50 protein-coding genes, 3 tRNA genes and 2 pseudogenes (1 of these 55 running past the window's edge) are annotated in these 57,326 nt (G+C 55.1%); 24 read left to right on the forward strand and 31 right to left on the reverse strand.

Annotated features, from left to right (window positions below):
* Nucleotides 1-87: pseudogene (locus tag ABMA60_RS15575) on the forward strand (PAS domain S-box protein) (its annotated part extends 1,011 nt beyond the left edge of the window); the annotation flags it as partial.
* Nucleotides 88-438: 351 nt separating this feature from the next.
* A pseudogene (locus tag ABMA60_RS15580) lies at nt 439-640 on the forward strand (methyl-accepting chemotaxis protein); the annotation flags it as partial.
* Nucleotides 641-752: 112 nt separating this feature from the next.
* Here the strand turns inward: ABMA60_RS15580 and ABMA60_RS15585 are convergent.
* From ABMA60_RS15585 to ABMA60_RS15625, 9 genes are all read right to left on the reverse strand, one after another.
* On the reverse strand, nt 753-1,496 hold the full coding sequence (locus ABMA60_RS15585; protein ID WP_392804890.1) for a substrate-binding periplasmic protein: 744 nt from the start codon (nt 1,494-1,496) through the stop codon (nt 753-755).
* Nucleotides 1,497-1,593: 97 nt separating this feature from the next.
* The gene (locus tag ABMA60_RS15590) at nt 1,594-3,102 is read right to left on the reverse strand and encodes an amidohydrolase family protein (RefSeq protein ID WP_392804892.1); all 1,509 of its coding nucleotides are present in this window, start codon (nt 3,100-3,102) and stop codon (nt 1,594-1,596) included.
* Between the two features lie 147 nt (nt 3,103-3,249).
* Entirely contained in the window at nt 3,250-3,861 is a 612-nt protein-coding gene (locus ABMA60_RS15595) for a malonic semialdehyde reductase (RefSeq protein WP_392804894.1), read from the reverse strand.
* 9 nt (nt 3,862-3,870) lie between these two features.
* The gene (locus ABMA60_RS15600; protein WP_392804897.1) at nt 3,871-5,193 is read right to left on the reverse strand and encodes a TRAP transporter large permease; all 1,323 of its coding nucleotides are present in this window, start codon (nt 5,191-5,193) and stop codon (nt 3,871-3,873) included.
* Nucleotides 5,190-5,750: a TRAP transporter small permease subunit gene (locus ABMA60_RS15605; protein WP_392804900.1), complete on the reverse strand. Its 561-nt coding sequence runs from the start codon at nt 5,748-5,750 to the stop codon at nt 5,190-5,192. The genes ABMA60_RS15600 and ABMA60_RS15605 overlap by 4 nt, the downstream gene beginning before the upstream one ends.
* A 72-nt stretch (nt 5,751-5,822) precedes the next feature.
* Nucleotides 5,823-6,935, reverse strand: coding sequence for a C4-dicarboxylate TRAP transporter substrate-binding protein (locus ABMA60_RS15610; RefSeq protein ID WP_392804903.1), 1,113 nt, complete (start codon nt 6,933-6,935; stop codon nt 5,823-5,825).
* Nucleotides 6,936-6,990: 55 nt separating this feature from the next.
* Entirely contained in the window at nt 6,991-7,929 is a 939-nt protein-coding gene (locus tag ABMA60_RS15615) for a dioxygenase (protein ID WP_392804905.1), read from the reverse strand.
* Between the two features lie 81 nt (nt 7,930-8,010).
* Complete coding sequence (locus ABMA60_RS15620; protein ID WP_392804908.1) at nt 8,011-9,150, reverse strand: CaiB/BaiF CoA transferase family protein; 1,140 nt, start codon at nt 9,148-9,150, stop codon at nt 8,011-8,013.
* 18 nt (nt 9,151-9,168) lie between these two features.
* On the reverse strand, nt 9,169-9,969 hold the full coding sequence (locus ABMA60_RS15625) for a citryl-CoA lyase (protein ID WP_392804911.1): 801 nt from the start codon (nt 9,967-9,969) through the stop codon (nt 9,169-9,171).
* 150 nt (nt 9,970-10,119) lie between these two features.
* On the opposite strand from ABMA60_RS15625, the gene ABMA60_RS15630 reads away from it, so the two are divergent.
* A complete protein-coding gene (locus tag ABMA60_RS15630) occupies nt 10,120-11,007 on the forward strand; it encodes a LysR substrate-binding domain-containing protein (protein ID WP_392804913.1) in 888 nt (295 codons plus the stop codon).
* Here the strand turns inward: ABMA60_RS15630 and ABMA60_RS15635 are convergent, their stop codons facing one another.
* The 3 genes from ABMA60_RS15635 to ABMA60_RS15645 are packed head-to-tail and all read right to left on the reverse strand — an operon-like array spanning nt 11,008 to nt 17,796.
* Entirely contained in the window at nt 11,008-13,185 is a 2,178-nt protein-coding gene (locus tag ABMA60_RS15635; protein WP_392804915.1) for an EAL domain-containing protein, read from the reverse strand.
* The gene (locus ABMA60_RS15640) at nt 13,182-14,096 is read right to left on the reverse strand and encodes a GGDEF domain-containing protein (RefSeq protein WP_392804918.1); all 915 of its coding nucleotides are present in this window, start codon (nt 14,094-14,096) and stop codon (nt 13,182-13,184) included. Before ABMA60_RS15640 ends, ABMA60_RS15635 begins: the two co-directional genes overlap by 4 nt.
* Complete coding sequence (locus ABMA60_RS15645) at nt 14,089-17,796, reverse strand: response regulator (RefSeq protein ID WP_392804921.1); 3,708 nt, start codon at nt 17,794-17,796, stop codon at nt 14,089-14,091. Before ABMA60_RS15645 ends, ABMA60_RS15640 begins: the two co-directional genes overlap by 8 nt.
* 246 nt (nt 17,797-18,042) lie before the next feature.
* On the opposite strand from ABMA60_RS15645, the gene ABMA60_RS15650 reads away from it, so the two are divergent.
* Together ABMA60_RS15650 and ABMA60_RS15655 are read left to right on the forward strand one after the other, a co-directional pair.
* Entirely contained in the window at nt 18,043-18,414 is a 372-nt protein-coding gene (locus ABMA60_RS15650; RefSeq protein WP_392804923.1) for a protocatechuate 4,5-dioxygenase subunit alpha, read from the forward strand.
* Nucleotides 18,407-19,246, forward strand: a complete 840-nt coding sequence (locus tag ABMA60_RS15655) for a class III extradiol dioxygenase family protein (protein ID WP_392804926.1) — start codon at nt 18,407-18,409, stop codon at nt 19,244-19,246. Before ABMA60_RS15650 ends, ABMA60_RS15655 begins: the two co-directional genes overlap by 8 nt.
* A 96-nt stretch (nt 19,247-19,342) precedes the next feature.
* On the opposite strand, the gene wrbA is transcribed toward ABMA60_RS15655, so the two are convergent.
* The 4 genes from wrbA to ABMA60_RS15675 all read right to left on the reverse strand — a co-directional run bounded on the left by wrbA (nt 19,343) and on the right by ABMA60_RS15675 (nt 21,601).
* Nucleotides 19,343-19,945, reverse strand: a complete 603-nt coding sequence (gene wrbA / locus ABMA60_RS15660) for an NAD(P)H:quinone oxidoreductase (RefSeq protein ID WP_392804929.1) — start codon at nt 19,943-19,945, stop codon at nt 19,343-19,345.
* A 133-nt stretch (nt 19,946-20,078) separates the two neighbouring features.
* Nucleotides 20,079-20,330, reverse strand: a complete 252-nt coding sequence (locus tag ABMA60_RS15665; RefSeq protein ID WP_392804933.1) for a GNAT family N-acetyltransferase — start codon at nt 20,328-20,330, stop codon at nt 20,079-20,081.
* Between the two features lie 95 nt (nt 20,331-20,425).
* Nucleotides 20,426-20,977, reverse strand: a complete 552-nt coding sequence (locus tag ABMA60_RS15670) for a tetratricopeptide repeat protein (RefSeq protein WP_392804936.1) — start codon at nt 20,975-20,977, stop codon at nt 20,426-20,428.
* Nucleotides 20,978-21,052: 75 nt separating this feature from the next.
* A complete protein-coding gene (locus ABMA60_RS15675) occupies nt 21,053-21,601 on the reverse strand; it encodes a cupin domain-containing protein (protein WP_392804939.1) in 549 nt (182 codons plus the stop codon).
* A gap of 171 nt (nt 21,602-21,772) precedes the next feature.
* Between ABMA60_RS15675 and ABMA60_RS15680 the strand changes: the two genes are divergently transcribed.
* Nucleotides 21,773-23,068 (forward strand): NAD(P)/FAD-dependent oxidoreductase, encoded by a 1,296-nt coding sequence (locus ABMA60_RS15680; RefSeq protein WP_392804941.1) that lies wholly within the window; start codon nt 21,773-21,775, stop codon nt 23,066-23,068.
* 64 nt (nt 23,069-23,132) lie between these two features.
* Entirely contained in the window at nt 23,133-23,528 is a 396-nt protein-coding gene (locus ABMA60_RS15685) for an SRPBCC family protein (RefSeq protein ID WP_392804943.1), read from the forward strand.
* 58 nt (nt 23,529-23,586) lie between these two features.
* Here the strand turns inward: ABMA60_RS15685 and ABMA60_RS15690 are convergent, their stop codons facing one another.
* Nucleotides 23,587-25,080: an aldehyde dehydrogenase gene (locus ABMA60_RS15690; RefSeq protein WP_392804947.1), complete on the reverse strand. Its 1,494-nt coding sequence runs from the start codon at nt 25,078-25,080 to the stop codon at nt 23,587-23,589.
* 257 nt (nt 25,081-25,337) lie between these two features.
* Between ABMA60_RS15690 and ABMA60_RS15695 the strand changes: the two genes are divergently transcribed.
* Both ABMA60_RS15695 and ABMA60_RS15700 read left to right on the forward strand, forming a co-directional pair.
* Entirely contained in the window at nt 25,338-26,645 is a 1,308-nt protein-coding gene (locus tag ABMA60_RS15695) for an aspartate aminotransferase family protein (protein ID WP_392804950.1), read from the forward strand.
* Between the two features lie 21 nt (nt 26,646-26,666).
* Nucleotides 26,667-28,154, forward strand: coding sequence for a CoA-acylating methylmalonate-semialdehyde dehydrogenase (locus ABMA60_RS15700; protein ID WP_392804953.1), 1,488 nt, complete (start codon nt 26,667-26,669; stop codon nt 28,152-28,154).
* A 7-nt stretch (nt 28,155-28,161) separates the two neighbouring features.
* Here the strand turns inward: ABMA60_RS15700 and ABMA60_RS15705 are convergent, their stop codons facing one another.
* On the reverse strand, nt 28,162-28,437 hold the full coding sequence (locus ABMA60_RS15705; protein ID WP_392804956.1) for a YrhK family protein: 276 nt from the start codon (nt 28,435-28,437) through the stop codon (nt 28,162-28,164).
* An 86-nt stretch (nt 28,438-28,523) separates the two neighbouring features.
* Between ABMA60_RS15705 and ABMA60_RS15710 the strand changes: the two genes are divergently transcribed.
* A complete protein-coding gene (locus ABMA60_RS15710; protein ID WP_392804959.1) occupies nt 28,524-29,810 on the forward strand; it encodes an NAD(P)/FAD-dependent oxidoreductase in 1,287 nt (428 codons plus the stop codon).
* 106 nt (nt 29,811-29,916) lie between these two features.
* On the opposite strand, the gene ABMA60_RS15715 is transcribed toward ABMA60_RS15710, so the two are convergent.
* The 4 genes from ABMA60_RS15715 to gloA form a co-directional block, all read right to left on the reverse strand.
* The gene (locus ABMA60_RS15715) at nt 29,917-30,183 is read right to left on the reverse strand and encodes an FG-GAP repeat protein (RefSeq protein WP_392804961.1); all 267 of its coding nucleotides are present in this window, start codon (nt 30,181-30,183) and stop codon (nt 29,917-29,919) included.
* A gap of 302 nt (nt 30,184-30,485) precedes the next feature.
* Nucleotides 30,486-34,130, reverse strand: coding sequence for an ATP-binding protein (locus tag ABMA60_RS15720; RefSeq protein ID WP_392804963.1), 3,645 nt, complete (start codon nt 34,128-34,130; stop codon nt 30,486-30,488).
* A 204-nt stretch (nt 34,131-34,334) separates the two neighbouring features.
* On the reverse strand, nt 34,335-34,721 hold the full coding sequence (locus ABMA60_RS15725) for a hypothetical protein (protein ID WP_392804966.1): 387 nt from the start codon (nt 34,719-34,721) through the stop codon (nt 34,335-34,337).
* A 627-nt stretch (nt 34,722-35,348) separates the two neighbouring features.
* The gene (gene gloA, locus ABMA60_RS15730) at nt 35,349-35,888 is read right to left on the reverse strand and encodes a lactoylglutathione lyase (RefSeq protein ID WP_392804968.1); all 540 of its coding nucleotides are present in this window, start codon (nt 35,886-35,888) and stop codon (nt 35,349-35,351) included.
* 117 nt (nt 35,889-36,005) lie between these two features.
* Between gloA and ABMA60_RS15735 the strand changes: the two genes are divergently transcribed.
* Both ABMA60_RS15735 and ABMA60_RS15740 read left to right on the forward strand, forming a co-directional pair.
* Nucleotides 36,006-36,452, forward strand: coding sequence for a YaiI/YqxD family protein (locus tag ABMA60_RS15735; protein WP_392804970.1), 447 nt, complete (start codon nt 36,006-36,008; stop codon nt 36,450-36,452).
* A 28-nt stretch (nt 36,453-36,480) separates the two neighbouring features.
* Entirely contained in the window at nt 36,481-36,909 is a 429-nt protein-coding gene (locus ABMA60_RS15740; protein ID WP_392804973.1) for a CBS domain-containing protein, read from the forward strand.
* 7 nt (nt 36,910-36,916) lie between these two features.
* Here ABMA60_RS15740 and ABMA60_RS15745 read toward each other — a convergent pair whose 3' ends face one another.
* From ABMA60_RS15745 to ABMA60_RS15780, 8 genes are all read right to left on the reverse strand, one after another.
* The gene (locus ABMA60_RS15745; protein ID WP_392804976.1) at nt 36,917-38,233 is read right to left on the reverse strand and encodes an MFS transporter; all 1,317 of its coding nucleotides are present in this window, start codon (nt 38,231-38,233) and stop codon (nt 36,917-36,919) included.
* 113 nt (nt 38,234-38,346) lie between these two features.
* Entirely contained in the window at nt 38,347-39,009 is a 663-nt protein-coding gene (locus ABMA60_RS15750; protein WP_392804979.1) for a hypothetical protein, read from the reverse strand.
* 91 nt (nt 39,010-39,100) lie between these two features.
* Nucleotides 39,101-39,391 carry an addiction module antidote protein gene (locus ABMA60_RS15755; protein ID WP_392804982.1) on the reverse strand — a complete coding sequence of 97 codons (291 nt, stop codon included), beginning with the start codon at nt 39,389-39,391 and terminating at the stop codon, nt 39,101-39,103.
* 25 nt (nt 39,392-39,416) lie between these two features.
* Nucleotides 39,417-40,148: a hypothetical protein gene (locus ABMA60_RS15760; protein WP_392804985.1), complete on the reverse strand. Its 732-nt coding sequence runs from the start codon at nt 40,146-40,148 to the stop codon at nt 39,417-39,419.
* Between the two features lie 102 nt (nt 40,149-40,250).
* Nucleotides 40,251-41,348 (reverse strand): agmatine deiminase, encoded by a 1,098-nt coding sequence (aguA, locus tag ABMA60_RS15765; protein WP_392804987.1) that lies wholly within the window; start codon nt 41,346-41,348, stop codon nt 40,251-40,253.
* Between the two features lies 1 nt (nt 41,349).
* A complete protein-coding gene (gene aguB / locus ABMA60_RS15770; RefSeq protein ID WP_392804990.1) occupies nt 41,350-42,219 on the reverse strand; it encodes an N-carbamoylputrescine amidase in 870 nt (289 codons plus the stop codon).
* Nucleotides 42,220-42,345: 126 nt separating this feature from the next.
* Nucleotides 42,346-43,707 (reverse strand): glutamine synthetase family protein, encoded by a 1,362-nt coding sequence (locus tag ABMA60_RS15775; protein ID WP_392804992.1) that lies wholly within the window; start codon nt 43,705-43,707, stop codon nt 42,346-42,348.
* Between the two features lie 26 nt (nt 43,708-43,733).
* Entirely contained in the window at nt 43,734-45,203 is a 1,470-nt protein-coding gene (locus ABMA60_RS15780) for an NAD-dependent succinate-semialdehyde dehydrogenase (protein ID WP_392804994.1), read from the reverse strand.
* A 349-nt stretch (nt 45,204-45,552) separates the two neighbouring features.
* Here ABMA60_RS15780 and ABMA60_RS15785 point away from each other — a divergent pair, with 349 nt between their 5' ends.
* The 6 genes from ABMA60_RS15785 to ABMA60_RS15810 all read left to right on the forward strand — a co-directional run bounded on the left by ABMA60_RS15785 (nt 45,553) and on the right by ABMA60_RS15810 (nt 52,493).
* Nucleotides 45,553-46,905 (forward strand): glutamine synthetase family protein, encoded by a 1,353-nt coding sequence (locus ABMA60_RS15785; protein WP_392804997.1) that lies wholly within the window; start codon nt 45,553-45,555, stop codon nt 46,903-46,905.
* Between the two features lie 13 nt (nt 46,906-46,918).
* On the forward strand, nt 46,919-48,271 hold the full coding sequence (locus ABMA60_RS15790) for an aspartate aminotransferase family protein (RefSeq protein ID WP_392805000.1): 1,353 nt from the start codon (nt 46,919-46,921) through the stop codon (nt 48,269-48,271).
* Nucleotides 48,272-48,359: 88 nt separating this feature from the next.
* Entirely contained in the window at nt 48,360-49,451 is a 1,092-nt protein-coding gene (locus tag ABMA60_RS15795; RefSeq protein ID WP_392805003.1) for a polyamine ABC transporter substrate-binding protein, read from the forward strand.
* A gap of 188 nt (nt 49,452-49,639) precedes the next feature.
* The gene (locus ABMA60_RS15800; protein ID WP_392805024.1) at nt 49,640-50,749 is read left to right on the forward strand and encodes an ABC transporter ATP-binding protein; all 1,110 of its coding nucleotides are present in this window, start codon (nt 49,640-49,642) and stop codon (nt 50,747-50,749) included.
* Nucleotides 50,746-51,660, forward strand: coding sequence for an ABC transporter permease subunit (locus tag ABMA60_RS15805; RefSeq protein ID WP_392805005.1), 915 nt, complete (start codon nt 50,746-50,748; stop codon nt 51,658-51,660). The genes ABMA60_RS15800 and ABMA60_RS15805 overlap by 4 nt, the downstream gene beginning before the upstream one ends.
* Nucleotides 51,657-52,493, forward strand: a complete 837-nt coding sequence (locus ABMA60_RS15810; protein ID WP_392805008.1) for an ABC transporter permease subunit — start codon at nt 51,657-51,659, stop codon at nt 52,491-52,493. Before ABMA60_RS15805 ends, ABMA60_RS15810 begins: the two co-directional genes overlap by 4 nt.
* Before the next feature lie 61 nt (nt 52,494-52,554).
* Here ABMA60_RS15810 and ABMA60_RS15815 read toward each other — a convergent pair whose 3' ends face one another.
* On the reverse strand, nt 52,555-54,189 hold the full coding sequence (locus ABMA60_RS15815; RefSeq protein ID WP_392805011.1) for a methyl-accepting chemotaxis protein: 1,635 nt from the start codon (nt 54,187-54,189) through the stop codon (nt 52,555-52,557).
* Between the two features lie 211 nt (nt 54,190-54,400).
* On the opposite strand from ABMA60_RS15815, the gene ABMA60_RS15820 reads away from it, so the two are divergent.
* The 6 genes from ABMA60_RS15820 (at nt 54,401) to ABMA60_RS15845 (ending at nt 57,183) form a co-directional block, all read left to right on the forward strand.
* The gene (locus tag ABMA60_RS15820; RefSeq protein WP_392805013.1) at nt 54,401-55,366 is read left to right on the forward strand and encodes a biotin--[acetyl-CoA-carboxylase] ligase; all 966 of its coding nucleotides are present in this window, start codon (nt 54,401-54,403) and stop codon (nt 55,364-55,366) included.
* A complete protein-coding gene (locus ABMA60_RS15825) occupies nt 55,360-56,073 on the forward strand; it encodes a type III pantothenate kinase (protein ID WP_392805015.1) in 714 nt (237 codons plus the stop codon). Before ABMA60_RS15820 ends, ABMA60_RS15825 begins: the two co-directional genes overlap by 7 nt.
* Complete coding sequence (locus ABMA60_RS15830) at nt 56,073-56,723, forward strand: hypothetical protein (protein ID WP_392805018.1); 651 nt, start codon at nt 56,073-56,075, stop codon at nt 56,721-56,723. Before ABMA60_RS15825 ends, ABMA60_RS15830 begins: the two co-directional genes overlap by 1 nt.
* A gap of 172 nt (nt 56,724-56,895) precedes the next feature.
* Nucleotides 56,896-56,980, forward strand: a tRNA-Tyr gene (locus tag ABMA60_RS15835).
* A gap of 22 nt (nt 56,981-57,002) precedes the next feature.
* A tRNA-Gly gene (locus ABMA60_RS15840) sits at nt 57,003-57,076 on the forward strand.
* Between the two features lie 32 nt (nt 57,077-57,108).
* Nucleotides 57,109-57,183 (forward strand) — tRNA-Thr (locus tag ABMA60_RS15845).
* Nucleotides 57,184-57,326: the final 143 nt, after the last annotated feature.

The following is a 57,326-nucleotide window of genomic DNA, read 5'->3' on the forward strand; positions in this document are numbered from 1 at the left end:
CCGATCTGGGTATCGGCGACGGTGAACCCGGTGTTCGATCCGCAAACTAAAAACCATACCGGTTTTGTCGCCATTATGGCCGACATTACCGACGTTAAAATCAAAGCACTGGAATCCCAGACCCGCTTTGCGGTGATCAATGAAACCAATGTATTGATTGAGTGGTCACGCGATGGCCAGTTGCAGGCGCTGAATGATTACCTGCAGCAAAGCCGTGGTTTGAGTCGCGAGGCTTTGGAAAAGTCGCTGTCGTCCTGGGAAAACTACCTGGATGACAAGCAGCGTCATGACTTGCTCGAAGGTCAGAGCGTTAAACTCGATATGTCAATTTCGGTGGGGCAACAGGAGGTTGGCATCGGCGCCACCTTTACCGCCATGCGCGACAGCCAGGGTAAAGTCACCAAGGTGATTTTGTACGGCACCGATATCAGTGAGCGCATGAAAGTGGTTCAGACCAGCGAAGCGGTAATGGGCCAGTTGCTGAAGTCGGGTGAAAACATCAATCGCATGGTATCGAGCATTAATGCCATTGCCGAGCAAACTAACCTTTTGGCATTGAACGCGGCGATTGAAGCGGCACGTGCCGGTGAAGCCGGTCGCGGCTTCGCGGTGGTGGCTGATGAAGTGCGCAGCCTGGCGGCCAAGGCCGGTTCGTCGGCCAGCGAGATTGATCTGGTGGTGAGCAAGAACCAGGAGTTGTTGACCACCTTGTCGGCAACTTTGAACGATTTGAGCGGTGAACGTACGACTGCTTAATCGCTGGCGTTGTCTGCCATGATGTCTGCGTAGGTGCCGTTGGCGCGAATGGTTGCCAGACCTTTGGCCAAGGCGTCTTGCAGTCGGTCGGTGCGTGATGAATGCAAGGGCATTAACACCACGGTATTGCTCTGTTCAATGGTATGGTCCTGTATGACCAAATCCGCTGCGGTGGGTACGTCTGCTTGCAAGTCGTTTATATAAGCGCGGGCAGCGACCTGATCGAAAGCGGCGACATCGAAGCGGCCATAAGCCAGCATGCGAAACAACAATTCCTCGCTGTTGACGATCTCCAGTGACTGGCCGGTGCGTTCGATCCACTGATAAAAATCGATGCCGATTTGGTAACCGACAACGTTGCCGAATTTTAAGCCATCAAGGTCATCAAACTGTTGCCAGTCCCGTTCCTGGCCCGGTGCAAATACCAGGCTGAAGGTGTGCTCGAACACCGGTACCGACAGCGCGAAATGTTCGCGGCGATCGCCTTGATCGGTCCAGGGGAAGGTGCCATCGATCTGGCCTTCCTCGGCCATGCGATAGGCGCGTGGCCAGGGTACAAACAAAAAGTTGGCTTCGTGCGATTGGGTGGCCAGGGCAGCACTGACAATGCGCGGTCCCAAACCATAACCTTTGGCATTGCGATCAACGAAGGGCGGAAAATCGTCGATGGCAAAGCTAAAGACATCGGCTTTGGCGGTCAGCGCGAGGATGATGACGAGTGATACAACCCACTGTTTCATTCACCGATCCATAGTTCATTCGAACGTTCAGTCGAGATAGCTTGACTGGCATCCTCGCTTTTTTTAAACCGAATTACTACGCTTGGTTTCACAACTTTCAGTCGCGAAACAGATCCACCTCGATGCCAGCGCTGGCAAACAGATGATCGCGACTGCTCTCCAGGCCGTGACGCAAATGTTCAATATCGACGTCCAGTAACCGACCTTGCCATTTGCGAATCTTACCGGCGACCAGAACCGTATCGACGTTGCTGCGATCCATTAATGACACCACCGCACCGGGCACATTATTCAGCGGTGCCACGTTCATCGCCTGGGCATTGAGCAGAATAATATCGGCCTCTTTGCCCGGCGTTAGTGAACCGGTTTTGTGGTCGAGTTTTAACCCGCGAGCGCCTTCGATGGTGGCAAAACGCAGGCAGTCACGAGCGGTTAATAAAGCCGGCAGGTTTTCTTCACCGGCCAGCGCCGCCTCGTTAATAAAGGCGCGTTGCAGGGTGAGGGTTGAGCGCATCTGAGTAAATGGATCGGCCGTCATGGTGCATTCCACATCGGTCGATAACGAGGGTTGCATGCCCAGGTCGAGGCATTTTTGAATGGGCGGCATGCCGTGGCGCATGGTCATTTCGATCGGAACCGACAGCGATACATGGGCACCGGCTTCCGCGGCTTTTTGCCAGGCCAGGTCGCTCATGCCGGTCATATGAATAAAGATATTGTCGTCGCCGAATTCACCGGCGCTGGCGAGTTGATCGAAAGTCGGTGCCATGCCGAAAGTGCCCACCACATGCAAGGCGATGGGCAAACCCAGTTCGCGACCCACACGCCAGGCATTTTCATAGCCGGGCAGATAAATTTCGCCACCCATGATCATGCTGGTCAATTGGTCGTCGGAACTGAAATGTTCTTGGCGAATGCGCCGCGCATCTTCGGGGTAACGCGCATCCTCGCCCCAGCCTTCGAAGTAACCAAAGACCGCGCGCCGACCGGTATCACGCAACGCCTGAATCACCGAATCGGAATGCTCCGGCGAATGGTGAATCTGGCTGACGTCCATGACGCTGGTCACGCCGGTATCGAGTTGCGATAAACCACCGAACAGTTCATTGATGTAGACGTCTTCGGTGCGGTATTGCAACGACAAGGACTGCAAAATAGTTTCGTAATAATTGCGTTCGCTGTGCGGCTGACCATCGTTGATCAGAATGCCATTGACCAGAAATGAGCGCAGCGCGGTTTCGAATTGATGATGGTGCGTATCGATAAAACCGGGCATAACGATCTGGCCGCTGGCATCGATGACTGCCGCATCCGGCGCGTCGATATGGGCGGCAACGTCGACGATGCGGTTGCCTTCGAGCAATACATCGCTAACCGGAAAATCACCGATGTTATCGTCCATGCTTAACACCGCACCGCCACGAATCAGGGTGCGCCGCCCGGCCTCACCGACACCTTGCGGTCGTGCTTTGGGTTCTTGCTTAGCGGCAGACGTTGCACCGGGCGCGAGCAAAGGCGCATCGCCTCCGCCAGCGGCCATTTTCAGAAAGTCACGCCGGCTATCGGCGGCTTGCGCTTGATTGCGATGATCACAGAGACGACACATTGGTTTGTTCCTCTTGTTGTTGTTTTTGTCGTAGTCCAGACGCGAAGCTCGGGTACTGCTTACTTTGCTAATAAGTTCCTCAGTGACCGAACTTCACCTTTGGACCATTGGCGGAACTATGAATACTTATGGTTTTGTATCTTGGCGTCACAACAACTGGCAGCACTCTTCAAACGACAAACGTGGCAGCCGTTCACGCAATTGAGTTCGATCGCCATAGCCGATATTGCATAAAAAGTTACTGCGGTAGGCGTGATGTGCGCTGTCGCTGAAAAACAGTCGGTCAACGGTATCGTTATCGAAGCCGGATAACGGGCCGCAATCGAGCCCTAAGGCACGCGCGGCCATAATGAAATAACCGCCTTGCAGACTGGCATTGCGCATCGCGGTTTCTTCACGCAAGGGCTCGTTACCGACAAAGTCGTTGCGCGCTTCAGCGTGGGGAAACAGCCTTGGTAACTGATCGTGAAAACGACGGTCGTACGCCAGAATCACCGTGACCGGAGCCGCTTCCACCTTGGCCACATTGCCAGCGGCCAGCGCTGGCAGTAGCTTTTGTTTGGCCTCAGGCGAGCGCAGAAAAACCAGTCGTAACGGGCTGCAGTTTTTACTGGTCGGACCCAGGCAAACCAGCTGGTACAGTTCGCGCAATAATCCATCCGGCACCGCTTTATCGAGCCAGTAGGAAAAGGAGCGACCCTGATAAAACAGTTGCTCAAGACTGGTGTTGGCTAAAGCGCCCTTGTCAGAAGTGCTCATCACGAATCCTCAGTACAGATACGCCAGGGTGGTCGACAACGACGGGAAGGCCGTCAGTACCGCCAGGCCGACCAGCATGGCAAAGAAAAACGGCATCACGCCTTTGAAGATTTCCTGAATCGGTACACTGTCGTCATTGAGGCTGGCTTTGACGGTATACACCGAAATACCAAAGGGCGGCGTGACCAATCCAATCTCCACGGCAATCACGGTGATGACGCCAAACCAGATCAGATCGAGGTTAAGGAACTGGGCGATGGGCAGGACGATGGGCAGCACGATCAACATGATCGATACCGAATCGATGATGCAGCCCATCAAGATAATGACCAGTAAATAGAGCACCAAAAACTGATAAACACCCAACTCCAGACTGGTGACCCACTGGGCAATATTCATCGGTAAACCGGTCAGCGCCAGCATACGGCTGTACAACGATGCAGCCAGAATCAGGAACAAAATTGAGACCGCCACATGGCCGGTTTCGCTGAGTACACCATAGAAGGAACGCCAACTGAGTCGACGTTTAGCCAGCGCCAACACCAGCGCACCACAGGCACCAACAGCACCGGCTTCGGTGGGCGTGAAAAAGCCGGAATAAAGACCGCCGAGTACCAGCAGCATCAGCAACAGGATCGGCACCAGCTTGGCCATTAACTGGCCCAAGGTGGGTTCGTCTTCGTGCAGATCGGCGTGGTTATAGTCGGCGCGTTCCATAAAGCTTGGGCGCAACCAGGCGATCAAAAGAATGGTGGCCACAAACCCCAGCGCCAGCAAAATGCCCGGCACGATACCGGCGATAAACATCCGCCCCACCGATTGCTCGGCCAGTACGCCGTAGACAATCATCAACAGCGACGGCGGAATCAGCATGCCCAGAACCGAGCTGCCGGCGACCACGCCGACGGAAAATCGAGGCGTATAACCATGGCGGCGCATTTCCGGAACCGCGACCTTGGTGAACACCGCCGCCGAGGCAATGGAGACGCCGGTGATGGACGCGAACACGCCATTGGCGCCGACGGTGGCGATGCCCAGACCGCCGCGCAGCTTACGCAGAAAATGTTGAAACACATCGAAGGTGTCACGGCCAATGCCGGAGATCACTACCAGCAATCCCATCAGCACAAAGAGCGGCACCACGCCGTAGAGATAGCTGCTCAGTGAATCGTTGGCCGCCGCGCTGACCATGCGAGTCGCCAGTTCTGGTCCGCGCAAGGCGGCGATGGCAACAAAGGAAACGCTCATTAAGGCGATGGCGATATGCAGGCCGATATAGATCAAGACCAGCATCGCAACAATGGCGATGGCGCCGATTTCCAGACCACTCATTCGGCGTCCTCCTCAGTGACCACAGGCGGGTGAATGACGCAGCGGATTTCATTCAGCGCCAACAATAAATATTGCAGCACCGTAACGGCTGCGCAGATCAGCACTACCAGACGAATGGGCCAGATCGGGAAGGTAAAAACGCCTTCGACACCCATGAATAAATCCCGCTCAACCGCGTTGAGATAGACCGGCAGGGTGCCGTCGAAAACGATCGCCAGCATGGTGGCACCGGCGAGAAAAAACAGCGTCTTCAGACCATGACCGAGACGTGGATGTTTGCGGGTAAAGCCGGCGATAAAAATATCGGCCTGCGCCATACGACCATGACGCAACGCGCTGGCCAGTTGAAAAAAGACAATCATTACGATGGAGGCAGCGACCAGCTCGGCCACGCCCTTGATCGGTTGATTAAGAATATTGCGCGACAACACGTCGGCGCAGATCAGCGCCATGATGGCGAAAATCAATACTGAGCCGATGGCGTTTAAGCCGTCGGTCAGGGCGCCAAACCAGCTTTGTTGCTGGGTCGGACCCTTAAGCCAGGTCGAAAGAGTCACAGTCAGGCTCCTAGATGCGAACCCGGCGCAAGGCCGGGCTCGGTTGAAGAGTGAGTGGCAGGGACCGCGCCGTTATTCCTGATCCCAGGCACGTGCCGGTTCGAAACCGCGCTCACGCATGGCGTTCATATAGGTGCTGAGCAATTCGGCCGCGGGCAGACCGCGCGCTTCATTGCGTTCAACCCACTGATTCGCCAGATCCGGCATGCCGTCGATCCACTGTTGACGTTGGGCGTCGGACAATTCGAACACCTGCACCGGTGGGTTCTGACGGGCGCCAAGAATGAGCATTTCTTCAAGCGCATCTTCATAGCGCGCGGCGAGGTCGGTGCCGTGGGCTTTGGAATAAACCGAGCCGGCTTCCATCAAGGCGTCCTGAACCACTTCCGGCAAGCTATCGAAACGGTCCTGGTTGAAACCCAGACCGCCGGAGAAGACCACGCCCATGTTCACCTTGGTGATGTAAGGCGCTACTTCGTAGACCCGCGCCGGCAGAATGCCGGTGGCCAGGCTGACCACGCCTTCAGAGACGCCGGTCTGAATGTCGGTGTAGTAGCTGGCCAGAGTGCCATCGACCGGAGTGGCGTCGACCGGGTTCAGCCAGACACCCAAAACGCCCGGCGCTGAAATGCGGCGACCGTTGAAATCATCGAGGCTGTCGACTGGAAAGTTGGTGTACAGATCGTAGGTATCGGATGCGGTGGCGCCGAGGAAGACCACACCGTTGTCGGTCCATTCGCTGGCGAGCGCCGGTTCGGAACGTACCAGGTCGTTCATCACGTCGAGCATCAACACCGGGTCGCCGGTGGTGAACGGCGTATAGGCGCTGATCTGGCTGAGTGGCATGCGAGAGCCTTCCAGATAGCTGAACACCCAACCCATGTCGGCGATGCCATCGCGCACCGAGGTCAGCGTTGCATTAGCGCCATAAAGCTGGCCGGCATAAGCCTCGGTCCACTGAATTTTATAGCGACCATCGGCGGCCAGAATGCGGTTCACTTCGGGAATAAAAACGCCAGGAATCATGCCGACCCAGGGAATGGTGGTCGGGTGACTGGAGCCGACCGTCAGGCGAATGGTTTCTTCCGCCTGGCTGGCCAGTGGCAACGCCGCCAGGGCGCTGGCCGTCAAGCCGAGGGTGATGCCGGCGAGCCGGCGCTGAATGGAAATATGGTTCGGTTTCATAGCAATCTCTCTTTCGGTTTTGTTGTTGTACAGAGTGATTTGAGGCGTCCGATCCTCAGTCGATGGGCGATTGCGGCAAACGCGATTCGCCTTCCGACAAGTCGAAAATCAATTCCAGGGTGCTGTATTCACCGCTGACGTCGTCGGCTGGAGCCTTGCCGTCGTTATGAATCGGGAAGGGCACGGCGAGGTCGGCGCAGGTAACACCGAACACACAGTCGGATTCGATAAAGCGGTCATCAGCCGGGAAAATCTGCGTCACCAAGGTGCTGTGATCCGGCGCGGAAACGGTGAAGTGCAGATGCGCCGCGCGGAACGGATGACGGTTCTGGGCGGCAAGCATTTCACCGACGATGCCGTGGGTAGGAATCGGATAACTGGCCGGGCGGATGGTGCGGAAATGGAAACGGCCTTCGGCATCGGTGCGGAATTTACCGCGCAGATTCAGATAAGGCTGATCCGGATCCTGGTTTTCGTACAGACCTTCCGGTGAGGCGTGCCAGACTTCCACCAGCGCATTAGCCAGCGGCTTGCCGTTGACGCTTTGCACCTGGCCGGAGACGAACAGCGGAATGTCGCTCGGCTTGGGTTCGGCGCGATTGATGTTGGTACCCAGTGGATACTCCGGATCCTTGCGGCTGTAAAACGGGCCGAGCAAGGCTGGCGACATTTGTTCCGGCTGGCGGTTCTGGTTGAGGATCATCACCAGGGTGGAAAAACCGAGTGCGTCGGACATCACCATGGTTTCGTTGTGGCGATCCTTGGTTAAATGACCTAAACGGGTAACGGCGTTGATCGCCATCATAAATTCTTCGTCGGAGAGTTTTACTTCGCGACCGAAGGCGTGCAGATGACGCACCAGGGCTTCCAAAATTTCACGCAGGCGCGGGTTTTCGGTGCGGCCCATGGCGCGCAACACGATGTCGGTAATATCGTCCGGCGTGGAAGGAATACCATGACAGAAGATGTCTTCTTTAGCGGGTAAGTCGAACATAATAGGGCTCCGTTTTTTGTTGTGTTCTGGATGCCGTTGCGCAGCGGTTGATGCTTATTTTTTTGAGTTCAGTTTTTAAATTCAGTTTTTCTTATTCAGCTCTGCCAGAATTTCCTGACGGTGTTGATCGAGCAAAGGTGGTGCACTCATCTGCAAGGGGCGCTCGCCGTCGTAGCTGATCGGTGAGCGTACCGAGCGGAAGGTTCCACCGGCGGGATGCTCCGTCTGAATCTCCAGTTGCAGGTGTTTGGCCTGAGGGTCGTTGAGCGCTTCATCGGCTGAGTACATGGGCGCGTGCGGCACGTCTTCGGCGAGCAGGCGCGCGCACCATTCATCGCGCGGTTGTTGCCGGAAAATACCCTGCAACACTTCGATCATCGCTTCCTGGTTGGCGATGCGGCCTTCGCGACTGCTGAAGCGTTCGTCGTCGAGCAGTTCGGGGAAACCGATGGCCCGCGCCAGGCCCTGCCAGAATTTTTCCGGCGACGACATATGCAAAGCCACCCAGCGTCCGTCGCTGCATTCCATCACATAGGATTGAGACACCTGTGGCCGGCTGTAAGGCCCCATGATTTCGCCTTCGGAGAAATAATGCGTGAAGGCGTCCAGATTGAAATGGCACATGGCTTCGAGCATGGATACTTCGACCCGACGACCCACTCCTGTGCGGCTGCGTTCGAACAGCGCTCCAAGAATGCCATAGGCGGCATAAAAGCCGGACAAAGAATCGGCCATGGCCGGACCCACCACACGCGGGTTTTCCGGGTTGATCAACAGTTTTAAGAAACCGCTGGCGGCCTGGGCCACGGTGTCGTAGCTGGGTCGTTGTGCCGCCGGACCATCCTGACCAAAGCCGCTGATGGCGCAATAAATCAGCTTGGGGTTCAGCTCGCGCAAGCGCGCTTCGCCGGCACCGAGCCGGTCGGCTGCGCCGGGGCGGAAATTCTGGATATAGACATCGGCGCTGCGGATCAGGTCGTCAAAGATGGCGCGATCGCCGTCGTCTTTGGTGTCCAGCGCGATGGAGCGTTTGTTGCGGTTGTAGGTCTGGTAATGCGGACTGTAGAGACCGCCTTTAAAGGCCCGAAACGGATCGCCGCTGCCGGGTCTTTCCACCTTAATAACGTTGGCGCCCAGATCGGCCAGCAACATGCTGGCGGCCGGTCCGGTGATAAAAGTGCCTTGCTCGATGACGGTAATACCGTCCAGTACCTTGCTCATGGCGGCTATGCCCTCGGTTCAGCGCTGGAAATCGGCCGGCACAGTGCCGGTGTATTCGTAGTGTTCGGTCGCCTGGTAAGACAGCGCGAAACCGGCTGGCTGGTCGGCTTCTTCATTGAGATGCGCAATCAGGCTGGCGGTGCGTGCCAGAATGGGTACGCCACGCAGCGCCCGAACCGGGAAGTCGACGCCCAACAGCACCGCGGGTATGGCGGCCGAGACGTTCAGTTTGAGGTCTTTACCGATGACCTCGGGAATGGCGGCTTCGACCGCCTCGGCGACGTCGATAAAGCGGGTATCGGCGCCGGCCTCGCGTGCCACCCGAAACAGGGCATCAACGCGCGGATCGCGAGCTTTATGCTGCGGGTGGCCGTAGCCAGGGATCGGTTGTCGCTCGGCGCGCAAAGCCTGCACCGCTTCGAGGGCGGCCTGGGCCAGGTCGGCACCGTCTTGCTGGCGTTGTTCGATGTCTTTAAACAGTCGGCCGGCGTTTTCTGACGCTCCCAGAATGACTGGGCCGCAACCGAGAATGCCGGCGGCAACAGCGCCTTGCAGCGCGTCTGGCGCGGCGGCATAGGTCATGCGGCTGGCCTGTACCGAGGGTACAAAACCATGTTCGGCAATGGCGACCAGGGTGGCATCGAGTACAGCACGGGCGGCGCTGGTCGGTTGTTGGCCGGTCAGCAGCAGGTGGAAGTAGTCGGAGAAACTGGTGTGGCCGATGAGGTCGTCACAGAGGTCTTTGCCGCGTACGACAATTTGCTCGGCGTTGGAGATACAGATGGCGCTGCGCGGAACGGTTTCGCGTCCGATTTTCATGGTCCGATTCCTGAGTTGTTTTTATTTTCAACCTACCCTAAGCGCGCTTTTTGATTTATAAAAATGATAAATATCGCTAAAAATGATCGATGACATCGATAGTTGGTCATCGATAGTTACTCATCAATGGTTGCTGGGGTTGGCATCACTATGGAATTGCGACATCTGCGTTACTGCCTGGCGTTGGCCGAGGTACAGAACTTCACCCGGGCGGCGCAACGGGTGCACGTCACTCAGTCGACGCTGTCGCATCAGATTCGGCAGCTGGAGGAAGAACTGGGCGTGCAGCTGTTTCACCGCCATGGCAAGCGCGTCACCATCACTGAATCCGGCCGCGCCTTTGTCGATCAGATTCAGCCCATCGTCGGCCAGGTCGATGGCATCGTCGCAGCGCTGAAAAATGTGCCCGACGAACTGACCGGTGAGCTGCGCATCGCGGCAACCCACAGCTTTAATGTGCAGCTGATTCCGCAATGTCTGGCGGCCTTTATGCAGCGCTTTCCGCGGGTCAAGGTGGTGGTGGAGGAACTGTCGGGCGAGTCGATCGCCGTGGGGCTGGAAAATGGCAGTCTGGATTTAGGGGTATCGTACCGGCCGGCGGTGCCGCGTGGGCTTTGGTTTGAGCCTTTATTCAATGAAGAATTGCGCTTAATCGTTGCGCCCGATCATGCGCTGGCCAAACGCAAAAGACTGAGGATGGTGGAACTCAATGGTCTGCCGCTGGCGTTGCTGACGCCGAATTTTTCCACCCGTCAGTTGCTCGATGAGTGCTTTATGGCCGCCGGTGCCAAGCCACAGGTGGTGGCGGAAATGAACGCTATTTCGCCGATGGTGGAACTGGTGCGCCGTACCGGTCTGGCGAGCATCGTCTCAGCCAACGCCCTGGCGGGAGAGCCCGGCCTGGTGGCGGTGGCGCTGGAGAATCCGACGCCGGTGCGCACGCCGGGCTTGCTGTGGAACAAGACGACGATGAACCGGCCGGCGACGCGCCAGATGGCGGCAATCATCCGTCAGCAGGCAGAGAGCGATGCCAGTTAATCAGTGTTTATAATGGGCCAGCCACTCATCGGCGGGCATCGGCCGACCGAAATAATAACCCTGCAGATTGGCTTCCGGATAATGCGCCAGCAGGTCCAACTGATCTTCGTTTTCAACGCCTTCGATGACAGTGCGCAACCCCAGTTTTTTGGCCAGCATATAAATCAGATCGACGATGACGGCGCCGGCTGAACCGGGCGTGATGTCGGCACTGAAAGAGCGGTCGATTTTCAGTTCTGAAATCGGCAGGGTTTGCAGATAACTCAGACTGGAATAGCCGGTGCCGAAGTCGTCGATGGACACTTCCACGCCCAGGCCGTTGAGCCGCAATATTTTATTAATGACTTCGTCTTTATCCTGAATCATCACGCTTTCGGTCATCTCGATAACCAGATGCTGGCCCGGAACACCGGCTGCATCGATGGCGCTGGCAATGAACTTAACAAAATCCTCACGGGCAAAATGATCGGAGGTTACATTGACCGCCAGACGGAACGGATCGTCCGGTAACAACGGCAGTGCTTTTAGAACGGCCAGTGCCTGTTGGATCATCCAACGGTCGATGTCGGGCATCAGCCCCAGCTGTGCGGCCAGTGGCAAAAACTGATCCGGTGGTACCAGGCCGCGCTGCGGATGTTGCCAACGCACCAGCGCTTCGGCACCGACAATCTGGCCTTGATGATCGTGCTGGGTTTGCAGATAGATGCGCAGCTCGTTGTTGTCGACCGCGGTTTTCAGTGCCTGGCCGAGCTTGAAGTTTTCCATCACCGCATCGCCCATCGGCGTTTCAAAAAACACCACCTGAGCGTGCTCCACATCCTTGGCGCGATGGTGTGCGGTTTTGGCGTTGCGCAAGGCATCGAAGGCCGACTCTTTATCGCTGTGTGGCAACAGCGTTACGCCGATGGTGGTGCTGATATCGATGCTGTGTTCATCATGGATCCGCAGCGGCTCGCCGGTATGCCAGAGAATGTTTTCCACCAGTTGCGACACCGCCTGAGTCAGGCGTTCTGGGTCGTCATCCAGGCGCGTGGCAGGCAGCAAAAAGGCGAATTCATCGCTGTCCATCCGCGCCAGAAAATCAAAATGCGATGCCAGGTCCTGCAGTTTATTGGCGAACTGCACCAGTACTTCATCACCCACCGGTATGCCCAGTGAATCGTTGATTTGTTTGAACTGATTGATGTCGAGAAACAGGATGGCGGACATGCGATCGTTGCGTCGGCACGACTTCAAGGTGGCGTCCAGACGATCGAGGAAAAAGGCCCGGTTGGGCAGCTTGGTCAGGGGGTCGTACCAGGTCAGAAAATCGATGGTGAATTCGGTTTCCTTCACTGAGGTGATGTCGCTGAATACCGAGACGTAATATTTCACCTTGTTACCTGGACCGCGAATGCTGCTGATGGTGCGCAGCTCCGGATAACTGGAACCGTCTTTGCGCCGGTTCATCAGCTCGCCGCGCCAATGACCTTCCTGCTTTAACGATGTCCAGATGTGGTGATCGAATTCCATGCGCTTGAAATGCTGACGCAGATATTCCGGTCCTTTGCGCAGCACTTCATCCTCTTTCAGACCGGTGATGCGCGTGTAGGCCGGGTTGATGGCTTCGACGGTACCGAGTGAGTCGGTAATGACCACCGCTTCCATGGCCTGGGTGAACACCGATTGCAGCAACAGATCGGCGACATGAGCGTCGGGATCGGGGACCAGATTGCTGTGGCCGAGCGCGACGTTGCCAATGCGCTCTTCCAGTTGCGAAGCACGCTCCATTAAGCGGCCCATCATGCCGTGTACCGACAGATGAGAACGGATACGCGACAGCACGATGGAGCGATTGAAGGGCTTGTGAATGTAATCGATGGCGCCGAGTTGGAAGCCGGCTTCTTCGGAGGCGGCATCGGTTTTGGCGGTGATAAAAATCACCGGAATATCACGCCAGTCGACGCTGTTTTTCAGCACCTGACAGAGGGCGTAACCGTCCATGCCGGGCATAACGATATCGAGCAAAATCAGGTTCGGCCGCGCTTCATTTTCCAGATAACGCAGCGCCTGGTCAGCACTGGTGACCACGGCGACGCGATAATCAAATTTCAGCGTATCGGCCAGTACCTTGAGGTTATCGGGTTCGTCATCCACTAATAAAATAAGCGGTTGCAAACTGGCGCTGATATCGGTCATGAGGCGTCTCCTTGGCTGACGACTTTATCTCTGCCGGTGGCCTTGGCCTGGTACAACATTTGGTCAGCACGTTGAATCAAGTCGTGGCTGATTTGCGACTCTTCTGGCACGGTGGTGGCCAAGCCCCAACTGGCAGTCAGGTTGATGTCGTGGTCATTAAAACGGATCGGTTTTTGCCGCAGCAGGGATTGCGCTTTGCGCGCCAGTTCTAAGGCTGAATCCTGTGGCGTGTTGGGTAACAAGACGACAAATTCCTCGCCACCGTAACGACACACCAAATCGGATGGTCGCTTGGCGGCGGTGGTTAACACCCGCGACATTTCGATCAGACAGTGGTCGCCGCCCTCATGGCCGTACTGGTCGTTAATGACCTTGAAATGGTCCAGGTCGCTGTACAGCAAAGACAGCGGTGCCCTCTGGCGGTAGTGCAATGACCAATAGCGTTCGTAAACCGAATCGAAGGTGCGTCGGTTGGCTAGCCCGGTCAGCGGATCAAGGCTGGCCAGGTTGATCAGCAGTTGGGTTTTCTGCTGCAGTTCCAGATGCACTTTCAATCGTGCTTCCAGTACTGGCAATGAAATCGGTTTGCGTAAAAAATCGCTGGCGCCGGCGTGCAGGCAGCGCACTTCGGTATCGGCATCCCGGGTTGCGGTTAATACCACCAGCGGGATATCGCTGGCGTGCAATTGATGTCGCAACAGACGGATCAGTTCCATGCCGTGCATATCGGGCAGATTCAGATCAAGCAGAATCAGGTTGGGTTGCTCGTGCGCCAGCTGCAGTGCCTGTTCACCACTGGTGGCAATCAGGGTCTCACCGCACTCTTTAAGTGTGGGCAGGATGGTATGAATGATCAGCGGATCATCTTCTATGATCAGGATACGGGTATCCGGGCTTGGGTGGTTAAACATCGTTCCGGTCCTTGATGTCGCTCAGGGTGGTTCGGGCATTGGCGTAATCAAAGCGGTCGATCTGTTCGAGCAGCTGCTGATAGTGATCGGCCAGCTTGTCGTTAGCAGCAAGGCTGCGCAGTTGCATGATCAACTCCGTCGGTATTACCCGCGAGCGCGACAGGATGGCATCCACTTCGTTGAGCAAGGCGGGTTTGTCTTCAGGTTTGATGGCGGCCTGCGGCAGGTCGTTGAGCGTTAAGGTCTGCAACGCCGTTAACACCTGATTCAGCGGTTGCTGAATGCTCTCCAGTGGTACGGGCCATTGGGTTTTCAGGTCTTGCTCCAGAGCCTGGGCAGCGTCGCTGAGTCGGCTCAGTCCCAGGCTGCCGGCGGTGCCTTTTAAGGTATGCAGCAGACGCTTCAAGGTGGCAGCATCATCGGCCTGAACCGCCTGTTCGAGTTGCTCGCTGAAGTCGTGATAATTGCGCGCAAAGCCGACCAATAAATGTCGAACGGTGGCTTCCTGATTCTGAAAACGGCGCATCACTTCGGCAGTGCTTTCACCCATTTGCGTAAATAAGGAATCCAGCGGCACGTCGGCGCTGGTTTCGCTGTGGCTATTGGTTGAATGATGATTGGCAGTTGCGGTGTCCATCGGCACCGGCAGCCAGCGATAGAGGGTGTTGACCAGCTGCGCCAGATCAATGGGTTTGGCGACGTGATCGTCCATGCCAGCGCCTTTGGCCTGAGCGATGTCGTCTTCCATGACCGCCGCGCTGAGCGCGATGATTGGCAAGCTCGGTCCGAGCAGTTCGCGGATGCGGCGCGTGGTTTCAAAGCCATCCATGGTCGGCATGTGCAGGTCCATCAGGATGGCGTCGTAGTCATTTTCCCGCACCCGTTCCAAAGCCGCTTCGCCGCTGTCGCAGACTTCCAGTGGTATGCCCAGATTGGCCAGCAGGGTGCGCGCTATTTCCTGATTCAGGGCGTTGTCTTCGACCATTAAAATGCGCTTGCTGACCAGTTGTCTGGCCTGCTCCTGCATCCGCTTCTGTTCGTTGTCGCTGTTGTTGCTCTCAGCGTTATTGTTGTCGTTGTCCAGTCGTGCCAGAACGTCATAGAGCGCCGATGAGGTGAAGGGTTTTTTCAACAGCGGTACATCGCTGATGTCGCGTGCCTTGATCTCATTGAGCAGATCGTAGGGGTCTTTATTGGTCATCAGCACGGTCAAGGGGAGTGGCTGGTCGTTGCTGCGCACGGCGTTGATCAGATCGAGGCCCGAGTCGTCGTTCAATTGCCAGTCCAGCAGGATGGCGTCGTATTGGATGTCGGGGTTGTTGATGGCTGCCAGGCCGGCTTCGAGCGAGCCGGCGGTATCGGTCGTGATTGACCAGCTGTCGAGATAGGCTTTGGTCATGTTCCGCGCTGCACTGCTGCTGTCGACGATCAGAATTCGTTTCAGCCGGGGTGGTTTGGCGATGTTTTCTTCGACAATTTCATGGTCCAGTTCGAAATAGAATTCACTGCCGTTGTTTTCGGTACTGCTGACGCCGATGCTGCCGTCCATCAGTTGCACCAGCGTGCGGCAGATACTCAGACCCAAACCGGAGCCGCCGAATTCGCGGGTGGTGTCGTTATCGGCCTGATTGAAATAGTCAAAAATACTTTGCTGTTTTTCCGCAGCAATACCGATGCCGGTGTCTTTAACGGAATAGATCAGATGCGCACTCATTTCATTTTTGCTGGCCAGGGTAACCGACAGCACCACTTCGCCCTGGCGAGTGAATTTCAGCGCGTTGCCCACCAGATTGTTCAAAACCTGATTGAGCCGGTGCGGGTCGCCTTTGAGTCGACGCGGAATGCGTGGATCGACCCAGACCAACAGCTCGACCTGTTTTTTATAGAAGGCCGAATCGAACAACTTGACGGTGTTGTTGAACAGCCGCTCGACATCGAAAGATTCCAGGTTGATGGAGAGTTTGCCAGCTTCGAGTTTTGACAGATCGAGGATGTCGTTCAATACATGCAATAAGGATTTGGCGGAGGCCCGGGCGTTATCGATGTAGTCATGTTGCTGAGCGTTCAGCTCGGTTTCGCGAATGATGTCCAGCAGGCCAATGATGGCGTTCATCGGGGTGCGGATTTCATGGCTCATATTGGCCAGGAAATGACTCTTGGCTGCAGCGGTGGTTTCTGCCTGGCGGGTGCGTTCAGCCAACGCCTGGTTCAGTACTTCCACGTCTTTGCGCGCCTGGATAATCTCGGTCAGATCGGTGCTGATGGAGATTACGCCGCTGATCAGTGTTTGGTTCGGCGCCAGCGGATCGGGCTGCTGGTGTGGGACATAGGTGGTGTGCAGATGTTGCGTGATGTTGTTGTTGATAACACTGCGTTCAAAGGTGACTTTTTCACCGGCCAGAGCGCGCATCAGTAAGGAATGATAGAGCTGGTGGTCCTCATTAAGCATGACTTCGCTGAAGGTTTTTCCGATCAGTTCGGAAGCGGGCGTGTTAAACCAGCGCTCAGAGGTTTCGTTGACGTACTCGCATTTCTCTTCACGATTCCAGTACACCACCAAGGCCGGCAAGACATTGTTCAGGGTCTGCTGAAAGGTCAGGCTGGAGTTGAGTTCCTGGGCGATGCCCTGGTTTTCCCGGCGCAATAAGGTGGCACGTTTTTGTGTGCTGTAGAGCACGGCGCTGAAGATCAATAAGGCGACCAGCAAGGTGGCATAGAGCAACAACGACTGACGAATATTGCCGCTGGTTGCATTGGCCAGGGTGGCACGTGGAATGTTGGCCAACATCCAGATGTCGGGGCTGACTGCGACAGACTCGTTACCTTGTCCGACGCGAATTTTGGTCCAACGCCAGCGACCACTGGTGGTGTTTAGGACATTGTTACTGAGGGTATTGTTGTTCAGCGCGGCCCAGAGTTCAGGGTTGGTCTGGCTGATCTGGGTATCGTTGCCAAGCAGTAAACCCCAGGCCCATTCGCTTTGATCGTGCAGTATCCATTGGCCGCTGGCATCGGCGAGGAACAGGCGGGTATCGCCTTGCAGCCGGCGGATGGTGTCGAGAAGTTGATCCAGATCGAGGTTGAAAATCAGGTAGCCCAGGTCGACATCGTTGACTTGTGGCAGACGCAGACCATAGCGAATGGTGGGGTTCAGCGGCACTTCAATCCGGCCATCTTCGACGTTCAGGTCGGCGTCGGTGATGCCCACTTCTAACGCTTGCAGCTGCATAATTATGCCGTGATAGGGGCGGTTGGCTTTGTTCTGTAATTCCTCTTGTGGACGGTTATAAATGCCACCGTTTTCGTGATCGACATCGATGCGCAGCGCTTCCTGGCCACTGGGTAATATCCAGCGCAGTTGCATATAGTCGCGATTGCGCAAGGCCACGCCGCTCAGACTGGCCGCCAGGGCGCGGCTGCGCTCAGTTGGGTTGCCGCTGGACATGGCTTGCAGCACGAAGGGGTTGGCGACGGTGCCGGTTAAATGCTGAATAGATTGATTCAGGGCGGTTTTCAGTAAGGCCTGAGCTTCAGCCAGCGCCCGTATCTGATCTTGATCAAAGTCTTCCAGTTGCTGCGCTTGTCGCTGCTGCTGAAGCACGTAACCGAGGATGATAAACAGCAGGGTGACGGGCAGAAGTACCAACAACATCAGCCGTTTTGAATCTCGATCGATTGCTGGCTGAATCGGTTTGTTCATTAACCACAACCTCCATCATTATTATCGGCGCGCAAACCGCCATACCCCTTTCCCGGGGTCTGTTTCAGCCTAGTCAAACATTGACCGATTGGTATTTTTTTTACGTCAAAAGGCAGCGCCAGGATCATCGTCCCGGTTACCGAACGGCCTGTTCCCAATGTAGACCCGCCTGAACTGATCCAGGTCAGTTTTAGCCTCGGTGGCTGCTCTAGTCTGTGGCCTGAACAACAATGACGGAGCTATAGCATGACCATTCCTCATTCCCCGCCAGGTACCCAGATATTTGACGGTCCCATGGCCACTCAGGGTTATGCCTTGAACAAGCTGTGTTACTCCTTTAACGAAGCGGCCGGCCGCGAAGCCTTTCTGGCCGATGAAAGTGGCTACTGCGATCGCTTTGGTCTGGATGCCGAGCAAAAGGCGGCCTTGTTAAGCCGCGATGTGCTCAAGCTGCAGCAATTGGGTGGCTCGATTTATTACCTGGCCAAATTCGCCGGCGTACTGGGTTTGGGCGTGCAGGATGTCGGTGGTTTGCAGACCGGCATGAGTACCGATGAATTCAAGGCCATGCTGGTCGATGGTGGTAACCGCCGCTTTGGAGAGTACGACTATGAGTAAGATCATCGGCGGTATCAGCACCAGCCATATTCCCGCCATTGGCGTGGCCATGGATCAGGGCCTGCAAAACGAGCCGTATTGGAAAGATTTCTTCGCCGCCTACCCGCCGGTGCGGCAGTGGTTGTACGAGCAGCAACCGGACATTGCCATTGTGTTCTACAACGATCACGGCCTGGAGTTTTTCCTCGACCGCAAACCGACCTTTGCTATCGGCACGGCGGCCCAATATTTCAACGCCGACGAAGGCTGGGGCATCAAACCGATTCCGCCGATTACCGGTGAAACTGACTTGTCGTGGCACATCGTCAACAGCCTGGTGGAAGAAGATTTCGATCCGACCGTGTGTCAGGAAATGCGCGTCGACCACGGTTTAACGGTACCGCTGACCTTGATGTACCCGGATCGGGATTATCAGCATTTGCAGGTGATACCGGTGGCCATCAACTGCGAACGTCACCCCATGCCCAAACCGTCACGCAGCTTTGCCTTGGGACAGGCGATTGGCCGGGCGGTGGAATCCTGGTCGGGCAATAAAAAGGTGGTGATGTTGGGAACCGGCGGGCTGTCGCACCAGCTCGATGGCGAACGGGCCGGCTACATTAACCACGACTTTGATCATTACTGCATGGATCAGCTGGTGCCAAACCCACAGGCACTGACGCGCTATTCCAATGGCGATCTGGTAAAAATTGCCGGCTCCCAAGGTGTGGAACTGGCGATGTGGCTGGCCATGCGCGGTGCACTTACCGGCAAGCTGACCGAACTGCATCGTTCTTACCACGCGCCGATTTCCAATACCGGCGCCGGGGTGATGTTGATTCAGAACGACTGAACGAAAAAAACCCCGCCGGAGCGGGGTTACTGCGCTGAAATCCGCCGGGTTAAAAGAGGTAAAACACACCGGCGGGTGGCGTTAAATCGAGTCGGCTCAGGCCGCTTGCTTCTTGGCGATCTCAGCGACGTGCTTGCCTTGGAAACGGGCAATATCGAGCTCGTTTTCGCTCGGCTGACGGCTGCCGTCGCCACCGGCCAGAGTGCCGGCACCGTAAGGGCTGCCACCGGTGATGTCGTCCATATAGGTCAGGCCAGGGCAGCTGTAAGGGACGCCGACGATGACCATGCCTTGGTGCAGCAAGGTGGTGTGGAAAGAGGTAATGGTGGTTTCGTGACCGCCGTGCTGAGTACCGGTAGAAGTGAACACAGAGCCCACTTTGCCGACCAGTTTGCCCTGCGCCCACAGACCGCCAGTCTGGTCGAGGAAGGTGCGCATCTGGCCAGTCATGTTGCCGAAGCGAGTCGGGGTGCCGAAGATGATGGCGTCGTAATCGGCCAGTTCGTCAACGCTGGCAACCGGGAATTCGGAATCGGTTTTGGCACCGATGGCGGCCAGAGCATCAGCGCTCATGGTTTCCGGGATGCGTTTGATGGTGACTTCTGCGTCGCCTGCGCTTTTAGCGCCTTCGGCAACGGCTTTGGCCATGGTTTCCATGTGGCCATACATGGAGTAATAGAGCACCAGTACTTTAGTCATGTCAGTTTCCTCGGTGGAAAAATTTGAACGGGGGGTTCCGATACGGCGGCTAGTATGCGCCTCTGCTTTGCTGATCAAAGCGAAGGAAATTGACGCCGGGGTTCAAAGATTTTCACTAAGGCTCGGCACGACTTTAACCACCGCGTTCGAGCACTTTCTGGACGTACCAGCAACTGGCGTGGATGTTATAGCCTTCGCCACGTGCCCAGGCTAAGCCGGCATCGACCAGCTCACGGGCCAGGCCGCGACCGCGCCAGTTATCTGGCACAAAGGTGGAGGTGAAGTCGATGTCCTGGCCGCTGAGCTGATAGCGCAGGTGTCCCTGACCATCGTCCAGGCTGAGGATAAACTGCTGCTGTTCGGGCTGGTGTTCAACACTGCTCATACAGACTCCGTGCGCAAGAAGGTGTGCTTATTCTTGCGGCTGGAGCGGCGCTCTGTCCAGAACAGCTATCGGGAACAAGCGTCTAGAAAACCAGCCTAGAGCACGCGTCCCTGAAGGTTGGCTTCCAACTGTTTAATGCTGCGTTTGCTGCTGTTCGATTGCGGATAAATTTCCAGTACCGCTTCGAAGGCGCGGATGGCGGCGTTGGGCTGTTCCAGCTGCGCGAAGATGGCGCCGAGGCCGGACAAGGCGCCGAAGTGACGCGGTTCCAGCGCCAGGGTCTGGTCGATGTCAGCGATCGATTGCTGATAGTTGCCGAGCAGATAATGGACGGTGGCGCGTTTATTCCAGGCTTCGGCGAATTCCGGTTCGGTTTCGATCAGCTCATTGAAATTACTCAGGGCGGTTTCCAACTGGCCGGCCTGCATGGCGGCGGTGCCACGACGCATCAGTCGACCGGCCGCGTCGTTGGGTGCTTCGCTCCAGGCGCGCCAGATTTGCTGTTCGATCATGGCTGAGGTCACCGCATCGGGCGCACGCTGCAGCCGGGCGAACAGTGGATCGAGCCGGACATTGAATTGATCGGCCGCGCTGATGCCGGTGAACAACACCAGCAGCAGCGACAGACTCCAGCGATGAACGGACATTAGCCTGCTCCGTTAGTGTCATCTTGGAAGACATAGTCTAGACCATGACTGGCGACTTCACTGCCGACGTTATGGTTAGAAGTTGGCCGGTGTGGTGGCCGAGATAATCTGGCAGGGTTCGTCGAACGGGTTGCGAAAACGATGCGGCCGGGTGGAATCGAAGTAGTAGCTGTCGCCTTTGTGCAGCTGGTAGACGTCGTTGCCGACGGTCAGTTCAAAAGCGCCGCGCACGACCAGACCGGCTTCTTCACCGTCGTGTACGTAAAGGTCGGCGCCGGTGTCGGCGCCGGGCTCATAGGTTTCGATCATAAAAGCCAGCGCCCGTTTGCCGAAGGCGCGGCCGACCAGCTTGAGCTGGACATCATTGACGGATAGATCGAGCAGATCGTCCGGTGAATAAACAACCGGCTGGGTTGACTCGTTCTCGTTTTCTTCGGCGAAGAATTCGACCAGCGACATGGGAATGCCCTGCAATACTTTTTTCAGCGAACTGACGCTGGGGCTGACGCTGTTTTTTTCGATCATGGAAATGGTGCTGTTGGTGACGCCGGCGCGTTTGGCCAGCTCCCGTTGTGACAGTCCGTGTTGTTCACGAATGGATTTGAGTCGTTCGCCTACATCCAAGAGTGCATCCCTCCAGGGGGTTTCATTATTTTTTACAGCCTATCAAACGCCACTGACCCTCACCATGCAAGCTCCATCACTACGGCTGTTGTGGCTTGCAATGCCACTGACGCTATGTCAAAAATACCAAACGATCGCCCATTATAATTAACACTGGAACTGAAGACCACGATGTTAAACCCCCGCACCCATGGCCCGGATCATCCGGCCTCTTACTACGCTGATACCGTCCGCTACGACCAACGTTACCCGCAACTGACCGAGTCGATCCGCGCCGATGTCTGCGTGGTCGGTGGCGGTTTCAGTGGCGTTAACACCGCATTAGAACTGGCGGAACGGGGTTACAACGTGGTGCTGCTGGAAGCGCGGCGTATTGGCTGGGGCGCGTCCGGTCGCAATGGCGGCCAACTGGTGCGCGGCATCGGTCATGGTCTGGCGCCGTTTCGCAAAGTGCTGGGTGAGGCGGGCATGGCCGAGGTGGAAGCCATGGGCAGCGAGGCGCTCGATATCGTTGGCCAGCGTGTCGCTCAATACGACATCGATTGTGATCTGCGCTGGGGCTATGCCGATGTCGCTAACCGACCGCGTCACTGGCGTGATCTACAAGCCGACGTTGAGGCGCTGAACAAGACACCGTTGGGCGATCAGTTTGAACTGATTCCACCGGATCGATTGGGCGAAGTCGTCGGCTCCGAGCGCTATCTGGGCGGCCTGGTTGATCAGGGTAGCGGTCATCTGCATCCGCTGAATCTGGTGACTGGCGAAGCCAGGGCAGCGGCGAGTCTGGGTGTGCGGATTTTTGAACGCAGCGCCGTGACCGAGGTGATTGAAGGCGAACCGGCGCGGATCAAAACCGAACAGGGCGAGGTGACGGCTGAACGATTGGTTTTGTGCGGCAATGCCTATGTTGCTGGTCTGAACAAAACCCTGGCCGGCAAAGTGCTGCCCGCAGGCAGCTATATGATGGCGACAGAACCCCTCGACGACGCCATGGCCAAACGCGTGCTGCCCGGCAACCACGCCGTTTGCGATATGAATGTAGCGCTTGATTATTACCGTTTGTCCGCCGACAACCGCCTGCTGTTTGGCGGCCTGTGCAACTATTCCGGGCGCGACCCGTCTTCCATCGAGGCTGTACTTAAACCGCATCTGGACAAGGTATTTCCCTATTTAAAAGACGTACGCATCGACTACCAATGGGGCGGCATGATCGGCATCGGCGCCAACCGCTTCCCGCAGGTCGGTCGACTCAAACCCAACATCTACTACGCCCAGGCTTATTCCGGCCATGGTGTGAACGTCACTCACCTGGCGGCCAAAGTCATTGCCGAAAGTATCCACGCCGAAAGCGCACGCTTGGATTTGCTGGAGAAGGTGAAGCACATCACCTTCCCTGGCGGGCCGAAATTCCGGTCGCCGTTGCTGGCGTTGGGGATGTTGTATTACCGGATGAAGGATTGGCTTTGAAACTGGCTGGCTGGGTTTTTATTGGATAGGCTGGCCACTTCAAAAAGAAGCCGGAGCTCCTAGTGTGAATCGTGTTGCCCATGTGACTATTTCGATTAACGCTAAGCCAGATGCGGTGTACCGCTATGTGGTGAACCCAGAGAATTTAACCGCCTGGGCGGCTGGTTTGGCCCAGTCGACGATACGGCAAGAGGGTGAGGTGTGGATCGCTGACGCTCCTTTTGGCACCGCTCGCATTCGTTTTACGCCGGCCAATACGCTGGGTGTACTGGACCACAAAGTTGAACTCGATAACGGTGAGGTGGTGAATAATCCAATGCGTGTTATTGCCAATGGCGAAGGCTGTGAAGTGATGTTCACGCTGATGTCGCGTCCCGGTATGACCGACGCGGAGTTTGACGCCGACAAAGCCGCCATTGAGCGAGATTTATCGGTGTTGAAGTCGATATTCGAGTCCTAAGGTGTGATGCAACGCAGGAGCCCCGAAGGGCTCCTTTTTTGTGCAAGGCAGGCAGGATTTACAACTTAATCCAGGTCGCCTTAATCTCAGAATACTTATCGAACGCATGCAGCGATTTATCGCGGCCGTTACCCGACTGTTTATAACCGCCAAAGGGCGCTGTCATGTCGCCGGCGTCCCACTGGTTGACCCAGATCGAACCGGCGCGCAGGCCTTTGGCAAAGCGATGGGCGCGGCTGAGGTTGGCGGTCCAGAGGGCGGCGGCCAGACCATAGACGCTGTCGTTGGCAATGCGCAGCGCTTCGGCTTCGTCTTCAAAGCGAATCACCGATAATACCGGCCCGAAGATTTCTTCCTGGGCAATGCGCATCTGGGCGGTAACGTCTTCAAACACCGTTGGTTCAACAAAGAAGCCACCATCGACGGCATTAAGGCGTTCGCCACCGGCAGTCAGACGGGCACCGCCTTCGTGGCCGGCGGCGATATAGCTTTGTACGCGTTGCAGTTGAGCTTCATCGACAATGGCACCGACCTTGGTGGCCGGGTCGAGCGGGTTGCCGGGTTTCCAGGTGGCAATGGCGGCGCGCACCTTTTCCATAAAGTCGTCGGCGATGCTGGCTTCGACCAGCAAGCGTGAACCGGCGGTGCAGACTTCGCCCTGGTTAAAGCAGATGCCTTCGGCGGCGGCCGCAGCGGCGGCGTCCAGATCGGGTGCATCGGCAAAGACGACGTTCGGTGATTTGCCGCCGGCTTCACTCCAGATGCGTTTTAAGTTGGATTCACCGGAATAAATCATCAGCTGTTTGGCGACGCCGGTGGAGCCGGTAAACACCAACGTATCGACGTCCATATGCAACGCCAGCGCCTTGCCGACGGTGTGGCCAAAACCGGGCAGCACATTAAAGACGCCTTTGGGAATGCCGGCTTCGGTGGCAAGCGCGGCCAGTCGGATGGCGCTCAATGGCGATTTTTCCGACGGTTTAAGAATCACCGAATTACCCATCGCCAGTGCCGGGCCGATCTTCCAGCTGGCCATAATCATCGGGAAATTCCACGGCACGATGGCAGCGACCACGCCAACCGGCTCGCGCGTGACCAGACCGAGTTCATCGTGCGCCGTGGGTGCAATTTCGTCGTACAGTTTGTCGATGGCTTCGGCCGACCATTGAATAGAGCGCACCGTGGCTGGAATATCGACGCCGGTGGAATCGCCAATCGGTTTGCCCATATCGAGCGTATCGAGCAGCGCCAGTTCGTCGCCGTGTTCTTTGATCAGGGCGGCAAAGCGCAGCAGCACCGACTTACGCTTGGCCGGCGGCAGTTGTGACCACTCACCAGCATCGAAAGCGCGGCGGGCAGCGGCGACCGCGCGGTCAGCATCGGCAGAGCTACAGGCAGCCACATTGGCGAGCAGGCGATTATCGATCGGGCTGCGCGATTCGAAGGTTTCACCCGAGAGCGCATCGCTGTATTCGCCATCGATATAGGCGCGGCCTTCGGCTTTCAGGGCAGCGGCCTGTTGGGTCCAGTAGTCAAGAGTTTGGGTGGTCATGGCGGCCTCGAGCGGGAAATTTTAATGCTGCCACCTTACTCCAGTGGGCGGTGAACATTCAATATATTGAACGCTTGTTGAAACCCGCTTTTGTGGCGGTTCGGGGTAGACAGAATGCAACTATCGCGGAGGTTGGCGGTGGTTGGCGACCGTGAATCTTTGACATACACTGGCGCTGCATGTTCAAAATAACAAACGTCGCGATGCCGATTTCGAGCAAGGGCGATGTTGCTACCCATTGCCATAGCGAGGCCGCCATGTCTGTTAAAACCGATGCCTTCTGGATGCCCTTCACCGCCAACCGCCAATACAAGGCCGAACCGCGCATGCTGGTGGCGGCCGAAGGCATGCATTACACCACCGAAGATGGCCGTACCCTGCTCGATGGCACCGCCGGTTTGTGGTGCGTGAACGCCGGTCACGGACGCGACGCTATCTCCAAGGCAGTGCACAAACAGATCAGCACGCTCGACTATGGCCCGACCTTTCAGATGGGTCATCCGGCGCCGTTCGAGCTGGCCGAACGTCTGGTGCAGTACACGCCCGAAGGTCTGAATAAGGTGTTCTTCACCAACTCCGGTTCCGAGTCGGTCGATACCGCCCTGAAGATTGCGCTGGCTTATCACCGCGCCAAAGGCGATGGTCAGCGCACGCGTTTGATTGGCCGCGAAAAGGGTTATCACGGCGTGGGCTTTGGTGGCATTTCGGTCGGTGGTCTGGTCAATAACAAGCGTGCCTTTGGTCCGGGTCTGCCCAATGTGGCGCATCTGCGTCATACCCTGTTACCGGAAAATGCGTTCAGCCGTGGTTTGCCCGAAGCCGGTGCCGACCTAGCCGAAGACCTGCAACGTATGATCGACCTCTACGGCGCCGATACCATAGCAGCCGTGATCGTCGAACCGGTCGCCGGTTCGGCCGGTGTGGTGTTGCCGCCGGTCGGTTATTTAAAACGCCTGCGCGAGCTGACGAAACAGCACGGCATTCTGCTGATTTTCGATGAAGTCATCACCGGTTTTGGTCGGGTTGGCGAGGCCTTTGCGGCGACGCGTTTTGGCGTCACTCCGGATTTAATGACCACCGCCAAAGGCCTGACCAACGGCTCGGTGCCGATGGGCGCGGTGTTCGCCGCCGACTTTATTCACGATGCTTTTATGAACGGCCCGGATGCAACCATCGAGCTGTTCCACGGCTACACCTATTCCGGTCATCCGGTGGCCGCCGCCGCTGGTCTGGCGACGCTCGACATCTATGAAGCCGAAGGTTTGTTCCAGCGCGCGCTGGAACTGGAAGTGCGTTTCCAGGATGCGCTGCACAGCCTGAATGATCTGGATGTGGTCAAAGACATTCGCAATATCGGTCTGGTCGGTGGCATCGAATTGCATCCGCGCGATGGCGCTGTGGGTGCACGCGGCTACGATGTGTTCCATCACTGTTACTGGCAAGGCAATGTGCTGACTCGCTGCACCGCCGATACGCTGGCGCTATCGCCGCCGCTGATCATCAGCGAAGACCAGATCGATCAAATCATCAGTGCCATTCGCAGCGCCATCCAGAGTGTTGGCTGAGACCGAATCCAGGAGTTATTTATGCAGCAGATCAACCATTTTATCGGCGGCCAGCGTACTGCAGCTTCCGAACGTCAGGGTCCGGTTTTTAATCCGGCCTTGGGTGAGCAGACGGCTCAGGTTTCGCTGGCGTCCAAAGCCGAAGTTCAGCAAGCCGTAGAAGCCGCCCGCCAGGCCTTGCCGGACTGGATGGAAACCACGCCGCTGAACCGGGCGCGCATTTTATTCCGCTTCAAAATGCTGCTCGATGAACGCCTCGATGACCTGGCGCGGGTCATCAGCGCCGAGCACGGCAAGGTATTTGAAGACGCCCGCGGTGAAGTGATTCGCGGCATGGAAGTGGTCGAGTTTGCCTGTGGTATTCCGCATCTGTTGAAAGGCGAAATCACCGAACAGGTGGGGCGCGGTGTCGATGCCTGGTCGGTCAGCCAACCGCTCGGTGTGGTCGCCGGTATTTCGCCTTTTAACTTTCCGGCCATGGTGCCGATGTGGATGTGGCCGGTGGCCATCGCCTGCGGCAATACCTTCGTCATGAAACCCTCGGAGAAAGATCCGAGCGCGGCCTTGTTGGTTGCCGACTGGTTAAAAGAAGCCGGGCTTCCCGATGGCGTTTTTAATGTCGTCAATGGCGATAAAGAAGCCGTCGATGAGCTGTTGATTAACCCGCATGTCCAGGCGGTGAGCTTTGTCGGTTCCACGCCCATTGCCGAATACATCTACCGCACCGCCAGCGAACACGGCAAACGCGTGCAAGCTCTGGGCGGCGCCAAAAACCATTTGGTAGTCATGCCTGATGCCGATCTTGATGGCGCGGTGAATGCGCTGATGGGTGCGGCTTATGGTTCGGCCGGTGAACGTTGTATGGCGATTTCGGTGGCCGTGGCCGTGGGTGATATTGCCGACGAACTGGTGGAAAAACTGGCCGCCAAAACGCGTGAATTAAAAATCGGCAACGGCGCTGAAAAAGGCCTCGATATGGGGCCGCTGGTGAGCGCGGCGCATCTGCAGAAAGTGACTGGCTATGTCGATACCGGCGTGGCCGAAGGTGCTCAGTTGATCGTCGATGGCCGTGGTTTAAACGTCGCCGGCTGCGAGAATGGCTACTTTATTGGTGGCTGTCTGTTCGATCAGGTAACGGCGGACATGACCATCTACCGTGAAGAAATTTTTGGTCCGGTATTGTGCGTGGTGCGCGTGCCCGATTACGTCAGCGCAGTAAAACTGATTAACGCTCACGAGTTCGGGAATGGCACCTCCATCTATACTCGCAGCGGCGGTGTGGCGCGTCAGTTTGTGCGCGACATTCAGGTCGGCATGGTTGGTGTCAATGTGCCGATTCCGGTACCGATGGCCTTCCATGCGTTCGGTGGCTGGAAGCGTTCGCTGTTTGGCAGCAACCACGTTCACGGCATGGAAGGCGTGCGCTTCTACACCAAACGCAAAGCCGTTACCGCACGCTGGCCGGAAGGCGATCTGGGTGCGGAATTTGTCATGCCGACGCTGGATTGATCCAGGGTCAGTTATTCCACTGGCTGGGTGGAATGCGTTGCAGATGAAAGTGGCTGGCCAGCCGTAAGGTTGGCCGGATTAAAAACTGAAAACTGCCGATGATAAAAAACCACACCGCCAGTGTTTCCTGGCTGGGAAACAGAAACAAAATACTGCCGACAAAAAACCAGATGGCGATAAAGAAGTCATTGATGATGCTCAGCACTTCGTAACGTCGCCGGATGATCAGTTCTTCATGACCCAGTTTCAGGGTGAGCGGATTGTCCAGGTTGGTGTCGGTCATCGTTGCCTCCGTCGCAGTTAAGGCTGGCAAGCATAGAGGCAGCGCAATTCACAACGCAAACGTGCTCTTGTAGGAGAGTTTTAAACATGGCTGAACGCACCGAACACACCGGTTCCTATTACGCCGCCACGGCCAATGCAGCGCCGCAACGACCGCCGCTGACGGAAGCAGTTGAAGCCGATGTCTGTGTGATCGGCGCGGGCTTTACCGGTTTATCAACGGCGCTGCATTTAGCCGAAGCCGGTTTCAAGGTAGTGGTCCTGGAAGCGGCGCGCATTGGCTTTGGTGCCAGCGGCCGTAACGGTGGGCAGCTGGTGAACAGCTACAGCCGCGATCTGGATGTGATCGAGCGTAACTACGGCCATGACATGGCGAAGATGCTTGGCTCTATGGCGTTCGAAGGCGCTGACATTATTCGTCAGCGCATCGCTCAGTATCAGATCGATTGTGATTACAAGCCCGGTGGTTTGTTCGTCGCCTTCAACAAACGTCAAATGCATGAGCTGGCCGAGCAGCAAGCGCTCTGGGCACGCTACGGCAACGATGAAATGAAATTGCTTGATCGCAATGCGCTGGGCGACTACCTGAAGTCCGATCGTTATCTCGGCGGCTTGCTCGACCAGCGCGGCGGTCATATTCATCCGCTGAATCTGGCGCTCGGTGAAGCCGCCGCCATTGAAAGTCATGGCGGGCAGATTTTTGAAGACTCCAAAGTGCTGCGTATTGAGCGCGGCGAGAAGCCGGTCGTGCACACCGATCAGGGCCAGGTAACGGCCAAGTATCTGATGGTCGCCGGCAATGCTTACCTGGGTAATCTGGTGCCGGAACTGGCCGCGAAATCGATGCCCTGTGGTACTCAGATCGTCACCACCGAAGTGCTGGGTGAGGAAAAAGCCCGCGAACTGATTCCGCAATTGCAGTGCGTCGAAGACTGCAATTACAAGCTCGATTACTACCGCATCACCGGCGATTTTCGATTGCTCTACGGCGGAGGTGTCACCTACGGTGGTGGCGACCCGCGCTCCATCGAGAACTTCTTACGGCCGCATCTGGAAAGCACTTTCCCGCAACTCAAAGGTGTGAAATTCGACTACGCCTGGGGCGGCGATTTCCTGCTCACCATGAGCCGCCTGCCGCAGTTTGGCCGCATCGGCGACAACATTTATTACGCCCAGGGTTACAGCGGCCACGGTGTGACGACAACACATCTGGCGGGCAAATTAATTGCCGAAGCACTGCGCGGTCAGGCTGAACGCTTTGATGCTTTTGCCGCGCTGAAGCACTTCCCCTTCCCCGGTGGCCGCTTGCTGCGTGCGCCCTACACAGCAGCAGGCGCGATCTATTATGGCTTGCGGGATAAGTTAGGGATTTAAGTGGGGGTTCTGTTAAACGATAACTGAACCCAAGCGTCTGGGGTAAGGTTGAGGCATAAAAAAACCGGTGCGATCAGGCACCGGTTTTTTTGTTGGGGTGGGTTAATCAGTAGAGGTAGACGGCGCCGGAGGCGGAAGCTTTCTTCTCCGGTGCTTGATCACCATTGATGCCTGTTGCTGAACTGTCTTCTCCTGGCGCTCCAACGGCCAGTGTATTGCCATCGCCGCTGAGGGAGAGTGAAGTACCAAAAAAGTCAGATGCATCAGTATTGCTGGCTTTGATATAGGACTCATCCGTCCAGTTATCCGTCGATAAACCGATAGCTGTAAACGGCTCCGGAACTGCTTTTCCCATTGCCACTATCAGTACCATTGATACCGCTACTATCGCCACCTTGGAACTTTGCGCCAACCATTAATCGATGGCCGTCGTTACTCAGGCTGATGGCGTTGGCGAAGTGTCTGTCTGGAGGTGGGTAGACAACTGCGGATTAAGGGCGGTGTGCGGTAAAACCGCTTAATAAGACGCCTACCTAACCATTCGATAATCAGGATCAATCGGGAACAGAAATATTCTCAGCGCTGGTTGCTCTACTTGATTGCGCAACGAACCTGGCAAGCTTACCTTCAATATCACTTTCTATCGTGCGCAGGCGAAGTATCTGAATACTCCGGTTAATTTCTATAGAGATTAACTTTTATGTCATCACCTGAAAATAATCCATTTTTATATGATGAAATGATTTTTCTGTCACAAAGCCACTTAACTAGATCTCTATTTTCAGCGGTATTTTTTAATTTTGGTTTATGATGTCCGATTGTTATTTTGCAAAAAGGATCAGGTAATATGCTTAGGATTCTTCGAACTTCACTGTTTGAAAGTATTTCTTGATATTTATTGAAGAGTGTTATTTTTACGGTAAGCTGCTTCGATGCTTCAATCATAGACTGCACAACATTAGCTCCGGGTAAGGATATTTTAGTATTATCAGCAAGAATAGACCCAATGAGTGCTGCACGTTCAGGGCGATTGGTGAGCGCATTTAGATCCATGATTTTTATCACTTCTAGCTTCACAGAATTATCAATTATAGATTGAAGAATATCCTCCAGAAAATCGTCGTTTAATTCAAAATTTTCAGGGTGGCTTAGATATTTATTGATATTGGTGGTAACAAAAAATACTTGCAACTCCCTATCTTCTGATACTGCTTCTATATTTTCTTTGTTAAATTCAATTTTCTTCTCCTCAATTAAAATTTTTCGTTTAGTTGCATTGAGTTCTGCGGGAAATTTCTTGAAAAATTTAGGTAAAGCATTCACATAATCTTTATAGTTAACATCAGACATAGAATCTGCACTGACAAGGAAATAACGCAGATCAACTGACTCTGGGTCGCTGGGGATGGGGTTTTTAAGAATAGCTTCTCGAATATACTCTCGGTCAAGATAGTCAATCAAACTTCCTTCGTCGAATACTTCACTTTTCATGTAATTATTGCAGTTTACCCAGGTTGGCTCGATCTTACCTAGCCGGAACAGTACAGGGTAGAGACTGTAAGGCAAATCTTCTAGTATTGGCAGCAAGGTCGTTTGTTGATCAAGAAACTTTTCGATACTGTCTAAATTTATATCTTCGCGATTAATGACCGCCAATATAGATGGCACATCTTCCTTCGAGTTTTCTGGAAGACTTAAAAGGATATCATGTAAATAGTGGTCAAACTCACGTTCGACTCTGTCTATTAAAATTTTATTATCCGTCGAACGTATAGCCGTGTAGTTTTTCTCATATAGTGGCCTGAGGTTGTTTTCCCCTAGAATGGCCTGGTAAATATATTCAATGTTCTCCATTGTAAGTTCGAACAATCCGCGTTCGAACATGGTGCGGACAATTTCAGGGTGGTCTTTAACAGATGCTAGGTCTTTAACCTCAAAGTTAAGACAAACAAGACACTCTGGTTCCAGTTCTGGCGAATTTATCAGTATGTCTGGAAGATTTTCCGAAACAAACTCAGGGAACCCTCTAAATTTTTTTGCTAGTTCTTCGAGCTTGTTTTTAGGAGTATTCAGGATTATTTGGGTAATGTGTAAAATATTTTTTGGGCTTGTTATCGCTTCAGGAATAAAATCTTCCCAAGTGTTGATAAGACCTGAAAGCAGTCTCGAAATGTTTGAGCCATTGTTGTAAAAGGTATCGAAAAATTTCTCAGAATCCGAAAATTTTATCGAAATATGCTCGAACATTTTTTTGATTTGATCATGGTAACTAATGCTGTCATTAAGCATGCAGTCGACGATCATAACATTTAAAACGTAGCTTTGCCGAAAGTCTTCGTCTCGCATTGCAGCAATAACTTCTTTAGGGTTGTCGATCTGAAAGTCAGGCTCGGGTGTAACGAAAGCACGTATCTGAATTAGAAATTTATTGTCATTTGGAGATAAACGACCTGAGTGAAAGAGAGAGGTGTATTGATAGTATGTGTCGTCGAGATAACCTTCTAGAATCAGAAAACGAGCAAGTTCACTGTTTTCTCCGAAATCCTTAAAATATTCTTTTACGCTATTGGCGTTAAGCCTCAATAATTCATTGAGTTTAATTGTTCGAAGTTGTGAGATTTTCGATCTAAGATCATTTATTTTATGCAATATTATATTTCTATTTTCAGTGTCTTTTTTTTCTATTTCTGATTTTCGCTTTTGGTATGACTTTTGAGGATCAATTTCTTTTTCCAAGTTGAGGTTTGTTATCTGATTTATGTGACCATTTATGTCAATGTAGTATAGGTTTTTACAGGTGATTAACTCCTCGAAATTATCTTGATCAACCAGTTTGGGAAAAGCGATCCATCCTTGGTGATCTATACTAACACTGCGGGTTGCACTTGGAAGCTTCTCAATTAGTGCCATGGCATATATTTTTCGCAACTCATTCAGATCTAAAGGCGTTTGTCGCTCTGCGACCTCAAGCTCTTTTTCGAGTGTTTCAATCTCTGCTCTATAGCGGCTCTCGCCACCAGCTATAAAAAATTCCTTTAGATTAAGAATGGTAGTTAGATTTCCCGATCCACGATGCAATTGTTCAAAATCTCTTGGGTATACATTCTTATAAATTAAGATAGCAAGTAGTTTATTAGGGTCGAGGTATTTTTCTTTATCTGCATCGATTTTTGCTGAATAAATAACATACTCGTTAAATATGTTCTGTATTAATCTTAGATCGTTTAGATATCTCGAAACTTCTCTTAAAAATTGCTTGTTAAGACCCTCGTCAAGCTCAATTCTGCTGCCCTGGGCTAATACCATATCAATAGAGTTTGACGTGTTAATGATCGGTATAACAGGAACAATAAATTCAAAAAATTTTGTTCGATCAGTGTTTATAAAAATGTCATCACGAAGGGCATAAAGAAACCTGATGGTTCGCTTCACGCCTGAGTTCTCGTTCACAAGATTATTGATTTCCCGCAATGTGACAAATATCTCTGAATCTTTAAAACGATCCAAGTCCTCAATAATAACAAGGTCGTATTTAGTTGACTGGAAGAAATATATTATCTCGTCTAGATGACGATTCAGTATGGATGCTTGGTCATCAAAAGCGGGTTTTATTTCAATATCTCTCAATGAAACGCTTTTGAGTGAAAGGCCGAAGCTTGCCACGTAGAACTTATGAACTGCACCGAAGAAGAATATAATTGCTATGAAAAAACTTGTTAAATTGAGCCAATTGCTAAGCTCTATTGGTTCAAAGAAAGCACCACTGGAGATATCTTCATGATGAAAAAAGATATGCCATACTGAAAGAACCCCGAGAGTAATAAATATAGATTTTGGTATTGACCAAATACCTGGTGTCTGAATACGTTTAAAGCGCGATAGAGGTAACCTATTTGAGTCCGCACCATATAACAATTGTTGTAAAATACTTCTTTCAATCTCTTGGCGGCTCACATTGCCTTTTATATTAGAATCACTTTGTTTGTTTTTTTTGTCTTCTCCGTAGCTCGCCTCGGGAACAAACGCAGCGAGAGAAATACGAAGTGCGGGACGGCGGTACCTTTTAAGGAAGGACAGTATTATGCTGCTTTTTCCTGATCCATAGGGGCCAGTCAGGGCAATATTAGTAACTTTCTCGTTGTTTGTCGCAAACATTAAAGCTTCAGAATAAACACCAGACTTATCTGCCTCATCGGTTGGTGCGAGGTCCACAAAATTTGACTTAACGTCAGCAGCGATATTTTGTTCTTCCAGCCAATATACAAATTTATTTAGTTTGTTTATAAGCCGGCGTGTAAGGGCTGTTATGGCTTTTTTCATGTGATATCGGACCAACTGGATATTTGGGATTTATAAATACCTAATGACACCGTGGCTGCAAGAGAATCTAGGCTAATGTGTTTTCGCCGTGGAACACTTGAAGTCCGTCAAGGGCCAAACTGGGTGCCCCGTTTATTTGTCACTAATCGCTTTCCAAGAAGTATATAGAGATCTAAAGCTAGATATTGTGCAGCATGGTGTTAGCTAGACTTTTACTGACGACATGAATTTTCCAGAGGAATGGAATATTGTTTTTCTTACGATACCAACTTTCCCTTTGGCAGAACCATGAGAAGCGGTTGCACGCATATTTTTTTGAAAGATAGGCGATGGCAGCTTATAGATATCGAACTTCCCGTTTTCAGCTTGAAATGCACCTATGATGAATTGAATTCGCTCAAGCATCTTATATGTAACACCTACGCTATCGGTGGATAGTTTGGCGCACTTAATGACAGCTCTTTCGCCCTCTAATTTGCACTCGTTGCTGTTTTTCGAAAGCATTTCTGCCCCAATAGCTTCAGCAATTTCTCTGGCTATTTGGCGGCCCCAATCGTTTGCTCGCGCACCACTTTGTTGATTTTGCGGCACCTAATTCTCCTTGGCATTTAACATTGGACACTCTGTTGCAGCTACCAATAGCCTCATTTTAAAAGGGGGCTGCGGCTTATTACGAGAGATGAAACAGCGTTGCCATTTACGCTACCGCCCAGCCAGTTACAGAGCGCACCAAGAGTTCGAATTGTTTGTGGTTGGCTGTAACAAGGCTACGACTACGCCTTTTTGCGACGCAGTTCAAGTTTTTGGGTGCGAATGTGTCCGCTTTGGGCGATTAGTGGTGCTTTAAGGTTCGGTATTGGTAGAGGCGCTTTTATGTGTTTGGAAGTTTGGATTTGGTGCAAGGGTGATCTGAAAGGTCATGTTCCGCCGGCCGGATTTTCGATACCCGCAAGGTTAGATTCATACAGTGTTTTTTAAACAAGCGCTTCCCTGAGTCGGCTTTATGAAAGATTCAGCAGGAATACCCGCCCTCCGTGGAACTTCCAGGTCACTTTCAAAGCGGGGTGTGTCTGCCTCAAGTTTGATGGCTCCAATAGGGTCAGAGATCTTTGGTATTTGATTGCTTCTAACCCCTTTTGAACTTGGCGTCGCTCATTACCACTGGGGCTTGGTGAGATCCCGTATCTAGTCCGGGATCTCAGGGTTATCTTGGTTACTTCAAAACGCCCCAGCAATCCGCTCAGCCGCAAAAATCTCGATCCAGTAGCCATCCGGGTCTTTGATAAAAGCCAGGTCGTTCATCTTGCCGTCTTCCGGGCGTTTGACGTAGTCGACGCCCAGTTCATCAAAACGGGCGCAGGCGGCGTCCAGGTCCGGTACGGCAAAACCAATATGGCCGAAACCCTGGGGTTGGTCGTTGCCGTTGTGGTAGTGGAAGTCGGCGTCGTTTTCGGTGCCCCAGTTGTGGGTCAACTCCAGCATGGCCGGGCGGCCGAACGTTTGGGCGGTGCGGGTTTTGGCATCATCGGACCAGTCGCTCAGCTCATCTGGCTTGATCGCCGCTAGAAAGTAGAGCGAGAAGTTCATCGCCTCGAAATCCAGTTTTTTCACCAGTGTCATGCCCATAACCCGGGTGTAGAAATCCAGGGCGACGGCCGGGTCTTTGATGCGCAGCATGGTCTGGTTGAACACAAAGTCGTGGGTGGCCGGGTCGCGTTCTTGGTTCAGGCCGGGAGCGGTTTCGAAATGGCGGCTCATTTTGGGCTCCTGTAATAGAGTGATTTCCGTTGCAGCTTAGATGGTGTTGTGCCGCCGCTTTTAAACCGCCGCAGCCGACCATGCTAAACTGCCGCCAGTTAACCGAAGAGAACAACGATGACGATCTGGGTCGATGCCGATGCCTGTCCGGGCGTGGTAAAGGAAATTCTGTTTCGTGCCGCTGAGCGCACAGCGACCGAACTGGTGCTGGTGGCCAACCAGCCGATGCGCACGCCGCCATCGAAGCATATTCGCAGCGTGCAGGTGGCTTCCGGCTTCGATGTTGCCGATAACGAAATTGTGCAGCGGCTGCAACCTGGAGATTTGGTGATCACCGCCGATATTCCTCTGGCGGCCGAGGTGATTGACGCCGGCGGCCTGGCGCTGAGCCCGCGTGGCGAGGCCTTCACCAAGGACAACATCAAAGGCCGGCTGAACATCCGGGATTTTCTCGATACGATGCGCAGTAGTGGTATTCAGACCGGTGGCCCGGCAGCGTTCAGCCAAAGCGACCGCCAGGCCTTTGCCAATCAACTCGATCGCTGGCTGGCGCGCCAGCGTTAAGCGCACCACAGACGTTAAGGAAAAGACGATGAGTGTCAGTGATTTTATGACTCCCAACCCGGTGAAAGTGGGCACCGAACACACGCTGGCGAGCATTCGCGAGTTGTTCGAAGAACACCATTTTCATCATGTGCTGGTCACCGAACACGGCAAACTGGTGGGCATTATTTCCGACCGCGATGTGCTCAAGGCGCTGTCGCCTTTCGTGGGTAAATACGAAGAAGAGCTGCGCGATACCCACACCATGATCAAACGCGCTTATGAGTTGATGACGCGCGATCCGATCACCGTTTCACCGGAAGCGCCAATCATCGAGGCGGTGCGCCTGATGCACGAAAAAGGCTTATCCTGTATTCCGGTGGTGAACAGTTCCAAGCAGCCGTTGGGCATTCTCACCTGGCGCGATCTGGTGCGCGCCATGCTCGAACATTCCTACCGCAAAAAACCGAAGGATTAATCGTCCCTCAGTCGTTCGGAGTCGCGTCCTCTGGTTTTTCCGGGCGCGGCGCTTGGCGGCGATCTTCCGGCGGCTCAATTTCCTCTTCCGAATCCGGGTGCAGCGGCAACACATTGGGGCCGGTACGCACCATGGACACGAAATGACCTTCGTAGTCGGTCGGCTTTTCCACCACCTTCGATTGCCGTAACTGCCAGGCCACGACAAACACCGCCAGCAGCGTGACCAGCGCAAAGAAACCGGGTAACGACTGGCCGCCCAGCCGTTGCAAACCGATGCCTGCCAACGCCGGGCCAATAAAGGAACCCAGGCCGTAGAGCAGTAACAGACCGCTGGAACCGGCCACCAGGTGATCTTTATGGATGTGGTCCACCAGGTGCGCCACACCGATCGGATATACCGCCAGTGCCAGGCCGACAAAGAGCATCGCCAGGAAAACGATCAGCCACAGCTGTGATGGCAGCAGGTAGGCGGCCGTTACCAGCGCCATGCTGACCAGAGTCGTTGCTGCCAGGACTCCCAAGATAACCAATCGCCGATCGATCAGATCGGATAAGCGGCCGACCGGATATTGAATGGCAGCGCCGCCCAGAACGGCCAATGAAATAAAGATCGCCACCTGGCTTTCGCTGTAACCCAGGCTGGCAGCAAACAGCGGCGACAAGCCCCAGAACGGACCCAGCGTCAGACCAGAGACGATGACCGCCGTGACCGCGACCGGCGCTGATTCAATCAGGCGCGGCAAATCCATCTTCGGCATATCGAGCGCCACGTGCGGTTGCTGCAAGCGCGTCCAGGACACCGGCATCACAGCGGCCGAGGCCAGTACAGCGGCGATGGCAAAGAGCGTAAAGGCGTCGGCGCTGTCGAGATGCAGAAACTGTTGAGCGATGGCGGCGGCGATCATCTGCACCACCATGTAGAGCGAGAAAATGCGATTGCGGTATTCGTCCGGCGTCTGGCCGTTTAGCCAGCTTTCGATAACGGTAAAAAGCACGAAGACACCGAAGCCGGTGAGCAGACGAATGATCATCCAGGCAACGGGTGAGAGCAGCAGCACATAAAGCAGGGTGCCGCACGACAGCAGAGCAGCGCAGAAGGTGAAGCAACGGATATGGCCCATCTGCCGGATCAGCCGACCGGCAAACCAGGTACCGAGCAAGGCACCGAGGTAATAACTGGACGACAGCAAACCGAGAAACTGCTCGGAAAAGCCTTCGCTGACGCCGCGAATCACCAACAGTGTACTGAGCAGACTGTTGCCCATCAGCAACAGTGCCAGACCAAAAAACAGGGCAGTAATGGACAGCAGAATGGAGCGCATGAGGATACTCGGGCCAGAACGGAGATACAGCGCTGGCGCGGCAGAACCAAGCCAACTTTCAGGCCAATACTCTAGCACCCTTTGGCGAGGGCGCTAGAACGCAAATCAAGGTTTTAACTGGATTGGCGACTGTCGGAATAAACCCGGAAACCGAAGATAATAATGAGCGCTGTTAACGGCTTAAAGAGCACACCGATGAAGACCTCTATCGGTCCATAACCACCGGTTTCTGTGGTCAGGGTGTAGGTGATGGTTTGCATCAGCAACATGATGACGCCATAGAACAACAGATAGCCGCCGAGCAGTGTCCAGCCATAACCATCGCTGCCCTTCCAGGCCGACTTCATGGCGGTGACGATGGACTGCCGGTCGAGTACCAGATAAAAGCTGCTCAACGCCAGTTTAATGCCCAGGTAGATGCCGGGGACGACGAGAAACACAAAGCCGATGGAAATGCCGATGGCGATCAGTATCTGCAAACCCGCCAGCGGTAACACGAAAGTCAGCGCTTTTTGCCAGGCGGTCACCGGCGCCAGATATTGCCCACCCAGAGCATGGTCGAGATAAAGAATGACCGCCGCCATGGTCCAGACCGAACCGAGCCATTGCAGCAGGTAAGCAAACCACGGAAAGCTGAGCTCGTCCGGATTGGTTTGCGGCCAGCTGAGCATGACCAGCAGTTCAAACACCAGCCCCAGACTGGCGGTGATGACCGTCAGCGGAATCCAGTGATGGCCGAAGAAACGAAGGGTGTCGCGCAGAAAAGAATACAGCATGGGCATCGCTATCGGTTGAGGTGGCAAAACAGTATCACAGCCGGGCAGTAAGTGAAGTGCAGCCCGGTGCGTTTACGTCCGCGCCCGCGGCTCAGTGGCTGTGGGTGTCGAGAGACAGGTCTGCTTGCAAAGCCTCCAGCGCCGCCAGCACCGACGCCAGCGTCGGTTCGCTTTGCTCGCTGACGGCCAGACACAGCTGCGCACAATTGAGGTTGCTGTGTTGGGCGATGATTTCGACGCCTTTGGATTCGGCAATAATGCCAAAGGCGCTGGCAATAAAACTCGTGTCCTTGGTTTGCAGCGCTTCGTTGAGGAAGGCGTAGACGTCGTGCGGCGTGAGCAGGTAGTCCGCCATATTGAAGGTCTGGGTATCAACAGGCATGGGCATTTTCTCGGCTATCAATGAGTCAGGTATGGTCTGTGTCAGGTCGCTGATGAGCATAAATTTGAAAAATAAAAATATAGAACAGGATCACGATGGGCTGGATGAGTAAAACCAGCACCGACATCTGTAACAAAAGATAAGGCTCGACCAAGGGTAGGATGATGAAGACCAGGGCGATAGCGGCGAAAAAAATCAGATGCGCAATCAGCAGCGTCCAAACATGACCTCGGCTGATACGCCAGGCCGAGAAAACGAGGCTCTTAAAGTCGGTTTGATTCACTACCAAATCAATCATTCCCAGTGCGACCAATCGCGAGCCAAAATAAAACAGCACGACGAAGCCCCAGAGGTTGTACGGAAACTTATCGAGCAGAGGAAAGACGCTGACGATGGGCAGCCAGGCAACCATGACCAGTAGTAACAAGGCAGCCAACAGCAGCAACTGGTAACCAAACACCGAACTAATACTTTCCAGGCTTTTGCGAATGGCTGCCAATGGCGACAGCTGTTGTCCTGCTGAGACAGCATAAAGGTAATAGAGGATGGCCGTACTCATCCACACGCCGCCAACCCAGGTGACTAAACGCGCCAAATTGACAGGATGGATCCCGCGGCTACCCATGACCACAGCAACGATCACCCCGACCGCGACGATCAGCGTGATGGCGCTGATCAGCAAAGTGATGCTGAACAAACGCAGCCAGTGTTGACCGAAAAAGCGGCCAGTATCACGCAGCAAGACAATGGAATTCATGGTGGTGTGACCGCCTTGGATAGAATCCAAACACTAGCATAAGCTAGTGCGCTATTGGATGGTGCAGCGGTCACATTCGTTGGCTAAATGAATAGCCCGGTTTTACGCCAAAGGCTGTTGCTGGGTAATGCAATGAATATTGCCGCCGCCCAACAGAATCTCCCGACTCGCCACCGGTACAATTTCCCGGCCCGGGCATAAATCCGCCAGAATATTCGCCGCCCGTTCGTCCATGGCATCGCCAAAGGCAGGCAGGATTAAACCGCCGTTGACCAGCAGGAAATTCACGTAGCTCGCCGCCATGCGTTCGCCGGCGCGACGCGGCCAGGCTTTGGCGGCCTGGTCGATGCCGTCGGCTTCGTCATCGGTTTGAATCAGCGGTTGTGGCAGCGGCACTTTACTGACTTTGAGTTTGCGGCCCTGGGCATCGCTTTGGCTTTGCAGGTATTCCAAAGCGGTGCGGCTGCGTTGGTATTGCGGGTCGTTCTCGTCGTCGGTCCAGGCCAGTACCACATGGCCCGGTTCGATAAAGCAGGCGATGTTGTCGATGTGGCCGTTGGTTTCGTCGTTGTAGATGCCTTCGGGCAACCACAGAACTTTGTCGATGCTGAGGTGGTCGCGCAGTTTTTGTTCGATCTCGCCCCGGCTTAAATGCGGATTGCGGTTGGGGTTCAGCAGGCACTCTTCGGTGGTCATTAAGGTGCCTTCGCCGTCGACGTGAATAGCGCCGCCTTCGAGTACAAAACCATCGGTGCGGTAACGCTCAATGCGCTCCATATTGCAGATTTTCTGCGCTACCTGATCGTCACGATTCCACGGCTGATAGAGACCGCCGGTCAAGCCGCCCCAGGCATTAAATTCCCAGTCGTTGGCGCGCTGATTGCCGTTGCCGTCGATCACAAAGGTCGGGCCGGTGTCGCGCACCCAGGCATCGTTGCTGGACAGTTCGACGACGCGGATTTTTTCGCTCAGGCGGGCGCAGGCGTTTTCGTATTGATCGGCAGACACACCCATGGTGACCGGTTCAAAGCGGGCGATGGCTTCGGCGACAGAGGTGTAGGCGCGTTGTGCCGGCTTGGCGCCGTAGCGCCAGTTGTCCGGGCGTTCCGGCCACAGCATCCAGGTCTGGCGGTGCGGGTGCCATTCGGCGGGCATATAAAAACCGTCGGCACGCGGTGTTGAGGCGAGTGGAAACGGCACCTCAGCGGCCTCCATCCTTGGTCAATAATGGGCTGTAGAGGTCTGGCCGACGGTCGCGGAACACGCCCCAGGCGTGACGTGTGGCGGCCACTTCATCCAGATCGAAGCTGTGGACCAAAACGCCTTCTTCTTCGCGGCCGAATTCGGCGACTTTTTCGCCCAGTTCGTTGGCAATAAAGGACGAGCCGTAGAAGGTAATCGATTGCTCACCTTCGGTTTCCACGCCGGTGCGGTTGCTGGCAATGTAGGGCGTTAAGTTGGCGGCGGCGTGACCTTGCTGGGTGCGTTGCCAGTGATCGCGTGAGTCGATGCCGCTGTCTTGCGGTTCGCTGCCGATGGCAGTCGGGTAGAACAGCAGTTCGGCGCCCATTAACGCCATGGCGCGGGCGGTTTCCGGGAACCATTGATCCCAGCAGATGCCGACGCCGATGCGCGCGTACGCGGTGTCCCAGACTTTAAAGCCAGTGTCGCCCGGCGTGAAATAGAATTTTTCCGAATAGCCGGGGCCGTCGGGGATGTGCGTCTTGCGATAGATGCCTAGGTTACTGCCGTCGGCGTCAATGATGGCCACGGTGTTGTAGTAGGCGTTGTTGGCGCGCTCATAAAAGCTGATCGGTAACACCACTTTTAATTCAGCAGCGACTTTCTGGAAATGCGCGATGGCCGGGTTGTCGGCCATCGGCGTGGCGAAATGCAGATAGGCTTCTTTCTGTTTCTGGCAGAAATAGCAGCGCTCGAACAATTCCTGAATCAGGATGATTTGCGCACCCTGACTCGCGGCCTGGCGAACCAGTTGGTCGGCCTTGGCAATGTTGGCGTCGACGTCCCAACCACAGCTCATCTGGGTGGCGGCTACGGTGACCTGGCGCATCTGCATTTTCTCCGGTTTTCAATGAGTGAGTGCCCAAAGGGCGGCGCATTTTAGGGCCGGTTTTTGCTGTTGTCTTGTGATTTTTTAAGCGTCTACCGTTAAGCGTTTCCCGGCCCTTATGGCCCCTCAAACATAGGGCAACAACAACTCATATTCCAATGGCGTGACCTGATGTTCGAATAACCGCACTTCACTCCATTTACAGATGCGGTACATGTCGATGAAGTCTTCACCGAACCAGGTATTAACGCGCGGGTCTCGGTCCATGGCGCGCAGTGCATCGCGCGGGTTGTCAGCGATCACCGGGTGTTCCTGATCGTAGGCGTTGCCGGTGACCGGGTCGGGCGGTTCGATGCGGTTTTGCAGGCCTTCGGTCACACCGGCCAACACCGCCGCCACCGCCAGATAAGGGTTGGCATCGGCGCCGCTGAAGCGGTGTTCTACGCGAGTGGCTTCGATGCTGCCCGAGGGAATGCGCAGCGCCAGGGTGCGGTTGTCGTAACCCCAGGTTTTGGAGGTGGGCGCGAAGGCATCGGGTGACAGCCGGCGGTAAGAGTTGATCGACGGGCACAGCAGCGCTTGCACGCCGTCGGCCATGGCAATCAGTCCGCCCATAGCCCAGCGCATATAGTCGTTCTGTTCGGGATCTTCAGCGGCAAAGATGTTGGTGCCGTCGGCATCCATCAGGCTTAAATGAATGTGCATGCCGCTGCCCGCTTCTTCGATGTAGGGCTTGGCCATAAAGGTGGCTTCCATTTCCCACTTGCGCGCGACCTGAGCGATGACGCGCTTCAGCAACACAGCGTCGTCGGCGGCTTTCATCGGATCGTCGCAGTGGTGCAGGTTGACCTCAAACTGCCCAGGTGCGTATTCGGTGATGACGGTGTCCGCCGGAATGTTCTGGGCGTGGGCGGTGTCGATGACGTCGCGAATAAAGAAGTCGTATTCGTCGAGGTCGTCCATCGAATAGACCTGTTTGGAACTCATGCGCCGGCCGGAGGTGGGCGACACCGGTGGTTGCAGGCCGCCATTGGCGTCGCGTTCGGTGTCGATTAAGTAGAACTCCAGTTCGACGGCAATGCCCGGGGTGTAACCCAGTTGCTGGAAACGTTTGATGACGCTGGCCAACACCTGACGTGGGTCCATGGCGAAGGGGGTTTCAGCGTCGGTCTCAAACATACAAAACAGCGCCTGAGCGCGGTCGTCGCCTTGCCAGGGCACCGGCGCCAGTGAGCCGGGAACAGGCAGGCAGAGGCGGTCGCGGTCACCGTCTTCGGCGCCCAGGCCGGTTTCTTCGACGGTGGTGCCGGTGGCGTCCAGCGCCATGACCGAGCCGGGCAGGCTGAAGCCTTCGGCGTAGACTTTTTCCAACAGGTCGATTTCGATGCGTTTGCCGCGAATGACGCCGTTCAAATCACTGACCAGCAGCTCGACGGTGGAGACGTCGGGATACTGGTCAAGAAAGGCGGCAATTTCAGGGTGGGCCATGATGTTGTCTCAGTAAGAAGTGGCGGTCAGCGATCCAGACCGCCCAGGCAGAGATACTTGATCTCCAGGTATTCGTCGAGGCCATAGTGGCTGCCTTCGCGGCCCAGACCCGATTCTTTAACGCCACCGAAGGGGGCGATCTCGGTGGAGATCAGCCCTTCATTGATGCCAACCATGCCGTATTCCAAGGCTTCGGCGACGCGCCAGATGCGCGCCAGATTGCCGCTGTAGAAATAGGACGCCAGACCAAAGGGCGTGTCGTTGGCCATGGCGATGGCTTCGTCTTCTGTATTAAAGACGCTAATGGCCGACAGCGGGCCAAAAATTTCTTCCTGACTGATACGCATCTTGGGCGTTATGCCAGTCAGCACCGTCGGCTCAAAGAAGTTGCCACCCAGGCTGTGACGCTGGCCGCCGGTGAGCACTTTGGCGCCCTGGTCGGTGGCGTCTTTGAGCAGCGTTTCGACTTTCTTCAGACCCGCCTCGTTGATCAGCGGGCCTTGTTGCACACCTTCATCCAGACCATTACCGACTTTCAGTTGCTGGGAACGCTCAGCCAGTTTTTTGGCAAATTGATCGTGGATACCGGCCTGGACGATAAAGCGGTTGACGCACACGCAGGTCTGGCCGGTGTTGCGGTATTTGGAGGCGATGGCGCCATCGACGGCGGCGTCGAGGTCGGCGTCATCGAAGACGATAAAGGGCGCGTTGCCACCGAGTTCCATCGATACCTTTTTAACGCTGTCGGCCGCTTGTTTGAGTAACTGTTTACCGACGGGTGTGGAGCCGGTGAAGCTGATTTTGCGCACCAACGGATGAGTGCTGAGCACCTCGCCCACGGCTTTGCCGTTGCTGGCGGTCACGACGTTAAAGACGCCCGCCGGCAAACCGGCTTCCTCGCCCAGTTGCGCCAGGGCGAGGGCGGTAAAAGGCGTGGCTTCGGCGGGTTTGACCACCATGGTGCAGCCGGCGGCCAAAGCCGGGCCAACTTTGCGGCCGATCATCGCCAGCGGGAAATTCCACGGCGTGATAGCGGTGCAGACGCCAACCGGCTGTTTGATGGCGAAGACGCGTTTGTCGTTGGCGTGAGTAGGAATGGCATCGCCGTAGGCGCGTTTGCCTTCTTCGGCGAACCACTCAATAAAGGACGCGCCATAGGCGACCTCACCCTTGGATTCGGCCAGGGGCTTGCCGCATTCCAGCGTCATTAATTCAGCCAGGCTGTCCTGGTGTTGCATGATCAGGTCGAACCAGCGACGCAGAATCTGGGCGCGCGCCTTGGCGGTTTGTTGTTTCCAGGAGCCGAAGGCGGCATGGGCCGCTTCGATGGCGGCGCTGGCGTCGTCTTGCCCGCAATCGGCTAGCGTTGCCAGAACCTGTCCTGTTGCCGGATTGACGACATCGTATTGGCGTCCCGAGGCGGCGCTGCTCCATTGACCGTTAATGTAGCTTTGAGTGTGCAGCAGAGGATGGGTCACGCTGGGTCTCCTTCGCATCCGAAGGCGCAAAAAAAAGCGTCCGGATTTGTCGTGTTGGAATGGCAGCCATCAAGCTAACCCCATTTGCGCCCAGAGCTCAAGTGCGTGATTAGAATATTTGACAACACTAGGTTTTATGGGCATGAATGGGCGGGGTAAGTGTTTTAAATATTATACATGGCCGCTAAACCGAGCGTTTGAACGAGGTTTTCGACACCCATTAATTTTCGGTGCCGGAATGTCAGCTCGCTCCTATAATTAAGTCGCCTGACCAACGCTATCGATGTGTTGGCGGACCATGACCCTACAACGCCTTGAGGCCGTACGGTGACGCCCCGTTTTAGGCGCGATAACTGCACGGAAATCTATGGAAAACCTGATTAAGTGGCTGAAAGACAACCGCATCACCGAAGTGGAATGCGTCACGCCCGACCAGACCGGCATCGCCCGGGGAAAAATTCAGCCCACCAGTAAGTTCATTAATGAAGGCGGCATTCGCCTGCCCGAAAGCGTTCTGCTGCAAACCGCCACCGGTGATTACCCGGACGACGATGCCTACTATAACCTGCTCGATCCGGCCGACATCGATATGTTGCTGCGTCCGGACGAGCGCGCCTGCTTTGTTGTGCCCTGGGCAGAGGAGCCGACCGCCCAGGTGATTCACGATTGCTACGATTCGATGGGCAATATGATCGGTCTGTCGCCGCGCGCGGTACTGCGCAAAGTTCTGGCGCTTTATGAAGAGCAGGGCTGGAAGCCGATTGTCGCGCCGGAAGTGGAGTTCTATCTGACCCAGCGCTGCACCGATCCGGACTTGCCGCTGGAGCCGCCGATCGGTCGTTCCGGTCGTAAGGAAAGTGGCCGTCAGTCGTTTTCCATCGATGCCGCCAACGAGTTTGACCCGATCATCGACGACATCTATGACTGGTGTGAGGCGATGGAGCTGGACATCGACACCCTGATCCACGAAGAAGGCACCGCCCAGATGGAATTCAACTTCCGTCACGGCGAGGCGATGACGCTGGCCGATCAGGTCTTTGTGTTTAAGCGTACGGTGCGCGAAGCGGCACTGAAACACAAAATCGGCGCCACCTTTATGGCCAAGCCGATCACCGGTGAGCCGGGCAGTTCGATGCACATTCATCAGTCGCTGATCGACATCAAAACCGGCCAGAATCTGTTTTCCAACAAAGACGGTTCGGCCTCGCCGCGCTTTCTGAACTACATCGCCGGTCTGCAAACCTACATTCCTTTTATGATGCCGATGTTCGCGCCCAACGTGAATTCGTACCGCCGCTATTTGCCCGGCGCCGATGGCAATGCCCCGGTGAACATTGAATGGGGCGAAGAAAACCGTACCTGTGGTTTGCGTGTCCCCAATGCGCCGCCGGAAGCGCGTCGCGTGGAAAACCGTTTGCCCGGTTCCGATACCAACCCCTACCTAGCGTTGGCGGCGAATCTGGCGTGCGGTTATCTGGGCATGATTCAGGATTTGAAACCGCGCAAACCCATGGCCGGTCGCGCCGGTGCTGAAGCCGATCCGGACGTACCTTTTAACCTCGAAGCGGCGCTCGACATGATGGCCTCCAACGACACCGTGCGCGAGATTCTCGGCGGCCAGTTTGTCGATGGTTTTATCGCCACTCGCTGGGCCGAACAGGAAGGTTTTAAGCGGGTGATCAGTTCCTGGGAACGCGAGTTTTTGTTGTCGGCGGTGTGACCGGGAGGCCCAGATGACTCAAACCACGGCCCATTGGCAACAACAGGATGCCGACCACCATCTGCATCCTTTTGGTGACAGCGGCGCCATAGCCCGCGATGGTGCGCGCATCATTACCCGGGCCCAGGGCGTGACCATCTGGGACAGCACCGGCAAAGCCTATCTGGATGCCTTTGCCGGTTTGTGGTGTGTGAATCTTGGCTACGGTCGCCAGGAACTGGTCGAGGCAGCGCGCCAGCAGATGAGCGAACTGCCTTATTACAATCTGTTCTTCAAAACGGCGACGCCGCCGGTGGTTGAGCTGGCCGCAACGCTTGCCGAGATTGCACCACCGCACATCAACCACAGCTTCTTTACCAACAGCGGCAGCGAAGCCAACGACACGGTGTTTCGCATGGTGCGCCGTTACTGGGACGTTAAAGGCCAACCGACCAAGAAAACCATCATCGGCCGCCACAATGGTTATCACGGTTCGACCGTTGCCGGCGCCAGTCTCGGTGGTATGAAACCGATGCACGCTCAGGGCGATTTGCCGATCAGTGGCGTCGCCCATATTCGTCAGCCGTACTGGTTTGGCGAAGGCGGTGATTTGAGTCCAGACGAGTTTGGTTTAGTCGCAGCGCAAGCACTGGAAGAAAAAATTCTCGAACTGGGCGCCGACAATGTAGCGGCTTTTATTGCCGAACCGATTCAAGGCGCCGGTGGCATCATCATTCCGCCGGCAACCTACTGGCCGGAAATTCAACGCATCGTGCGTCAGTACAATATTCTGCTGGTGGCCGATGAAGTTATCTGCGGTTTTGGTCGCACCGGTGAGTGGTTTGGCTGCGACACCTTTGATATCGAGGCGGACTTGATGCCGATTGCCAAAGGACTGTCATCGGGTTATCTGCCGATTGGCGGTGTGATGGTGTCGGATGAAGTCGCTGAGGTGTTGAAAAGTGGTGGTGAATTCCATCATGGTTTTACCTATTCGGGGCATCCGGTCAGTGCGGCCGTGGCTCTGGAAAATCTGCGGATTCTGCGCACCGAGGGCATCATCGATCGGGTGAAAACGGAAACCGCTCCCTATATGCAATCACAGTTGCGGACATTGGCGGACCACCCTTTGGTGGGTGAGGTCCGTGGTGTCGGTATGTTGGGCGCTGTTGAGTTGGTGCAAGACAAGGCCAGCCGACGTCGCTACGCTGACGAAGGACAAACGGGTACGCTGTGCCGGGATAAAGCCCTCGAAGAAGGGCTCATTTTGCGCGCAACCGGCGATACGATGTTGATGTCGCCACCGCTTGTCATTAATCGCGCTGAAATTGACGAACTGGTCGCCAAGACCCGGCAAGCATTGGATAATACGCTCGCCGCGCTCTAGTGGGCCGCGTTCGTCGACTGTTGGCGTTAAGGCCGAAAGCCCGGTTTCGGGCTGGCCGCATCATGATACTGCAGGGGAGTCCCTACCAATGAAGACATTGAGCAAAACCGTCGCCCTGACCGCCCTGGCGGCATCAGTGGCCGGCGCGGCCTTGGCCGAAGATCAAGTGGTTCGTATCTATAACTGGTCCGACTACATCGCTGAAGACACGCTGGAAAATTTCACCGCCGAAACCGGCATCGACACCGTCTATGACGTTTACGACTCGAACGACATTTTGGAAGCCAAGGTGTTGTCCGGTCAGTCCGGTTACGACCTGGTGATGCCGACCACCGACTATATGGCGCGTCAAATTCAGGCCGGTGCTTATCAGAAACTGGATAAGTCGCTGATCCCGAACTGGGGCAACCTGGATATGGAACTGATGGCCACGCTGGAAACCTACGACCCAGGCAATCAATACGGTGTGCCTTGGCAGTGGGGCACCACGGGTATTGGTTATAACGTCGACAAGGTTCAGGAAATTCTCGGTGATGATGCGCCTATTGGTTCCTGGGATCTGATTTTCCAACCGGAATACGCGTCTAAGTTGGCCGAATGCGGCATTACCATGCTGGACTCCCCGGAAGAAGTGCTGCGCGCCTATCTCAAATACCAGGGTAAAAATCCGAACAGCAGCGACCCGGATGATTTCGCCCAGGCGGCTGAAAGTCTGCAAGCCATTCGTCCCTACGTTCAGTATTTCCATAGCTCGCGCTATGTCACTGACTTGGCCAATGGCGATGTTTGCGTCTCCATCGGTTGGTCCGGCGATGTATTTCAGGCCATGGCCCGTGCTGACGAAGCCGAAAACGGGGTCACAGTGGATTACTATATCCCTCGTGAAGGTTCCGCTTTGTGGGCTGACATGATGGTGATTCCAGCCGACTCGCGTAACGCCGAAGCAGCCCATGCGTTTATTAACTACATTCTGCAGCCGCAGCCGGCCGCTGATCTGACCAACTATGTTTGGTATGGCAGCCCGGTTGCAGCGGCGCGTCCGTACATCGATCCGGAAATCCTCAACAATCCTGGCATCTACCCGGAAGAAGGCACGGAACTCTATTCGTTCGAAGTGTTGTCCAACTCCGTTCAGCGCGTTATGACGCGCAGTTGGACACGTCTCAAATCAGGTAGCTGATTTTTGACCGGGCCGGGACTATCCCGGCCCTTACCCGGCGCTTGCCGCAAGGGCCTTGGTGACAGGACCTTTGCGGCAAGCCGATCGCAGATCCCAATTAAAATAAACCAAAAATACCCAATTGGCCTGACCACCGAAGGGGGCAGCAGATGGCAATATCGGCGGGCGCGCGTCGCCAGCAAAACGAGATGCAACACCAGCAGCAGGGCAGTGAAACCCTGTTGCGGATCGAAGGCATCAGCAAATATTTTGACGACGCCCTGGCCGTCGACAACGTCAGTCTGGATATCCGTAAAGGCGAAATTTTTGCTTTGCTGGGCGCTTCCGGTTCCGGTAAATCCACCTTGCTGCGCATGATGGCCGGCTTCGAAATTCCCACCGAAGGTCGCATCATTCTCGATGGTGAAGACATCACCTGGCAGCCGCCTTACCAGCGTCAGATCAATATGATGTTTCAGTCCTACGCGCTGTTTCCGCACATGACGGTGGAACAAAATGTGGCGTTTGGTTTGAAGCAGGACAAGTTATCCAGAGACATCATCGCCGAGCGCGTGCAGCGCATGCTCAAACTGGTGCATATGGAAAAATACGCCCGCCGCAAACCGCATCAGTTATCGGGCGGTCAACGTCAGCGGGTGGCACTGGCGCGCAGTCTGGCCAAGCAACCCAAGCTGTTGCTGCTGGACGAACCCATGGGCGCACTGGATAAAAAACTGCGCACTGAAATGCAGTTGGAAGTGGTCGATATTCTGGAAAATGTCGGCGTGACCTGTGTGATGGTGACGCACGATCAGGAAGAAGCCATGACCATGGCCGATCGCATCGCCATTATGGATGAAGGTTATATCCAACAAATCGGTTCGCCGGTTGACGTTTACGAAAGTCCGGTCAATCGGATGGTGGCGGAATTTATCGGTTCGGTGAATTTGTTCGAAGGCGAAATCATCGCCGATGAAGGCGACCACATGCGCTTGCATTGCGCTGATCTGGAGCGAGAAATTTATATCGGTCACGGCGTCAGTTCGAGCGCTGAGGACCGCGCCATGTTGTACGCCCTGCGTCCGGAAAAAACCTGGCTGTCGTTGCAGCAGCCCGACGGCGAGGCCAACTGGTCGTCCGGCATCGTGCACGACATTGCCTATCTGGGTGGCCATTCGGTTTATCACGTGCGGTTACCGAGCGGCAAAATTGTGCAGTGCTTTCTCGCCAATACTGAGCGTCGCGCCGAGCGACCGAGCTGGGACGATGAAGTTTATATTCATTGGTCCGATGACAGCGGTGTGGTGATTCGCCCATGAGTGACCTCAAACTGCGCAAGCTCGATCTGAGCCGACTGCCAGGGGGACGGCGCTGGGTAATCTCGGTGCCTTATGCCTGGTTGCTGTTGTTCTTCCTGCTGCCTTTTATCATCGTCGCCAAGATTTCCTTTGCCACCTCTGAATTGGCCATTCCTCCTTACAGCGCCATGTTTGAGTGGGCCAATAATGCGCTGTCGATTCACCTTAACCTCGATTCTTATCTGTGGTTATTCAGTGACGATATTTATATCCACGCTTATTGGAATTCGATCCGTATTGCCTTCAACTCTACACTGCTGTGTTTGCTGGTTGGCTACCCAATGGCGTATGCCATTGCCAAAGCACCAGGACGGGTTCAGGCGACGTTGTTGCTGTTGATTCTGTTGCCGTCCTGGACGTCTTTTCTGATTCGCGTTTATGCCTGGATGGGTTTGCTGAGCAACAGCGGCATTATTAATTCGTTTCTGATTTGGCTGGGTGTTATCAACGATCCGATCCAAATGTTGAATACCGATTTCGCGGTCTATGTCGGGGTGGTGTACGCCTATCTGCCGTTTATGATTTTGCCGCTCTACGCCAATCTGGTGAAGCACGATCACACCCTGCTCGAAGCCGCTAACGATTTGGGCGCGCGTCAGTGGACCACCTTTTTCCGCATCACCTTGCCGCTGTCGAAAAACGGCATTATCGCCGGTTCCATGTTGGTGTTTATTCCGGTGGTCGGTGAGTACGTTATTCCCGAACTGCTCGGTGGCGCCGAGACGGTGATGATCGGCAAGGTGCTGTGGCAGGAGTTTTTCAATAACCGTGACTGGCCGGTGGCTTCGGCACTGGCGGTGTTGATGATTCTGATTTTGATTGTGCCCATCGTGCTGTTTCACCGTTACCAGAGCAAGGAGCTGAACTCATGAGTCGTCGCAGTTTCAGCCTCAGCAAGGTGTGTTTCTGGTTTGGTATCGTCTTTCTGTATGCGCCGATGCTGGTGCTGATTGTCTATTCATTTAACGAGTCACGACTGGTGACGGTCTGGGCCGGTTGGTCAACCAAATGGTACGGCGAACTGTTTCGCGATGAGCAGTTGATGACCGCGGTCTGGCGTTCGTTTCAGGTGGCGTTCTATGCCGCTACCGCAGCGGTGGTGATTGGCTTGCTGGCGTCGGTGGTAATGGTGCGTTACACCCGCTTTAAAGGCCGCACGCTGTTTTCCGGCATGATTACCGCGCCGCTGGTGATGCCCGATGTGATCATCGGTCTGTCGATGCTGCTGTTGTTTGTGGCCGCCGCTCAAACCATCGGCTGGCCGCCGCATCGTGGTTTGTTGACGGTGTGGATCGCGCATACGACTTTTTGTATTGCCTATTCGACTGTAGTGATCAGTTCGCGGCTGCGTGAGATGGATCAGAGCCTGGAAGAGGCGGCGCTGGATTTGGGTGCACCGCCGCTGACGGCGTTCTTCAAGGTGACGCTGCCGATTATCGCACCCTCGATTCTCTCAGCCTGGTTATTGTCGTTCACCTTGTCGCTGGATGATGTGGTGATCGCCAGTTTTGTGACCGGTCCGGGAGCGACCACCTTGCCGATTGAAGTGTTCAGTTCGGTGAAACTGGGTGTTACTCCCAAGGTGAATGCGCTGGCGACCATCATCATCGGTATTGTCTCGCTGGTGGCGTTGGGTTCCTGGTATGTGTCGCGTCGCGTGGATGAGCGCCATAAAGCTTCGTTACGGATGGCGGCTGGTGCCTGAATAAACGGCGCACAAAAAAGCCCGTGATGATTGCTCATCACGGGCTTTTTTAATGTCAGCGTTACAGCTTGAACTGACGCACCAGTTGGTTCAGCAATTGTGAGAGATCGTTCAATTGTCGGCTGGAGTCGGTCAGTTGGTCGGCAATCTCTGCGGTTTCTGTGGTCAGGGTGTTGATGCTTTCCACGTCGCGACTCAACTCGGCGACGACCGTCGATTGTTCTTCAGTAGCTGTCGCCACTTGCAAGGTAACCTCGCTGATGCTGCCGACAAAAGCCGTGATGCTGCCCAGCGACTGATTGGCCGCATCGGCCTGTTCACGCACCGACAGACTGTGCGATTTGCTGTCCTGCATGGCGTCCACACTCTTGGCCGCCTGTTCCTGCAATTGGTCGATCATCGCCTGAATTTCGTCCGTCGAGGCGGCTGAACGATTGGCCAGATTGCGCACTTCATCGGCGACCACGGCGAAACCGCGACCCTGTTCGCCAGCACGCGCCGCTTCGATAGCGGCGTTCAACGCCAGCAGGTTGGTTTGTTCTGAAATGCCACGAATGGTTTCCAGGATGCCACCGATGGATTCGGTGTGTTCGGCCAGTGAGCCGATCACATCGCTGACCTTGTCGATTTCGCTAGACAGTTGACCCACACCCTGGCGCGCGTCAGCGACGATGCGTGCGCCTTCAACCGATTGTTCGTTGGCTTTCTTGGCTGAATCGGCCGCTTCCGAGGCATTCTGCGCAATGTGCTCAACGGTGGCGCCCATTTCGTTAATGGCGGTGGCCATTTGCATGGAGCGGTCGCGTTCGTTGGTGCAGTTGTCGTGCGTCAGCTGTGCTTTGGATGCGACTTCGCTGGCGGTTTGTGACAGCTTGCGCGAGTTATCGGCAACCGCTTCTATGGCGCTGCGGATTTTAACAACGAACTGATTGAAGTCGTTGGCGATGTCAGCCAGTTCGTCGCGCCCGCGCAGTTCCAGTTCGCGGCTTAGATCCAGATTGGCGGCCGATTGGCCGATATGGTTCTGCAATTGCACCACGCGTCGGCTCAGACGACGCAACATGATGGCGGAAACGACGATGGTCGCCAGCAAGGCGGCCACCACCAGAGCGATCATCTCCAGTTGTACGAAGCGGAAGTTGGCTTCGCTGGTTTGATGGCGCAGCTGTGCTTGCTCAACCAGATAATCGAGCACCTGATTCACCGCCGCACGCATCTCACCGTAAGCCGGGGCGTATTGGTTGCGGTAAATGTCGTAAGCGCGATCGAGATTGTTGCGTTCCAGCGCGACCAAAATTGGCTCAAGGATATTGCGTTTGACGTTGCTGAACTGATCGACCAGACCCTGTACCTGAGCGCGCGCTTCGGGCGTTGCCTGGGCGTTCAGTGCGGTCTGCAGGGCCTGCTCCATTTCCACAATGTCTTCATTGCGCGCTTCCTGGATGCGCGTGGTGACCCCTTTGGCATCCTGCATGCCGGGTACTTCCTGCAGCAGCATCATGTCGAAGCCAACTCTCATACGCGGAATGCGCGAGTTCACTTCTGCCAGGGCGCGCAGCGGTAAACTGGTGTTCTGTGCCAGGGCTCTGGCCTGGTTCTGAATGCTGGCCATACCGTAGATACCGGCCAGGCTGACCAATATTAAGACCAGGCAGGGTAAAGCGATGGCAGCGATAAACTGCCCGCGAAGTGTCATTCGTAACATCCGGCTCTGTGCCTCCCAAGGGCGATGAAGGTGTGGGTCCGCACAGTCCATTTGTTGCGGTGGGGGTTAGATTATATCGGCTCGTTGTGACGCTTTTTTAATCGCAGTGCGGTTTCTTTATGAACAAAATTAAAATGCCTCTGTATTGGGCAGGTCTGCTGGGATTCAGGCAAAATAGAGGCGACTTTTTAAGGACCCGGTCATGAAATCGCTGTTTCGATTGTTGCCTCTGCTACGTCACGATCAATTTCTGTCAGGCACTGATCTGGCTAATGCTTTGGGCGTTAGTCGGCCGACTATCGCTGCCTGGGTTGCGCAACTGGGTGAGCTGGGCGTCGACATTCATGTGGTTAAAGGTCGTGGCTATCGGTTGGCAGAGCCAATCAGTCTGCTGGATCGCGAGCGTATTTTTGCCGGCCTGGATGATGCTTTGCGCGCTGTCCTGCAGGTGCTCGATATTCAGACCGATCTGGATTCAACCAACCGCTGGGTGATGGAGCAAAAACCGGCAGCAGGGCGCTGGTCGATCTGTGCGGCGGAATATCAGTATCAGGGACGTGGCCGGCGCGGTCGCGTCTGGCGCAGCCCACCGGCTTCGAACCTGATGGTGTCGATTGCGTTGCGGGCCGATTTGCCCAGTCGGGCGCTCTATGCAGCGAGTCTGCTGGCCGGGGTGGCAACCGCCCGCGCTTTGCGGTCCCAGTTAAGGGTGCCGGTGGCGTTGAAATGGCCGAACGACCTTTATATAGATGACGCCAAACTCGGTGGCATCCTCTGTGAGCTGCAGGGTAATCCGCAGGATCAGCCGGTGTTGGCCATTGGTTTGGGTTTGAATGTGTCGCGCAAACCGGAAGGTCTGGATCAGCCGGCGCTGGCTTTGGCCGATGTGGTGTCCGGTGAACTCGACCGCAATGCGTTGCTGATCGCCATTCTCAATCAATTGCACCGCGTCTTTGAGCAGGTGCGTAGCGAGACCGGTCTGGATGAGTTGCTGGGCGAGTGGGCGCAGTACGATTGCATTCGTGATCGCACGGTTCGTCTGGTGCGCGCCCAAGGCACTGAAACGGTGGTGGCTCGCGGCGTGGATGATGTCGGGCAACTCGTCGTTGAGTCGTCTGACGGACAGCGATTCAGCGTTAATAGTGGTGAGGTCTCAGTGCGATGGTAAGTGCGCCTTTATTACTCGACTGCGGTAACTCTTCGTGCAAGTTTCGTTTTGGCGACCAGAGCGGCCGCTTGCTGGATCAGGCCGAGGTACTCGACTGTGTGCAGCGCTTGCAACCAACCGAGGTGGTGATTGCCAGCGTGTCACAACTGGGTTCGCAGTTGGCGCAGCATTTAACGGCTCAGGGTGTGTCGGTGCTGCCATTGTCGGTTAAAGATGGCTGGCATGGTTTGCAGCTGGCGTATGCTCATCCACAGCGTCTGGGTGTGGATCGTTGGCTGGCGATGCTGGCGGTGCTCGATCGCGGCCGGCCAGTGGTGGTGGTCGATGCTGGTACGGCGCTGACCATCGATTTGATCAGCGCCGATCGGCAGCACCGGGGCGGCTATATTCTGCCTGGGCTGAGTCTGATGCGTCGAGCGCTGGTTGATGATACATTCGCGCTGCCGTCGGTCACCGCGCCAGGCAGCCTGGACGCTGGTCGCGACACCGTCGAGTGCATTGCCAATGGTTCGGTGCTGGCCTTGGTGGGTGCCGTCGATAATGCCGTTGCGCAGTTTCCGGTGGCAGCACGGGATGTGATCTGGACCGGTGGTGACGCCCCCGCATTGCGCGCCTTATCCGCTTGGCCAGGTGACCACGATCCGCAATTGATATTTGAGGGAATGATGACCTTGATCGCCGATTCCGATTACCGGGCGTCGCTGTAATGAAAGCAATTATCCTGACTCTGGTGGCGCTGAATCTGGTGTTTGGTGGCTGGATTTACTGGCAGCAGCAACAGCCCGATGACAAGACCGAAGCCGTTGCGCTGGCAGAACTGAATAATCTGGGTCTGGACGATGCCACCCGGGCGCGACTGGCGCAGTCGGGTCGGCAGCGCGATAACGCTGAGCAGCCTGCCCAGTGCATTCTGATTCGTGGTATTGGTTCGGTCGAAGACAGTCGGGTCATTCAGGCTCGGTTGACGGCACTGGAAGTTCCCTCCGAAGAGCAAATCCGTTCTGAAGTAACGCGCACCGATCATTGGGTGGTGCTCGGTCCCTTCGATTCAACGGCACGCGCGCGCGAACGACTGGCGCAGTTGCAGGCCGATGGCGTAGAAAGTTTCCTGATCAATCAGGGCCGGCTCGAAGGGGGGATTTCTTTGGGTCTGTTCTCCTCCAGCAGTAATGCCGAAAACCGCCGCGCCGCTTTGGTCGAGGCCGGTATTGATGCGCGCATCGAAGAGTTCGAACGACTGCGTGACGTGCGTGATCTGAATATCGCCGCCGATGCCGCTCGATTATTGTCCGACAGCGCGCTGGAATCGATTCTGGAGCGTTTCGAAGGGGTCGATTTTCAACGCTACGGCTGTTGATCGAAGCGCAGTGTTGCAATCGCCAAAGAGAATCAATAATATGCGCGCTCTCTTGCAAGGCAAGAGGTTTTGCCAGGGTCGTACCGGCGTCTAAGTTCTTGTTCTGATTGGAAAAAGCTTTTCGTTCAGAGTTGACAGGTTCTAGGGCTTGGTGCAAACTCTGCGCCCGCTTGGAGGGGTTCCCGAGTGGTCAAAGGGAGCAGACTGTAAATCTGCCGCTTTATGCTTCGATGGTTCGAATCCGTCCCCCTCCACCATTTCCTCCTTCCGGAGGAAGCTGCGGGTATAGTTCAACGGTAGAACCTTAGCCTTCCAAGCTAATGATGCGGGTTCGATTCCCGCTACCCGCTCCAATCGTTATGGCTTCGGTCATAAAAGTAGTTAGGCTCGCGTAGCTCAGTGGTAGAGCACTCCATTGGTAATGGAGAGGTCATGAGTTCAAATCTCATCGTGAGCACCATTTTGGTTGCAAAAGGCAGGCGCGCTGGCGGCTGCCTTTTGTGCATGAGCATCCTGGTGAGAGGCTGACACCATGTCCAAGGCGACTTTTGAACGTAGCAAGCCCCACGTCAACGTGGGCACCATTGGTCACGTTGACCACGG

It is taken from the genome of Saccharospirillum sp. HFRX-2, assembly GCF_043196805.1.
Taxonomy (GTDB): domain Bacteria; phylum Pseudomonadota; class Gammaproteobacteria; order Pseudomonadales; family Natronospirillaceae; genus Saccharospirillum.

Coding starts and splice junctions, on each gene's coding strand:
- ABMA60_RS15620 (WP_392804908.1), bottom strand. CDS start 9,150: ATGAGCAAGGTACTGGACGGTATTACCGTCATCGAGCAAGGCACTTTT.
- ABMA60_RS15755 (WP_392804982.1), bottom strand. CDS start 39,391: ATGCCTGTTGATACCCAGACCTTCAATATGGCGGACTACCTGCTCACG.
- ABMA60_RS15715 (WP_392804961.1), bottom strand. CDS start 30,183: ATGGTACTGATAGTGGCAATGGGAAAAGCAGTTCCGGAGCCGTTTACA.
- aguB (WP_392804990.1), bottom strand. CDS start 42,219: ATGCGCCAGGTCACCGTAGCCGCCACCCAGATGAGCTGTGGTTGGGAC.
- ABMA60_RS15820 (WP_392805013.1), top strand. CDS start 54,401: ATGAAATCGCTGTTTCGATTGTTGCCTCTGCTACGTCACGATCAATTT.
- ABMA60_RS15590 (WP_392804892.1), bottom strand. CDS start 3,102: ATGTGTCGTCTCTGTGATCATCGCAATCAAGCGCAAGCCGCCGATAGC.
- ABMA60_RS15800 (WP_392805024.1), top strand. CDS start 49,640: ATGCAACACCAGCAGCAGGGCAGTGAAACCCTGTTGCGGATCGAAGGC.
- wrbA (WP_392804929.1), bottom strand. CDS start 19,945: ATGACTAAAGTACTGGTGCTCTATTACTCCATGTATGGCCACATGGAA.
- ABMA60_RS15655 (WP_392804926.1), top strand. CDS start 18,407: ATGAGTAAGATCATCGGCGGTATCAGCACCAGCCATATTCCCGCCATT.
- ABMA60_RS15750 (WP_392804979.1), bottom strand. CDS start 39,009: ATGCTGTATTCTTTTCTGCGCGACACCCTTCGTTTCTTCGGCCATCAC.
- ABMA60_RS15760 (WP_392804985.1), bottom strand. CDS start 40,148: ATGAATTCCATTGTCTTGCTGCGTGATACTGGCCGCTTTTTCGGTCAA.
- ABMA60_RS15735 (WP_392804970.1), top strand. CDS start 36,006: ATGACGATCTGGGTCGATGCCGATGCCTGTCCGGGCGTGGTAAAGGAA.
- ABMA60_RS15745 (WP_392804976.1), bottom strand. CDS start 38,233: ATGCGCTCCATTCTGCTGTCCATTACTGCCCTGTTTTTTGGTCTGGCA.
- ABMA60_RS15640 (WP_392804918.1), bottom strand. CDS start 14,096: ATGTTTAACCACCCAAGCCCGGATACCCGTATCCTGATCATAGAAGAT.
- ABMA60_RS15785 (WP_392804997.1), top strand. CDS start 45,553: ATGGAAAACCTGATTAAGTGGCTGAAAGACAACCGCATCACCGAAGTG.
- ABMA60_RS15720 (WP_392804963.1), bottom strand. CDS start 34,130: ATGAAAAAAGCCATAACAGCCCTTACACGCCGGCTTATAAACAAACTA.
- ABMA60_RS15830 (WP_392805018.1), top strand. CDS start 56,073: ATGAAAGCAATTATCCTGACTCTGGTGGCGCTGAATCTGGTGTTTGGT.
- ABMA60_RS15690 (WP_392804947.1), bottom strand. CDS start 25,080: ATGACCACCCAAACTCTTGACTACTGGACCCAACAGGCCGCTGCCCTG.
- ABMA60_RS15595 (WP_392804894.1), bottom strand. CDS start 3,861: ATGAGCACTTCTGACAAGGGCGCTTTAGCCAACACCAGTCTTGAGCAA.
- ABMA60_RS15670 (WP_392804936.1), bottom strand. CDS start 20,977: ATGTCCGTTCATCGCTGGAGTCTGTCGCTGCTGCTGGTGTTGTTCACC.
- ABMA60_RS15710 (WP_392804959.1), top strand. CDS start 28,524: ATGGCTGAACGCACCGAACACACCGGTTCCTATTACGCCGCCACGGCC.
- ABMA60_RS15780 (WP_392804994.1), bottom strand. CDS start 45,203: ATGCGAAGGAGACCCAGCGTGACCCATCCTCTGCTGCACACTCAAAGC.
- ABMA60_RS15625 (WP_392804911.1), bottom strand. CDS start 9,969: ATGAAAATCGGACGCGAAACCGTTCCGCGCAGCGCCATCTGTATCTCC.
- ABMA60_RS15790 (WP_392805000.1), top strand. CDS start 46,919: ATGACTCAAACCACGGCCCATTGGCAACAACAGGATGCCGACCACCAT.
- ABMA60_RS15705 (WP_392804956.1), bottom strand. CDS start 28,437: ATGACCGACACCAACCTGGACAATCCGCTCACCCTGAAACTGGGTCAT.
- ABMA60_RS15825 (WP_392805015.1), top strand. CDS start 55,360: ATGGTAAGTGCGCCTTTATTACTCGACTGCGGTAACTCTTCGTGCAAG.
- ABMA60_RS15815 (WP_392805011.1), bottom strand. CDS start 54,189: ATGACACTTCGCGGGCAGTTTATCGCTGCCATCGCTTTACCCTGCCTG.
- ABMA60_RS15645 (WP_392804921.1), bottom strand. CDS start 17,796: ATGAACAAACCGATTCAGCCAGCAATCGATCGAGATTCAAAACGGCTG.
- ABMA60_RS15805 (WP_392805005.1), top strand. CDS start 50,746: ATGAGTGACCTCAAACTGCGCAAGCTCGATCTGAGCCGACTGCCAGGG.
- ABMA60_RS15680 (WP_392804941.1), top strand. CDS start 21,773: ATGTTAAACCCCCGCACCCATGGCCCGGATCATCCGGCCTCTTACTAC.
- ABMA60_RS15600 (WP_392804897.1), bottom strand. CDS start 5,193: ATGAGTGGTCTGGAAATCGGCGCCATCGCCATTGTTGCGATGCTGGTC.
- ABMA60_RS15775 (WP_392804992.1), bottom strand. CDS start 43,707: ATGGCCCACCCTGAAATTGCCGCCTTTCTTGACCAGTATCCCGACGTC.
- ABMA60_RS15695 (WP_392804950.1), top strand. CDS start 25,338: ATGTCTGTTAAAACCGATGCCTTCTGGATGCCCTTCACCGCCAACCGC.
- ABMA60_RS15585 (WP_392804890.1), bottom strand. CDS start 1,496: ATGAAACAGTGGGTTGTATCACTCGTCATCATCCTCGCGCTGACCGCC.
- ABMA60_RS15615 (WP_392804905.1), bottom strand. CDS start 7,929: ATGTTCGACTTACCCGCTAAAGAAGACATCTTCTGTCATGGTATTCCT.
- ABMA60_RS15610 (WP_392804903.1), bottom strand. CDS start 6,935: ATGAAACCGAACCATATTTCCATTCAGCGCCGGCTCGCCGGCATCACC.
- ABMA60_RS15795 (WP_392805003.1), top strand. CDS start 48,360: ATGAAGACATTGAGCAAAACCGTCGCCCTGACCGCCCTGGCGGCATCA.
- gloA (WP_392804968.1), bottom strand. CDS start 35,888: ATGAGCCGCCATTTCGAAACCGCTCCCGGCCTGAACCAAGAACGCGAC.
- ABMA60_RS15650 (WP_392804923.1), top strand. CDS start 18,043: ATGACCATTCCTCATTCCCCGCCAGGTACCCAGATATTTGACGGTCCC.
- ABMA60_RS15635 (WP_392804915.1), bottom strand. CDS start 13,185: ATGACCGATATCAGCGCCAGTTTGCAACCGCTTATTTTATTAGTGGAT.
- ABMA60_RS15630 (WP_392804913.1), top strand. CDS start 10,120: ATGGAATTGCGACATCTGCGTTACTGCCTGGCGTTGGCCGAGGTACAG.
- ABMA60_RS15700 (WP_392804953.1), top strand. CDS start 26,667: ATGCAGCAGATCAACCATTTTATCGGCGGCCAGCGTACTGCAGCTTCC.
- ABMA60_RS15665 (WP_392804933.1), bottom strand. CDS start 20,330: ATGAGCAGTGTTGAACACCAGCCCGAACAGCAGCAGTTTATCCTCAGC.
- ABMA60_RS15810 (WP_392805008.1), top strand. CDS start 51,657: ATGAGTCGTCGCAGTTTCAGCCTCAGCAAGGTGTGTTTCTGGTTTGGT.
- ABMA60_RS15740 (WP_392804973.1), top strand. CDS start 36,481: ATGAGTGTCAGTGATTTTATGACTCCCAACCCGGTGAAAGTGGGCACC.